46 protein-coding genes and 1 tRNA gene (1 of these 47 running past the window's edge) are annotated in these 57,671 nt (G+C 62.5%); 21 read left to right on the top strand and 26 right to left on the bottom strand.

Going from position 1 to position 57,671, the window contains the following annotated elements:
- Positions 1-90 precede the first annotated feature (90 nt).
- The 3 genes from APH35_RS04050 to APH35_RS04040 all read left to right on the top strand — a co-directional run bounded on the left by APH35_RS04050 (position 91) and on the right by APH35_RS04040 (position 1,561).
- The gene (locus tag APH35_RS04050) at positions 91-549 is read left to right on the top strand and encodes an aminoacyl-tRNA deacylase (protein ID WP_012270008.1); all 459 of its coding nucleotides are present in this window, start codon (positions 91-93) and stop codon (positions 547-549) included.
- 61 nt (positions 550-610) lie between these two features.
- On the top strand, positions 611-853 hold the full coding sequence (locus APH35_RS04045) for a DUF2789 domain-containing protein (protein ID WP_012270009.1): 243 nt from the start codon (positions 611-613) through the stop codon (positions 851-853).
- Between the two features lie 69 nt (positions 854-922).
- Positions 923-1,561 (top strand): hypothetical protein, encoded by a 639-nt coding sequence (locus APH35_RS04040; protein WP_012270010.1) that lies wholly within the window; start codon positions 923-925, stop codon positions 1,559-1,561.
- Positions 1,562-1,567: 6 nt separating this feature from the next.
- Here APH35_RS04040 and APH35_RS04035 read toward each other — a convergent pair whose 3' ends face one another.
- From APH35_RS04035 to APH35_RS04015, 5 genes are all read right to left on the bottom strand, one after another.
- A complete protein-coding gene (locus APH35_RS04035; RefSeq protein ID WP_012270011.1) occupies positions 1,568-2,005 on the bottom strand; it encodes a CBS domain-containing protein in 438 nt (145 codons plus the stop codon).
- A gap of 170 nt (positions 2,006-2,175) precedes the next feature.
- Entirely contained in the window at positions 2,176-3,906 is a 1,731-nt protein-coding gene (locus tag APH35_RS04030) for a dipeptidase (protein ID WP_060514240.1), read from the bottom strand.
- Positions 3,907-4,067: 161 nt separating this feature from the next.
- Positions 4,068-4,144, bottom strand: a tRNA-Arg gene (locus APH35_RS04025).
- Positions 4,145-4,256: 112 nt separating this feature from the next.
- Entirely contained in the window at positions 4,257-5,120 is an 864-nt protein-coding gene (locus APH35_RS04020; protein WP_012270013.1) for an ABC transporter ATP-binding protein, read from the bottom strand.
- On the bottom strand, positions 5,117-6,721 hold the full coding sequence (locus APH35_RS04015; RefSeq protein ID WP_244965025.1) for an ABC transporter permease: 1,605 nt from the start codon (positions 6,719-6,721) through the stop codon (positions 5,117-5,119). Before APH35_RS04015 ends, APH35_RS04020 begins: the two co-directional genes overlap by 4 nt.
- Before the next feature lie 297 nt (positions 6,722-7,018).
- On the opposite strand from APH35_RS04015, the gene APH35_RS04010 reads away from it, so the two are divergent.
- Both APH35_RS04010 and APH35_RS04005 read left to right on the top strand, forming a co-directional pair.
- Positions 7,019-8,056, top strand: a complete 1,038-nt coding sequence (locus APH35_RS04010) for an ABC transporter substrate-binding protein (RefSeq protein WP_060514239.1) — start codon at positions 7,019-7,021, stop codon at positions 8,054-8,056.
- A gap of 40 nt (positions 8,057-8,096) precedes the next feature.
- Positions 8,097-9,002 carry a TauD/TfdA dioxygenase family protein gene (locus APH35_RS04005; protein WP_060514238.1) on the top strand — a complete coding sequence of 302 codons (906 nt, stop codon included), beginning with the start codon at positions 8,097-8,099 and terminating at the stop codon, positions 9,000-9,002.
- 118 nt (positions 9,003-9,120) lie between these two features.
- Here APH35_RS04005 and APH35_RS04000 read toward each other — a convergent pair whose 3' ends face one another.
- Positions 9,121-10,035 carry a LysR family transcriptional regulator gene (locus APH35_RS04000; protein WP_060514237.1) on the bottom strand — a complete coding sequence of 305 codons (915 nt, stop codon included), beginning with the start codon at positions 10,033-10,035 and terminating at the stop codon, positions 9,121-9,123.
- 192 nt (positions 10,036-10,227) lie between these two features.
- On the opposite strand from APH35_RS04000, the gene APH35_RS03995 reads away from it, so the two are divergent.
- The 5 genes from APH35_RS03995 to APH35_RS03975 all read left to right on the top strand — a co-directional run bounded on the left by APH35_RS03995 (position 10,228) and on the right by APH35_RS03975 (position 18,829).
- Complete coding sequence (locus tag APH35_RS03995) at positions 10,228-12,564, top strand: TonB-dependent receptor (protein WP_060514236.1); 2,337 nt, start codon at positions 10,228-10,230, stop codon at positions 12,562-12,564.
- A 17-nt stretch (positions 12,565-12,581) separates the two neighbouring features.
- Positions 12,582-14,258 carry an aryl-sulfate sulfotransferase gene (locus APH35_RS03990; protein ID WP_060514235.1) on the top strand — a complete coding sequence of 559 codons (1,677 nt, stop codon included), beginning with the start codon at positions 12,582-12,584 and terminating at the stop codon, positions 14,256-14,258.
- A gap of 292 nt (positions 14,259-14,550) precedes the next feature.
- A complete protein-coding gene (gene gabD, locus APH35_RS03985) occupies positions 14,551-15,993 on the top strand; it encodes an NADP-dependent succinate-semialdehyde dehydrogenase (protein WP_012270020.1) in 1,443 nt (480 codons plus the stop codon).
- 181 nt (positions 15,994-16,174) lie between these two features.
- Entirely contained in the window at positions 16,175-17,452 is a 1,278-nt protein-coding gene (gene gabT, locus APH35_RS03980; protein ID WP_060514234.1) for a 4-aminobutyrate--2-oxoglutarate transaminase, read from the top strand.
- 138 nt (positions 17,453-17,590) lie between these two features.
- Complete coding sequence (locus APH35_RS03975) at positions 17,591-18,829, top strand: response regulator (RefSeq protein WP_060514233.1); 1,239 nt, start codon at positions 17,591-17,593, stop codon at positions 18,827-18,829.
- Between the two features lie 46 nt (positions 18,830-18,875).
- Here APH35_RS03975 and APH35_RS03970 read toward each other — a convergent pair whose 3' ends face one another.
- Together APH35_RS03970 and desA are read right to left on the bottom strand one after the other, a co-directional pair.
- Positions 18,876-19,904: a GGDEF domain-containing protein gene (locus tag APH35_RS03970; protein ID WP_012270023.1), complete on the bottom strand. Its 1,029-nt coding sequence runs from the start codon at positions 19,902-19,904 to the stop codon at positions 18,876-18,878.
- 99 nt (positions 19,905-20,003) lie between these two features.
- A complete protein-coding gene (gene desA / locus APH35_RS03965) occupies positions 20,004-21,188 on the bottom strand; it encodes a delta-9 fatty acid desaturase DesA (RefSeq protein WP_012270024.1) in 1,185 nt (394 codons plus the stop codon).
- Between the two features lie 240 nt (positions 21,189-21,428).
- Here desA and dibA point away from each other — a divergent pair, with 240 nt between their 5' ends.
- On the top strand, positions 21,429-23,324 hold the full coding sequence (gene dibA, locus APH35_RS03960) for a phosphodiesterase DibA (protein WP_012270025.1): 1,896 nt from the start codon (positions 21,429-21,431) through the stop codon (positions 23,322-23,324).
- Positions 23,325-23,440: 116 nt separating this feature from the next.
- On the opposite strand, the gene APH35_RS03955 is transcribed toward dibA, so the two are convergent.
- From APH35_RS03955 to tcyJ, 9 genes are all read right to left on the bottom strand, one after another.
- Positions 23,441-24,085: a methionine ABC transporter permease gene (locus APH35_RS03955; protein WP_060514232.1), complete on the bottom strand. Its 645-nt coding sequence runs from the start codon at positions 24,083-24,085 to the stop codon at positions 23,441-23,443.
- Positions 24,075-25,184, bottom strand: a complete 1,110-nt coding sequence (locus tag APH35_RS03950) for a methionine ABC transporter ATP-binding protein (RefSeq protein ID WP_060514231.1) — start codon at positions 25,182-25,184, stop codon at positions 24,075-24,077. The genes APH35_RS03955 and APH35_RS03950 overlap by 11 nt, the downstream gene beginning before the upstream one ends.
- Before the next feature lies 1 nt (position 25,185).
- Positions 25,186-25,986 (bottom strand): MetQ/NlpA family ABC transporter substrate-binding protein, encoded by an 801-nt coding sequence (locus APH35_RS03945; protein ID WP_012270028.1) that lies wholly within the window; start codon positions 25,984-25,986, stop codon positions 25,186-25,188.
- Positions 25,979-27,370, bottom strand: coding sequence for an LLM class flavin-dependent oxidoreductase (locus APH35_RS03940; RefSeq protein WP_060493650.1), 1,392 nt, complete (start codon positions 27,368-27,370; stop codon positions 25,979-25,981). Before APH35_RS03940 ends, APH35_RS03945 begins: the two co-directional genes overlap by 8 nt.
- Positions 27,370-28,551 carry an SfnB family sulfur acquisition oxidoreductase gene (locus APH35_RS03935; protein ID WP_012270030.1) on the bottom strand — a complete coding sequence of 394 codons (1,182 nt, stop codon included), beginning with the start codon at positions 28,549-28,551 and terminating at the stop codon, positions 27,370-27,372. Before APH35_RS03935 ends, APH35_RS03940 begins: the two co-directional genes overlap by 1 nt.
- A gap of 153 nt (positions 28,552-28,704) precedes the next feature.
- The gene (locus APH35_RS03930; RefSeq protein ID WP_060493649.1) at positions 28,705-29,946 is read right to left on the bottom strand and encodes an SfnB family sulfur acquisition oxidoreductase; all 1,242 of its coding nucleotides are present in this window, start codon (positions 29,944-29,946) and stop codon (positions 28,705-28,707) included.
- 265 nt (positions 29,947-30,211) lie between these two features.
- Positions 30,212-30,970, bottom strand: coding sequence for an L-cystine ABC transporter ATP-binding protein TcyN (tcyN, locus tag APH35_RS03925; RefSeq protein WP_003255850.1), 759 nt, complete (start codon positions 30,968-30,970; stop codon positions 30,212-30,214).
- A gap of 2 nt (positions 30,971-30,972) precedes the next feature.
- The gene (gene tcyL, locus APH35_RS03920) at positions 30,973-31,641 is read right to left on the bottom strand and encodes a cystine ABC transporter permease (RefSeq protein ID WP_012270032.1); all 669 of its coding nucleotides are present in this window, start codon (positions 31,639-31,641) and stop codon (positions 30,973-30,975) included.
- The gene (tcyJ, locus tag APH35_RS03915) at positions 31,638-32,432 is read right to left on the bottom strand and encodes a cystine ABC transporter substrate-binding protein (RefSeq protein ID WP_012270033.1); all 795 of its coding nucleotides are present in this window, start codon (positions 32,430-32,432) and stop codon (positions 31,638-31,640) included. Before tcyJ ends, tcyL begins: the two co-directional genes overlap by 4 nt.
- A gap of 307 nt (positions 32,433-32,739) precedes the next feature.
- Here tcyJ and epsC point away from each other — a divergent pair, with 307 nt between their 5' ends.
- The gene (epsC, locus tag APH35_RS03910; RefSeq protein ID WP_012270034.1) at positions 32,740-33,672 is read left to right on the top strand and encodes a serine O-acetyltransferase EpsC; all 933 of its coding nucleotides are present in this window, start codon (positions 32,740-32,742) and stop codon (positions 33,670-33,672) included.
- A gap of 270 nt (positions 33,673-33,942) precedes the next feature.
- Positions 33,943-35,904 carry a choline transporter BetT gene (gene betT / locus APH35_RS03905; protein WP_171577237.1) on the top strand — a complete coding sequence of 654 codons (1,962 nt, stop codon included), beginning with the start codon at positions 33,943-33,945 and terminating at the stop codon, positions 35,902-35,904.
- 122 nt (positions 35,905-36,026) lie between these two features.
- Here the strand turns inward: betT and tauD are convergent, their stop codons facing one another.
- The 4 genes from tauD to tauA are packed head-to-tail and all read right to left on the bottom strand — an operon-like array spanning position 36,027 to position 39,518.
- A complete protein-coding gene (tauD, locus tag APH35_RS03900) occupies positions 36,027-36,860 on the bottom strand; it encodes a taurine dioxygenase (RefSeq protein ID WP_060493647.1) in 834 nt (277 codons plus the stop codon).
- Positions 36,861-36,908: 48 nt separating this feature from the next.
- Entirely contained in the window at positions 36,909-37,748 is an 840-nt protein-coding gene (gene tauC / locus APH35_RS03895; RefSeq protein WP_012270037.1) for a taurine ABC transporter permease TauC, read from the bottom strand.
- Entirely contained in the window at positions 37,745-38,533 is a 789-nt protein-coding gene (gene tauB / locus APH35_RS03890) for a taurine ABC transporter ATP-binding subunit (protein WP_012270038.1), read from the bottom strand. Before tauB ends, tauC begins: the two co-directional genes overlap by 4 nt.
- 13 nt (positions 38,534-38,546) lie before the next feature.
- A complete protein-coding gene (gene tauA, locus APH35_RS03885; protein WP_060493646.1) occupies positions 38,547-39,518 on the bottom strand; it encodes a taurine ABC transporter substrate-binding protein in 972 nt (323 codons plus the stop codon).
- Between the two features lie 508 nt (positions 39,519-40,026).
- Between tauA and APH35_RS03880 the strand changes: the two genes are divergently transcribed.
- The 8 genes from APH35_RS03880 to APH35_RS03845 all read left to right on the top strand — a co-directional run bounded on the left by APH35_RS03880 (position 40,027) and on the right by APH35_RS03845 (position 47,114).
- Positions 40,027-41,355 carry an OprD family porin gene (locus APH35_RS03880; RefSeq protein WP_012270040.1) on the top strand — a complete coding sequence of 443 codons (1,329 nt, stop codon included), beginning with the start codon at positions 40,027-40,029 and terminating at the stop codon, positions 41,353-41,355.
- A 165-nt stretch (positions 41,356-41,520) separates the two neighbouring features.
- Positions 41,521-42,159: a peroxiredoxin gene (locus APH35_RS03875; RefSeq protein ID WP_012270041.1), complete on the top strand. Its 639-nt coding sequence runs from the start codon at positions 41,521-41,523 to the stop codon at positions 42,157-42,159.
- A gap of 224 nt (positions 42,160-42,383) precedes the next feature.
- Positions 42,384-42,977 (top strand): NADPH-dependent FMN reductase, encoded by a 594-nt coding sequence (gene ssuE, locus APH35_RS03870; protein ID WP_012270042.1) that lies wholly within the window; start codon positions 42,384-42,386, stop codon positions 42,975-42,977.
- Positions 42,978-43,062: 85 nt separating this feature from the next.
- Positions 43,063-44,028 carry a sulfonate ABC transporter substrate-binding protein gene (locus tag APH35_RS03865; RefSeq protein ID WP_012270043.1) on the top strand — a complete coding sequence of 322 codons (966 nt, stop codon included), beginning with the start codon at positions 43,063-43,065 and terminating at the stop codon, positions 44,026-44,028.
- Between the two features lie 60 nt (positions 44,029-44,088).
- Positions 44,089-45,237 carry an FMNH2-dependent alkanesulfonate monooxygenase gene (gene ssuD / locus APH35_RS03860; RefSeq protein WP_060514230.1) on the top strand — a complete coding sequence of 383 codons (1,149 nt, stop codon included), beginning with the start codon at positions 44,089-44,091 and terminating at the stop codon, positions 45,235-45,237.
- A gap of 10 nt (positions 45,238-45,247) precedes the next feature.
- Positions 45,248-46,045 carry an aliphatic sulfonate ABC transporter permease SsuC gene (gene ssuC, locus APH35_RS03855; RefSeq protein ID WP_012270045.1) on the top strand — a complete coding sequence of 266 codons (798 nt, stop codon included), beginning with the start codon at positions 45,248-45,250 and terminating at the stop codon, positions 46,043-46,045.
- Positions 46,042-46,854 (top strand): aliphatic sulfonates ABC transporter ATP-binding protein, encoded by an 813-nt coding sequence (ssuB, locus tag APH35_RS03850; protein WP_012270046.1) that lies wholly within the window; start codon positions 46,042-46,044, stop codon positions 46,852-46,854. The genes ssuC and ssuB overlap by 4 nt, the downstream gene beginning before the upstream one ends.
- A 44-nt stretch (positions 46,855-46,898) precedes the next feature.
- The gene (locus tag APH35_RS03845) at positions 46,899-47,114 is read left to right on the top strand and encodes a TOBE domain-containing protein (RefSeq protein WP_008095172.1); all 216 of its coding nucleotides are present in this window, start codon (positions 46,899-46,901) and stop codon (positions 47,112-47,114) included.
- Positions 47,115-47,160: 46 nt separating this feature from the next.
- Here the strand turns inward: APH35_RS03845 and APH35_RS03840 are convergent, their stop codons facing one another.
- The 5 genes from APH35_RS03840 to APH35_RS03820 all read right to left on the bottom strand — a co-directional run.
- Positions 47,161-52,653 carry a dermonecrotic toxin domain-containing protein gene (locus APH35_RS03840; RefSeq protein WP_060514229.1) on the bottom strand — a complete coding sequence of 1,831 codons (5,493 nt, stop codon included), beginning with the start codon at positions 52,651-52,653 and terminating at the stop codon, positions 47,161-47,163.
- Positions 52,654-52,738: 85 nt separating this feature from the next.
- Positions 52,739-53,374: a TetR/AcrR family transcriptional regulator gene (locus APH35_RS03835; RefSeq protein WP_060493644.1), complete on the bottom strand. Its 636-nt coding sequence runs from the start codon at positions 53,372-53,374 to the stop codon at positions 52,739-52,741.
- Complete coding sequence (gshA, locus tag APH35_RS03830) at positions 53,374-54,951, bottom strand: glutamate--cysteine ligase (RefSeq protein WP_171577235.1); 1,578 nt, start codon at positions 54,949-54,951, stop codon at positions 53,374-53,376. The genes APH35_RS03835 and gshA overlap by 1 nt, the downstream gene beginning before the upstream one ends.
- Before the next feature lie 153 nt (positions 54,952-55,104).
- Positions 55,105-55,488: a PaaI family thioesterase gene (locus APH35_RS03825; RefSeq protein WP_012270050.1), complete on the bottom strand. Its 384-nt coding sequence runs from the start codon at positions 55,486-55,488 to the stop codon at positions 55,105-55,107.
- A protein-coding gene (locus APH35_RS03820) for a Tex family protein (protein WP_012270051.1) crosses the window boundary here: on the bottom strand, positions 55,488-57,671 show its 3' portion. It continues 141 nt past the right edge of the window; the window shows 2,184 of its 2,325 coding nt (coding positions 142-2,325); its start codon lies beyond the right edge, outside the window — the gene reads right to left on this strand; the stop codon is at positions 55,488-55,490. Before APH35_RS03820 ends, APH35_RS03825 begins: the two co-directional genes overlap by 1 nt.

Raw genomic sequence — 57,671 nt, 5'->3', positions numbered from 1 at the left:
ACCTCGTTTGCCTGTATTACACAAGTTTAGCCCTGCCTGCCGCGGCCCGGCCTAAAATTGGAGATTGGGGGGCGAAACCGGAGGTGCATCATGCGTATGGCAAAGACCCTGCAGGCCCGCCTGGACAAGGCCAACTGCGACTACGACATCATTCCCCACCCACATTCGGCCACCAGCCTGGAGTCGGCCCGCACGGCCGGCGTGCCCGCCGAGCGGGTCGCCAAGTCGGTGATGCTCGATGACCGTCATGGCAACTACATCATGGCCGTGCTGCCGGCCAACCGGCATCTGGACATGAGCAAGGTTCGCATGTCCGGGGCTTGGCAACTGACCCGTGAAAGTGGCCTGCCAAGCTTGTTCAATGACTGCGAGCGCGGCGCAGTGCCGGCCCTTGGCGATGCTTACCAGATAAAAATGCTGCTCGACCCGAGCCTAACCCGCCAGGGTGATGTCTACCTGGAGGCGGGTGATCACGATCACTTGATCCACATGAGCATGGAGCAGTACATGAAGCTGGTGCCGCACGCCGAAGTGCGCGAGCTGTGCTGATGTTTTCACACCACTGCCAGGCGGGCGTCGTGGACGGCCTACCTGGCGCTTAGGAGGAACCATGGAAGCGCCGACCCATCCCTTTGCCGACCTGTTCAAGCAGTTGGGCTTGCCCGACGATCCCAAGAGCATCGATCAGTTCATCACCAGCCATTCGCCGCTGAAGAATGAAACCAAGCTGGTGGATGCGCCGTTCTGGACCGACTCTCAGCGTGCTTTTCTCAAGGAGAGCATCATTGAAGATGCCGATTGGGCGGTGCCGTTCGATCAACTCAACGAAGCGTTGCGCCGCCCCCGAAAATAAAGCGCCGAGCGGCACCTGACGAGTGATCGGCCGTTGCTATGCTCAGGAAAACAATAAGGGGATAGCGCGATGAAAGATCCCTACGCACCAGGTTTCTGGTGTTCCGTGACGATCCTGGGCACCCTGACGGCCAGTTACTTCTATGGCATCAGGCAGACGCAACAGATGAACCAGGCGGTGCATTTCCTGTATGCCGCTGCCGCAGTCACCGTGGCGGTTGTACTGGTGGCGCTGACCTGGATCGCCTGGCAGCAGTTGCACCTGAACAAGCGCGAAGTGATCCAGGGGCGAACGTTGCTGACCATCTGGAACACCAAGGTGGCGCTGCGCCGCGTCGAAACCGTATTCGACCGGTATTTCTGGGGCAGCTACTGGCATTCGGGGCGCACCTTCGAAGAAGTCATGGGCGAGCTCAAGGGCACACCGCTGGAGCAGAGCCTGGATGCGCTGAAGCGCCAGTGCCGGGTGCTCGATCGCGAAATCCATGACCATCATCACCACTGGCTGGCCAACGCCCGCGACCTGTCCAGCGTGGCCCAGGCCATGGCCCGTGAGCGCTACCAGCTGGACCTGGGCGAACCCACGCACAGCGGCCACGGCAATACGGCAGTACTGAACCGTGACCTGGAAGTGCTGGTGTACACCTGGTCGGCGCGCCTGCGCAGCTTTGACCATCAGCTGGACGAGCTGGAGCGCGCCTACCATTGAAGGGGCTCACTCGCCGCGGATGTACTGTTCCATTTGTTGAATCAGGCTGGCCTGTTCGGCGATGGTTTCCTTCACCAGGTCGCCGATCGACAGCAGGCCGAGCAGTTTGCCGTTGTCGACCACCGGCAGGTGACGCAGGTGACGGTCGGTCATCAGGTTCATGCAGAAGTCGAGCTTTTGCTTGGGCTCCACGGTGACCACCGGTGCACTCATGATTTCGCGCACCGGTGTGGCGGCGGAAGAGCGGCCTTTGAGTACGAGTTTGCGCGCATAGTCCCGTTCACTGACGATACCCACCACTTGGTTGCCCTCGACCACGGGCAGCGCACCGACGTTTTTCTCCGCCAGCATTTTCAGGGCGTCGAGCACCGAGTCATCCGGGCCGATGGTGTAAACGGTCTGGTGCTGGGACTTGGTCTTGAGGATTTGTTCGACGGTCTTCATACGGGCCTCTGCGGGTGAAAAAAGCGCTGTCTCGGTGTAACTAAAGCATCCGGTACGGCGCTCTGCACGGCAATGCAGGAAACGGCATGGAGTCGATTGAAAAACGTCATGGGTGTTTGCCTGGGCCGGCCTCCTCGTGGCTTTAGCCGCGAAGAGGCCGGTACTGCCAATCAAAGCTTCGGCATTTGCCCGAGCCGTGCCACCATCTCGCTCACTACCTGCAGGTCCAGCATGAACTGGTCCACGGTCTTGAACTCGTTGTCGTTGTGCCCGGTGTATTTCACGTCCGGCATGGCCAGGCCGAACTGTACGCCATTGGGCAAGTCGTGCACCGAGGTCGCGCCGGCCGAGGTGCCGAACTCATGCTTCATGCCCAGGTTCTCGGAGGCCACAGAAAGCAAAGCTTTCACCCATTCGCCTTCGGGGTTGCGGTACATCGGTTCGTCCAGGCTATAGTCGAACGCCACCGATGTGTGGCTTTGCCGGGTCCACTTGCCCAGTTTGTCGGCCAGTTCATCCTTGATCGTGGCAATGGGTTTGCCTTTGGGGATGCGCAGGTTCACCGCCAGTTTCAGGCCCTTGTCATCCACGCCGACAAAGGTCAGCGAGGCGGTCAGTGGGCCCATGAACGGGTCCTTGAAGGCCACGCCGAGCTTGTTGCCAAGGTAGTCCAGGCCCCAGTTGTCGGCCGCGTAGCGGGCCGCATCGGTGAACTGGTTGTGCTTGAGTGGTACCTGCTGGCCAAGGCCGTTGATGAAGTCGAGCATGCGAGCAACCGGGTTCACCCCGGACTCCGGCTCCGAAGAGTGGGCGGAAACACCGGTCACGGTGAGCAACACCTGTTTGCCGTCGGCCTTGGCATCGATGCTGAAGTCGCTTCCGTGCTGCTTCACATACTTGCTGCCGGCTTGCTGCAGGTGTTTGGCCAGCTGTGCCGGGTTGTCGGACACCAGGGTCGCCACCGATGTGGTCGGGATCTGGTTGGTGGCCAGGCCACCGGTCAGGTTGACGATTTCGGCACCCTTGCCCGTGGCCGGGCGCTTGCTGAAGCTGGCCATGACCGTGCCGTAGCCTTTTTCGGCGATGACCACTGGGTAGCCGCCGTCGAGGGCCAGGTTGTAGTCAGGTGTAGGGTTGCGCTCGAAATAGTAGGGGATGGCATCACCGCTGGTTTCTTCGGTGGTGTCGATCAGCAGCTTGAACTGCCGGGCGAGCGGCAAGTTTTCATCCTTGGCTACCTTCAGTGCATACATCGCCACCACGATGCCGTTCTTGTCGTCTTCGGTGCCGCGGCCGTACATGCGGTCACCGACCAGGGTGACCTTGAACGGGTCCAAGCGCGTACCGTCGGCCAGCTTCCAGTTGTCCGGGTTGACCGGTACCACGTCGGCGTGGGCATGGATGCCGATCACTTCCTTGCCGCTACCCAGCGAAATTTCGTACACCCGGTTGTCGATGTTGCGGAAGGCCAGGCCGAAGCTGTCGGCCAGGGCCTTGATCTTGTCGGCGATCTTGAGGAACTCAGGGTTTTCGTACTGCGGCGTACCCTCGACGTTGAAGGTGGGAATGGCCACCAGTTCGCGCAGGGTTTCGGTTGCAGCCTTGCCGTACTTGATGCGGGTATACAGGCCGAGCAGGCGGTTGATTTCGTCCTGTTGCTCGGCGGCCAATGGTGTGTTGGCCAGGTAGGCGTCGAGGGTTGCCTCGAGGTTATCGGCCTTGGCCAAGTCGCTGCCTTTGAGCTTGCCGAGGAACTGCTTGAAGTCGCTTGGGTCGCTGCCGTCGAAGGCTTTGACGATGGCAGCGGACTGCTGCTGGGTGAGGTTGGCCTGGGCTGGCTGAGTGAACAAGCCGATGCTGGCCAGCAGCAGGGTGGTGGCGGTGAGTTTTTTCAGGTGCATGGTTGCGCGCATTCCTTCGCCAATCATTGTTATGGGTTACCCGTCCGGAAACGGGAAGACGCCCACGCTAACACCAATGACCCGTGGCACGGGAGTACCAGAAACGCGACTTGTCGCACAAACGAAAAAGCCCCGGGCTCAGGCCCAGGGCTTTTTTGATATGGCGCACTCGGCGGGATTCGAACCCACGACCCCTGCCTTCGGAGGGCAGTACTCTATCCAGCTGAGCTACGAGTGCAACGCGCACGCATGATACCCATCTGAATCGGTGACGTCCATCGCCTTGATCTGTAGCTGTTTTTACCTTGTTGGTTGTGCAGATCCCTACAGGCCGGATGCATGCCGACATCTCAGAGGGCGATCAACTCGGGCCTCAGGCCCTCTACACGGCGTGACGGTGGCGGCAGGTAGCCGCCGTCGCCGGTGATCTGGTGCAGCACCTTTTCGCGCAGGCCGTGCAGCGCTACGCCGGAGCGCAAGCGCGGGTGCGGCAGGTCTATGCCCACCACCGATTTGATGCGACCCGGCCGTGGCTCCAGCACCACAACCCGATCCGCCAGGTACGTCGCCTCTTCGGCATCGTGGGTCACCAGCAAGGTGGTGATGCCCGCCCGCTCGCGAATGGCCAGCAATTCGTCCTGCAGTTGCTGGCGGGTCAGCGCATCCAGTGCGCCGAACGGCTCGTCAAGCAGCAGGATGCGCGGGCTGGCTACCAGGCCACGGGCTATCGCCACACGCTGGGCCATACCACCGGACAGCTGGTGTGGATAGGCCGACTCGAAGCCGACCAGCCCCACCAGTTGTACGAATTCATGTACCCGCCGGGCGCGCTCACCTTGGGTGAGCGACTCGTTGGCCAGGCCCAGCGCAATGTTCTGTTCCACGTTCAACCAGGGAAACAGCCGATGCTCCTGGAACACGATGCCACGTTCGCCACCAATACCGCTGACGGCGTGGCCGTCGATGCGAATGCTGCCGCTGTAGTCGGTATCCAACCCCACCAGCAGGCGCAGCAGGGTGGACTTGCCGCAGCCGGAAGCGCCGACGATGGCGATGAACTCGCCCTGGTTGATCGAAAGGTTGAAGTTGCGGATGGCCTCGAGCGGTTGGCCATCGACGCTGAACACTTTGCCCACCCCTTCGAAACTGACCAGGGGCGGGGTTGCGTCGGGCTGGTTGGCCGCGTGCAGGTGCGAAGTGTTGAAGGCGTTCATGCGGTTCTCCAGCGCGTGGCGCGCGATTCAAGGCGTTGTCCAAGGGTGCCGAGCAGGGCGCCGACCAGGCCGATCAACAGCATGGCGGCCATCACCTGGTCCATACGGAACAGCTGCTGGGCACCGATCATCAGGCTGGCGATGCCGCCGTCCGAGGGCATGAAGTATTCGGCACCGATGGTGCCCAGCCAGGCATAGATCAGCGACAGGCGCAGGCCCGCGAAAATGCCCGGGGCCGCACCGGGCAGTACCAGCAGGCGCAAGCGTTGCCACAGACCCAGACGCAGGGTGCGGGCGGCTTCGCCCAACTGTGGTGAGAGGCCGGCGATACCGCGCTGGGTAGCGATCAGCAACGGGAAGAACGCGGCCAGCCCGACGAATACATGCTTGGCCCCTTCGCCCAGGCCGAACCAGGCGGTGAGCAGCGGCACCCAGGCGAACAGCGCCACCTGGCGCAAGGCTGTCAGGCTCGGCCCGAACAGGCGCTCGGCATTACGGGACAGCCCTAGCACCAAGCCGGCCAGCAGGCCTGCGCCGCCACCCAGCAGCAAGCCGGTCAGGGTGCGTTGCAGGCTGAGCAGCAAGGCTTGTGGTAGCGAACCATCAGCCAGGCCGACCAGCAGCGTGCGCAGTACCTCCAGTGGCGAGGTCAAGATATTCGGGTCGACCCAGCCGAAGCTGCTGCTGGCCTGCCACAGCGCCAGTATCGCCAAGGGAAGCAGCAGGCTTTGCCAGCCACGCGGCACAGCACCGCGCTGGTGTTCCCCGGTGGCCGGTTGCGGCCAGTAAAGCAGGCGATGTTCCAGGGCCGAAAAACTGCGCTCCAGCACGGCACCGACCAGGCCGATCACCAGGATGCACAGCAGCACCAGGTCGAGCATGAACAGCTGCCGCCCCCAGACCATCAGGTAACCGATCCCCTCGCTGGAAGCCAGCAACTCGACCGCCAGCAGTGAGGTCCAGCCGGTGGCCAGTGCCAGGCGTACGCCAGTCAGAAAGGCGGGCAGGGCCGCCGGTAGCAACAGGCGCAGAAACAGCAGATGGCGAGGCAGGCGTAGCGCCGCGGCGGCCTCGCGCAGCTTGGGCTGGGCATCGCGCACACCGACCAGCGTGTGCAAGGTGATGGGGACCACCACGGCTTTCACCAGCACCACCAGCTTGAGCAACTCGCCGATGCCGAAGAACAGCATGAACAACGGGATCCAGGCCAGGGTCGGAATCTGCGCCAGCGCCACGAAGGTTGGCAGCACCAATGTCTGCGCCTGACGCGAAGCGCCCAGCCATACACCCAGCAGCAAGCCGCTGCCGATACCTACCGCCAGCCCCCAGAACAACCGCTGCAAGCTTATCCACAGGTGTCCCCAAAGCTCGCCGGCGCCAAACTCCAGCGCGCTTTGCCACACCAGCGCTGGTGCCGGCAGTATCTGCTCGCTCATCCAGTGCTGCCGGCTGGCCACCTCCCATAGCAGCGCAATCAGCACAGGCAGCAACCACGGCAGAACCCGCTGCACAGAGAGAATGCGGTCCCTGTGGGAGCGGCCTTGCGCCGCGAATGGGCCGCGTAGCGGCCCCCCCCGATTCCTGCTCAGCACTCCATTCATAGGCCATTTCCCGAAGCGTTGTTAAGTTATTCACTTATGGAATTAAAAATTAACTTAATCAGCATTCAAGAGATAAGAGCATGCGTCCTCTGCATGGGGAAGCCCCTTGCCGTTGCGTTTTCCTCATATTTTCCATGCGTTTTCCGCAAGCCCCGCTCAGGCCCGCATGCAGCCTGATTTATGCCTTTCAGTTACTAAAAAATGAAGTTTTGATCTTTGTGGGTTCTAACCAGACCTGCCTAGCTTCTGGCCAAAGCGCCGGCCATCGCCGGTGGCAGCCTGCCAAGGAGCCTTGCCATGAAAACCCCGTTGCGTCACCTGATTACCGCCCTTGGGCTGGCGTTCACCCTAAGTGCCCACGCGGCTGAACCGGCCAGGCCAGCAAGCATCCGCATCGCCGTCCCCGACCTGAGCGCCGGCAGCAAGCCCAGCGCCGGTGGTGTGGTCGATGTACTGCGTGACCAGCAATTGCTGGAGAAGGAATTCGCCAAGGACGGCATCCGCATCGACTGGCGCTTTTTCAAGGGTGCCGGGCCGGTGGTGAACGAGGCATTGGCCAACGGCCAGGCTGATTTCGCGTACCTCGGCGACCTGGCGGCAATCGTCGGCAAGGCCAATGGCCTGGATACCCGCGTGCTGTCGGCGGGCGTGCGCGGGGTGAAGAGCTACCTGGGCGTGGTACCGGGCTCTGGCATCAAGACCCTGCACGACCTCAAGGGCAAGCGTGTGGCGGTGTTCCGCGGCACTGCCAACCAGTTGTCGTTCGCCAGCGCCCTGGCCAGCCAGGGGCTGAGCGAGCGTGAGCTGAAGGTGATAAACCTCGATTTCAACGCCGCCAACGCTGCGCTGGCGGCCAAGCAGATCGATGCCACCTGGGGCCTGTCCAACCTGCTATCGCTGCGTGAGCGCGGGCTGGTCGAGCTACCGGTCAATTCGCGTGACCTCGAAGGCGCCGGCAGCACCCAGGCAGTGCTGCTGGGCACCGGCGATTTCATCCGTCAATACCCCGAGCTGGTGCAGCGCCTGGTCAATGCCCAGGAGCAGGCCAGTGCCTGGCTGCGCGACGAACACAACCGTCAGGCCTACATCGATCTGGTGGCCAGCAACGCCAATTGGCCGCGCAGCATCCTCAGCGATGACCTGGCCAAGGAAGACCTCGCCCACTACTTCGACCCACGCCTGGACGCCGGATTCGTCGGCCAACTGCAGCAAGGCGTCGACCTGGCTGCCAAGGAGCGTTTGATTCGCCGTGGCTTCCAGGTGGCCGACTGGATCGAACCGCGTTTCCTCGATGCTGCGCTGAAACAGGAGCAGGCCGTGCAGGCCGCCCGCTGAACCTTCAAAAACCCCGACAATGACCGCAAGGACCACGACCATGAGCAATGCTGCCCTGGCCACCGCGCCACAAGCCCTTGAACTCGACATTCACCCGGTTGCCGGCCGTATCGGCGCCGAAATCCGCGGGGTAAGACTGTCCGCCGACCTCGACGCAGCTACCGTCGAGGCTATTCAGGCGGCCCTGGTACAACACAAAGTGATCTTCTTCCGTGAGCAGACCCACCTGGATGACCAGAGCCAGGAAGGTTTTGCCAAACTGCTCGGCGAGCCGGTGGCCCACCCGACCGTACCGGTGGTCGATGGCACCAGCTACCTGCTGCAACTGGATGGCGCCGAAGGTCAGCGAGCCAACTCCTGGCACACCGACGTGACCTTCGTCGATGCCTACCCCAAAGCCTCGATCCTGCGCAGCGTGGTGGCGCCGGCATCCGGTGGCGATACCGTGTGGGCCAACACGGCTGCGGCCTACCAGGAATTGCCTGAGCCGCTGCGCGAGCTGGCCGACAAGCTGTGGGCGGTGCACAGCAACGAATACGACTACGCCAGCATCAAGCCAGATGTAGACCCGGCCAAGCTTGAGCGTTATCGCAAGGTATTCACATCGACCGTGTACGAAACCGAGCACCCGGTGGTACGCGTGCATCCGATCAGTGGTGAGCGGGCACTGCAATTGGGGCACTTCGTTAAACGCATCAAGGGCTATTCGCTGGCAGATTCGCAGCACCTGTTCGCTGTGCTGCAAGGGCATGTGACGCGCCTGGAGAACACTGTGCGCTGGCGCTGGCAGGTGGGGGATGTGGCGATTTGGGATAACCGCGCGACGCAGCATTATGCGGTGGATGATTATGGGACCCAGCCGCGGGTTGTGCGCCGGGTGACATTGGCGGGAGAAGTGCCGGTGGGTGTGGATGGTCAACTGAGCCGGACTACGCGTAAAGGTTGAGAGTGCCGGGGCCGCTTTGCGGCCCTGTCGCGACACAAGGCCGCTTCCACAAAAGCACGGCGCACGCCGAGCCAATGTGTAGCGGCCTTGTGTTGCGATCCGGGGGCGAAGCCCCCAGCTACATCTCGGTATCACAGGCAATCAACTGCCTCACCAGCCCTTGCGCCAACGGCGACAAGCCATACCCCACCCGGCTCACCACTCCATAGCGTGTATGGCACGCTTCTTCCTGCTCCGGCGTCAGGTCCGCCAGCTGCAACTTCACCAGCCCGCCGTCGCGTTGATAAGGCCGCAAATTGGCATTGCAGGCAATGCCGATGGTGTCCGAGTGCATCACCACATTCAGCAGCGCGTACCCATGCTCGCACTCCACCGCAGGCAAGAAGTCCTGCCGCCCACTAAGGTCACTGAGGATCTTGCGGATATTCGGCGGGCGAAAAGTGGTGGCCATCGGATAGTCGAACAGGTCTCGTGCCAGCACGCTCTGCCGCTTGGTCAGCGGGTGCCCGGCGCGGCAGCAAAAATGCCAGCGTTGCGGCGTCAGCTTGTGCACTTGGTAATCCGGGTCAGACTCGAACTGGCGGGTGTCGGCAACGAAAAACTCGATCTCCTCGGCTACCAGCTTGCGGTTCAGCGCCTGCCAGTTGTCCACCTGGAAGCAGGTGCGCGCCGCCGGGAATTCGGCCACGAAGCGCGCCACCGCACGCGGCACCAAACCACCGGCTGGCGCGGGGCCGGAGCCAAAGCGCACCACCCCGGTGGTTGCGCCGTTGAATTGGTGATTTTCGTTGACCAGGTTGTGCGCCCCATGCACCAGCCGCCGCGAATGCTCCAGCACCAGCAACCCCTGGCGGGTTGGCGCCAGTTCCTTGCTGGCGCGGTCCACCAGGCGGCAGCCGATGTTGTGCTCCAGGGTCTGGATGCTGCGGCTGAAAGCCGATTGCGACAGGTTAACCGCCGCCGCTGCCGCCACGAAACTGCGGTGCTCGACAAGGGCAATGTAGTGGCGCAGTTGACGCAGATCGATATGCATTTTCTACATTAAAACCTTCGGTCAAATGCAATTGCTGACAAGGGTGAGTCCCCTTATAAAGGGTGTTACTTATTCCACTAAATATGAATTACAAATATTTATATCACTTAAAAGAATATAAGCCCGTCTGACCGCGACTCGGTTCCGCCAACGGAAATGCTCGCCAGGGCCCATGCCTCAAGGAGCATTTGCATGTCCGGACTTTCCCGTTGGCCTGCGCGCGCGTCGCGTTTCACCTTGCAACCCTTGGCCGCTGGCGTGCTGCTGGCGGCGTCCTCCGGAAGCTTTGCCGAAGCGCCGGTCAGTGCCACCCCGGCGGTGGAACAGGAAGCCAAGCTCGGCACCGTCACGGTCAATGCTCGTCGCCGGGAAGAAACCGCGCAAAGCGTGCCCACGCCGATCAGCGTGTTGGACAGCGAAACCCTGGAAACTCAGCGCATCTACCGCGTGCAGGATTTGCAACAGTTGGTGCCCAGCACCAACGTCGCTTATGTGCATGCGCGCCAGTCGAGCATCTCGATCCGTGGCCTGGGTAACAACCCGGCCAGCGACGGCTTGGAAGGCAGCGTTGGTATCTACCTGGACAACGTCTACCTCGGCCGCCCCGGCATGGCGGTATTCGACCTGCTGGATGTCGAGCAGCTGGAAGTGCTGCGCGGGCCGCAGGGCACGTTGTTCGGCAAGAACACCACCGCTGGTGTGCTGAACATCACCACGCGCAAGCCCACCTTCCACCGCGAAGGCAGCATCCAGCAGTCGTTCGGCGAAGACGGCTACCTGCAAACCCAGGGCAGTTTCTCGGGGCCGATCAGCGAGACGCTGGCCGGGCGCATCAGCGCCTATCGCACCGAAGACGATGGCTATGTGAAGAACATCCACAACGGTGACGACCTCAACGGCGGCAAGCGCCAGGGCTTTCGCACCCAACTGCTGTTCAAGCCCAGCGACACCTTCAACCTGCGCTGGATAGGCGAGTACAACGAAGAAGACTCCAACAACGGCATCCTCAGCCTGTACAGCACCGGGCCGACCATCAATGGCGTCAACCGCTACGAAAGCCTGGCCGCCCAGGCGGGCGCGACGCTGGTGTCGGGCAAGGACCGCAAGGTCAATTTCGACGCCGACCAGCAGGTGACGGTGTTCCAGGGCGGCACTTCGGTGGAGGCCAACTGGACCTTGCCCAACGACTTCACCCTGACTTCGATCACCGCCTACCGCTGGTGGGACTTCACCCCGCGCAACGACGACGGCCTGAACGTGCCGGTGTTCTACAGTGCCGGTGTATCGGTGCGTGACAAGCAGTACTCGCAGGAAATCCGCCTGGCATCGCCCACCGGTGGTGCATTCGACTATGTGCTGGGTGCCTACTACTTCAAGCAGGACCTGGACAACAAGTCCTTCACCTATTACGGGCCGCAGGCGGATATCTGGAACCTGACCCCGGCCGGTGCGCTGAACAACGTCAACACAATTGGTGATGGGCACATCGATACCGACAGCTACGCGCTGTTCGCCCAGGGCACCTGGCATGTCACCGATCGCCTGGACTTCACCGCCGGTATTCGCGGAACCTACGAAGAAAAGAGCGCCTGGGTGACTCGCGATGCGCCCAGCGGCGGTGCCGCGGTAGATGGGGCCGCTGCCGCTGCGCGCCAGGCCCGGATAGGTGCCTATGATTCGGGCGACCTCAACCAATACAGCTTCAGCCCTTCCGGCCTGTTGGGCCTGAGCTACCGCTTCAGCGAGCAACTGCTGGGCTACGCCACCCTGACTCACGGTGAGAAATCTGGCGGTGTAAACCTGACTGTAGGCGCCGCGCCACGGCTGGGCACCGATTCGCTGCTGGTGGGCACCGAGCGGGTCAACAACGCCGAACTGGGCTTGAAAAGCACCTTGTTCGACGGCCGCCTGCAACTCAACAGCAATCTGTTCTGGGCTGAAGTGCATGGTTACCAGGCCAACGTCTACGACCAGATCAACCGCGTGCAGTACCTGGCCAACGCCGGGCGCGTGCGCTCGCGCGGCCTGGAGTTCGAGGCCACGGCGCTGCCGATTCGTGGCCTCACGGTCAACTTCAACGGTTCGTGGAACGACGTGCGCTACACCGAGTACAAGGACGCCCCATGCCCGCCGGAGGTGAGCCTGGCCAATGCCACTGCCACCTGCGATCTGTCCGGCCACCAGGTGGTCGGCGCCTCCAAGTACATCGCCAACCTCAACACCCAGTACAAGTGGCAGGCCAGCGAGCACATCGAGCCCTACGTCACCGCCAGCTACGCCTTCCGTTCGAAGGCCGTGGGCACCATTGACGATTCCGATTTCGGCCAGATCCCCAGCTACGCGCTGGTCAACCTTTCCGCCGGTGTGCGCCTGGACCAGGGCGACGGCGTGGTCGACCTGTCGCTGTGGGTGAAAAACGCCGGCGACAAAACCTACTTCACCAGCCTGTGGAACTCCGCCAACGGTGGTTATGCCGGCGTGCTCGGCACCCCACGCACCTTCGGCGCAACCGCCCGTTACGACTTCTGAGCACAAGGAGCTATGCCATGAATGCCAAGACCCAAACCCCTGCACTGCCTGAAGGCGCCTGCCTGACCGCAAAAGTCCCGGAGCGCGACGAAGCGCTGCTCGGCGACGTGGTGGTCAACCCGTACCGCCTGGCGCCGCTGACCGCGATCATCCGCGACGGCGGGCGCAGCCTGAGTGACGCGCATGTCCGTGTGCTGGGGCGCGGTGAGCGGGGCGTGGACATCGTCTATGACGTGTCCGACCGTTCGCTGTGGACCTACGGCGGTATCCCGGTATTTGGCCTGTACCCGGACCACGTCAACCAGGTGGAAGTGACCTACAAGCTCGATGGCGAGCGCATTCGCGAGCAGTACCAGATCTACGCCCCCGCCGTGCGTCTGCCCGTGGTGGCGAAGCAGACTGCTGCGTTGCCAGAGGTGGAACCGGTCAAAGTGGCGCCGGGCTTCGAAAACCGCCTGTACCTGTTCAACCATCTGCAGGGCGACATTCCGGGCGGCCGCGCCTTCAAGTGGAATGCCCTGGGTGGTGCGGCAGAATGGGATCAAGTGGGCAACAACTGGATTGCCGACACCAATGGCGATGTGCGCTGGTACCTGGATATCGAACAGATCCACGACTCCAACCGCCGCGATGGCCTTGGCGGCACCATGGGGTTCCAGCAGACCCGCGATGGCAAGCTGATCTGGGGCCAGGGCCAGACTTACTCCAAGTACGACCTGCTGGGCCGACGCATCTGGCAGCGCAGCCTGCCCGACAAGTTCGCCGACTTTTCCCATGAAATCCGCGAAACCAGCAATGGCACCTACTTGCTACGGGTTGGCACCAGCGACTACCGCCGCCCTGACGGCAAGCGCGTGCGCTCGATCCGTGACCATATCATCGAGGTCAGCGAGGCCGGGGATGTGCTCGATTTCTGGGACCTCAACCAAATCCTCGACCCCTACCGAGGCGATCTGCTGGAAACCCTCGGCAAGGCGGCGATCCAACTGCCGCCTGGGGTGCAGAAACAGGACGAGCGGTTGGCCAACGAATTGGCCGAGGGCGACTTGCCCTTTGGTGACACGCCGGGGGTGGGCACCGGGCGTAACTGGGCACACGTCAATGCCATTGATTACGACGCCGATGACGACAGCATCATCGTTTCAGCACGTCACCAGGGCGTGGTGAAGATCGGCCGTGACAAGCAGGTGAAATGGATTCTCGCCTCCCCCCAAGGCTGGCCGCAGCATTTGCGTGAGAAGGTGCTGAAACCGGTCGAAAGTGAGGGCTTCGATTGGTCGTGGACCCAGCACACCGCCTGGCTGACCGGCAAAGGCACGCTGACCGTGTTCGACAATGGCTGGGGGCGTGACTTTGCGCCGACCAAGCTGGCCGGCAACTACAGCCGGGCAGTGGAGTACCGCATCGACGAAGCCGAGGGCACGGTCGAGCAGGTGTGGGAGTACGGCAAGGCACGCGGCGACGAGTGGTACAGCCCGGTGACCTCGGTGGTGGCCTACCGGCCAGAGACCGACACCCAGTTCATCTACTCGGCTTCGGTGAACTTCCTCACCCCCGAAAAATTGACCACTACCGTGCTCAACGAGGTGCGGCGCGGGACCCAGGAGGTGTTGGTGGAACTGAAGGTACACAGCCGGCAGCCGGGCTCGGTCGGTTATCGAGCACTGGTGATCGACTTGGCCAAGGCGTTCTGATTCATCCCCTTCGGGAGGGCCGTCGGTCCTCCCATCACATTTCCTACAGTTGATTCGTCTAACCTGTACCGGCCTCTTCGCGGCGGTTCGGCGCCCTGATGAGCCCGCGACGAGGCCGGTTGCCATCATGCGGGATGATGAATTTTCCACTCGGCTGTTCAACCATTCGTTCTTTTTTTCGAACAGCCTATTGTCCAACACCCCAGCAGCCGCTTAGCATTCGTTTGAGATTTCAAACGCTCGATGCCCTGCCTTGGGCGCTTTTCAACAATCAACAATTCGGGAAGCCGACATGCAGCTCAAAGACGCTCAGTTGTTCCGCCAGCAAGCCTATATCAATGGTGAGTGGCTGGATGCGGACAACGGCCAGACCATCAAGGTGACCAACCCGGCCACCGGTGAAGTCATCGGTACCGTGCCGAAGATGGGTACCGCGGAAACCCGCCGTGCCATCGAAGCCGCCGACAAGGCCCTGCCGGCCTGGCGTGCCCTGACCGCCAAAGAGCGTTCGGCCAAGCTGCGTCGCTGGTTCGAACTGATGATCGAGAACCAGGACGACCTGGCTCGCCTGATGACCACCGAGCAAGGCAAGCCACTGGCCGAAGCCAAGGGCGAAATCGCCTACGCCGCCTCGTTCATCGAGTGGTTCGCCGAAGAAGCCAAGCGCATCTACGGTGACACCATCCCTGGCCACCAGCCAGACAAGCGCCTGATCGTCATCAAGCAGCCAATCGGTGTTACCGCGGCCATCACGCCGTGGAACTTCCCGGCCGCCATGATCACCCGTAAAGCCGGCCCGGCCCTGGCCGCTGGCTGCACCATGGTGCTCAAGCCTGCTTCGCAAACCCCTTACTCCGCCCTGGCCCTGGTAGAGCTGGCCCACCGTGCCGGTATCCCGGCTGGCGTGCTGAGCGTGGTTACCGGTAGCGCTGGTGAAGTTGGCGGCGAGCTGACCGGCAACTCCCTGGTACGCAAACTGTCCTTCACCGGCTCGACCGAAATCGGTCGCCAGCTGATGGAAGAATGTGCCAAGGACATCAAGAAGGTTTCTCTGGAGCTGGGTGGCAACGCCCCGTTCATCGTGTTCGACGACGCCGATCTGGACAAGGCGGTCGAAGGCGCGATCATCTCCAAGTACCGCAACAACGGCCAGACCTGCGTCTGCGCCAACCGTATCTACGTGCAGGACGGCGTCTACGACGCGTTCGCCCAGAAGCTGGCCGCTGCTGTGGCCAAGCTGAAGATCGGTAACGGCCTGGAAGAAGGCACCACCACTGGCCCGCTGATCGACGGCAAGGCTGTCGCCAAGGTTCAGGAACACATCGAAGACGCCGTTGGCAAAGGCGCCAAGGTGCTGTCCGGTGGCAAGCTGATCGAAGGCAACTTCTTCGAGCCGACCATTCTGGTTGACGTGCCGAAGACTGCTGCTGTCGCCAAGGAAGAGACCTTCGGCCCATTGGCGCCGCTGTTCCGCTTCAAAGACGAAGCCGAAGTCATCGCCATGTCCAACGACACCGAGTTCGGCCTGGCCTCGTACTTCTACGCCCGCGACATGAGCCGTGTGTTCCGTGTTGCCGAAGCGCTGGAATACGGCATGGTGGGTATCAACACCGGCCTGATCTCCAACGAAGTGGCGCCGTTCGGTGGCATCAAGGCTTCGGGCCTGGGCCGCGAAGGTTCCAAGTACGGTATCGAGGACTACCTCGAAATCAAATACCTGTGCATCAGCGTCTGATAGCACGGTAAAGGCTTTACCTCTGCCAGCGGGGCGCGAGAGCGACGTCTCGCTGGCCTTTTTTACATCGCAGTACCTGGTGGCCAGGGCGTTTGCGGCAGTCGATCAACGAATACTGTTCGCGAGCACTCCCAGCCCCCCCGAATAAAAGCGCCATTCCTGTCGGCGCAATGAGGGCATTATGAGCAAGACCAACGAATCCTTGATGCAACGTCGTGTAGCTGCCGTCCCACGTGGCGTTGGCCAGATCCACCCGATCTTCGTCGACACCGCGAAGAACTCGACTGTGATCGACGTTGAAGGCCGCGAACTGATCGACTTCGCCGGCGGCATCGCAGTGCTGAACACCGGCCACCTGCACCCGAAAGTGGTTGCGGCCGTGCAAGAGCAACTGACCAAGGTCAGCCACACCTGCTTCCAGGTACTGGCTTACGAACCTTACGTAGAGCTGTGCGAAAAGATCAACAAGCTGGTCCCAGGCGACTTCGACAAGAAGACCCTGCTGGTCACCACCGGCTCCGAAGCCGTTGAAAACGCCGTGAAGATCGCCCGTGCCGCCACCGGCCGCGCTGGCGTCATCGCCTTCACCGGCGGCTACCACGGCCGTACCATGATGACCCTGGGCCTGACCGGCAAGGTTGTGCCGTACTCCGCTGGCATGGGCCTGATGCCAGGCGGTATCTTCCGCGCCCTGTTCCCGAGCGAACTGCACGGTATCAGCGTTGACGACGCCATCGCTTCGGTCGAGCGCATCTTCAAGAACGACGCCGAGCCACGCGACATCGCCGCGATCATCCTCGAGCCAGTACAAGGCGAAGGCGGCTTCCTGCCAGCGCCTAAAGAGCTGATGAAGCGCCTGCGCGCCCTGTGCGACCAGCACGGCATCCTGCTGATCGCCGACGAAGTACAGACTGGCGCTGGCCGTACCGGCACCTTCTTCGCCATGGAACAGATGGGCGTTGCGCCTGACCTGACCACCTTCGCCAAATCCATCGCTGGCGGCTTCCCGCTGGCCGGTGTGTGCGGCAAGGCCGAGTACATGGACGCGATCGCTCCGGGCGGCCTGGGCGGCACCTACGCCGGTTCGCCGATCGCTTGCGCCGCGGCCCTGGCCGTGATCGAAGTGTTCGAAGAAGAAAAACTGCTGGACCGCAGCAAGGCTGTGGGTGAGCGCCTGACCACCGGCCTGCGCGAAATCCAGAAGAAGCACCCGATCATCGGCGACGTCCGTGGTCTGGGCTCGATGATCGCTGTTGAAGTCTTCGAGAAAGGCACTCTCACCCCGAACGCTGCTGCTGTTGGCCAGGTTGTTGCCAAGGCACGCGAAAAGGGTCTGATCCTGCTGTCCTGCGGCACCTACGGCAACGTTCTGCGTATCCTGGTACCGCTGACTGCCGAAGACGCACTGCTGGACAAAGGTCTGGCCATCATCGAAGAGTGCTTCGCTGAACTCGCTTGATGTGACGCGCTTCTGAAAAAACCCGCTTCGGCGGGTTTTTTTTGTGCCCAGAAAAGGCTTGGGGCGCTATGGTTAGCGGAGGATTTGCTTGGGAAGCTGCGACGGACTGTGTGTCAGGCTATTCAGGAGTAGTTGGCGATGAGCGCTGCAAACCCCACCGCACCAAACGTACTGATTGTCGAGGGCGATCCCTGGGTACGTGACATGCTCAGCGAAATGCTGCTCAGCGTGCGCTGTGACGCGCGCCTGCAGGTATGCGCCGACGGCTCGCAAGCGCTCAGTGCGTTGTCCAGTAAGCCTGACCTGATCATCGCCGCCCGCGAGCTGGCCGGTGTCGATGGCCTCGACCTGTTGCGCAAGGTGCGCGCCAAAGGGCCGGGGCTGCCGTTCATTCTCATGAGCAACCGCAGCGACAGTGCCAGTGTGCGCGAGGCATTGCCCCTGCACCCCACGGCCTACCTGAGCAAACCGTTGAACCTGGACAACCTGCGCAAGCGCCTGGAAGAGCTGCTGGTGGCCGTTGGCGAAGAGATCGCCTGCCCAATGCCGGCCTTGCAGCCGGGTGCCAGCCTGCCGGCCTACCTTGAACAGCGTCGCGCTAACGCCGATGGCGGGCCGCTGTTGGCCGATGTGCAGGTGGCTATCAAGCGCGCGCTCAACCCCCAGGGCCTGAACCTGAAGGTGCTCGAAGAGGAGGTGCGTAACGACCCGCAGGTCACGGCGGTATTGATCGCGGCGGCCAATAGCGCGGCCTTGCACCGTGAGGCGCCGGTGCAGACGTTGCTGCAAGCCCTGAACAAGCTTGGCAGCACCCAGAGCATGAACCTGATCCTGGGCATGACCCTCAAGCGCAGCGCACGCCTCAGCGACCCATTGCTGGCTGAGCACGCGGCCCGTTACTGGGACCTGTCGCTGCATACGGCGGAATATGGCCGCACCCTGGCGCGTCTGCTCGAGCTGGACGAAGGGCGTTGTTACTGCGCGGGCTTGCTGCATTGCCTGGGTGACCTGGCGGTGTTGCGCTGCCTGCAGGAGTGGCGGCTGGCCGGAGGGGACTTGGACGAGCGCAATGTGCAGCAGTCGCTGGATGAGTTTGGTGCGGCGTTCGGTTCGGCGCTGCGTACCCGTTGGCGGCTGCCGCTGGCCTTGCGCGAATTGATCGCGGCGATCTACCAGTTGGGCGGCGGCGTGTATTCGCGGGAGATCCTGGCCATGAGCCTGGCAGGGCAGCTGTCGCGGCTGCCGGCTGAGCAGGGGCTGGAGAAAGTAGCCAGCGGCAAGACCGCACGCTTGCTCAAGCTGGGCTTGCCGGAGCTGAACCGGCTGCGCAAGGTGGAAAACCCCGAGGTCAAACCGCAGGAAGAGCCGCCGGTGTAGCCCCTGTAGGAGCGGGCGAGCCGGTGCCATCCTGCACGTTGCCTGATCAGCCGCGGACTATCTGGTTCTTGCCTTGCCGCTTGGCTTGGTACATCGCCGCATCGGCTCGGGCATACAGGCTATCCAGCGTTACATCCTCTTCGGTCAGCCCGGTCAGCCCCTGGCTCACCGTCACCCCGTAGGTCTGCTGCCCATGGCTGAAGCTCAAGCGCTGAATCTGCCGCTGCAAACGCTCGGCAATCTGTTCTGCGACCTCGGCGTTGCAACCTGGGAACACCGCTGCGAACTCCTCGCCGCCAATGCGCCCGAACAGGTCGCCACGGCGTAGCACGGCTTTGCCGCTGTCGGCGATGTGTTGCAGCACCTGATCGCCTTCCTGGTGGCCGTAACTGTCGTTGATGCGCTTGAAGTCATCGATATCCAGCAACAGAAAGGCCAGCGGCGTGCCGTCTTCGCGGGCGCTGTCGAACGCTTGCTGAGCACACTCGAAGAAGTGCCTGCGGTTGCTGCTCTGGGTCAGCACATCGGTGGTGGCCAGGCGCTGCAGCTCCCCTTCAAGCTGCTTCTTTTCGGTGATGTCTTCGGCGATACCGACAATGATCACCCGGTCGCCATCGTGCTGCTGGTTGATGTAGCACTTGTCGCTCAACCAGCGCAGTTGCCCGTCGGCATTGAGGATACGGTATTCGCGGTCTTCCACTGCGCCCTTGAGCAGCACCTGAGCCAGGCTGCGTTCGGCGAACTCGAGGTCATCGGGGTAAATACTGTCACGCCATTCGTTGTAGTCGGCCAGCACCAGGCTGACGGGGCGGCCAAAGATGCGCTCGTAGGCGGGGCTCACATACAGCACCTGGCGGGTTTCCCAGTCGAAGGCCCAGAGCACCGCATTGACGCTGTCGAGCAGCGAGCTGAACAGCTGATCGCGCTCACTCAGGCGGGCAACCTCGCCTTGGGCGTGGAGGAGTGCCAGTAACGTCTGGGCGGCTTCGGGAGGTGGGGTGCCGGGCAATGTCGTTGGAATGTTCTTGGCCATGTGCACGAAGCGGGTCTCAACGTGAAAGCGTGCGGCCAGCATCCGGCCCGCCACGCGGGCGATGTGCCGAATTTGAGTGGGAACGTGGGGGCTAAGTTCCGGACGGCACGCCCCACGGTGGGGCGTGCCGATCAACGGTGGTCAGGCGCCGGTCGGGCGCAGGGAGTAGGTCTTGAGTTGTGCCGCGAAGTCGCGCAGGGCGTGGATACCGCTGCTTTCGGCCTCGTGTACCCAGTCCTTCATGGCCGCCAGCATGTCGTGGCCGTTGGCGCTGGTGCGTGCCCAGATCTGCTGCAGGGCCAGGCGCTTTTCGTAGATGGTTTTCAGTGCCTGGCTGTGCGCGAGCATCGACTCGATGCGCACGTGGTGGCGGTCTTCCAGCAGGCTGGTTTCACGCGACAGCAGGCGTTTGGCACGGCGGAAGCGGTGACGCACCGAGGTATCGACGCGCGCCAGCTCCTGTTTCACCAGCGGGCCGATCACCAGCTTGCGGTACTGGGCCATGATCTGGAAGCGGTTGTTGAGGATGGCCATGGCGGTATCCATGTCCAGGTTGGCCTTGCCGGCCACCCGATGAGCGATGGGCGCCACACGCTGCACCTTGGCCAGACGCAGCAGGCAGAAGAGGCGGATCCAGGCCCAGCCCATGTCGAACTCCCAGCGTTTGACCGAGAGCTTGGCCGAGTTGGGGTAGGTGTGGTGGTTGTTGTGCAGTTCTTCACCACCGATGACGATGCCCCACGGCACCAGGTTGGTGGCGGCGTCGCGGCATTCGAAGTTGCGGTAGCCGAGGGCATGGCCCAGGCCGTTGACCACACCGGCGGCCCAGAACGGAATCCACATCATCTGCACCGCCCAGATGGTGATGCCGATGGTGCCGAACAGCAGCAGGTCGATGACTGCCATCAGGGCGATACCGCCCAGCTTGTAACGCGAGTAGAGGTTGCGTTCGATCCAGTCTTCCGGGCAGTTCTTGCCGTAGATGCGCAGGGTTTCGGGGTTGCGTGCCTCTTCACGGTACAGCTCGGCACCTTTGCGCAACACCGTACTCAGGCCCTTGTGCACCGGGCTGTGGGGGTCGTCGGGGGTTTCGCACTTGGCGTGGTGCTTGCGGTGGACGGCGGTCCACTCGCGGGTGTTCTGCGCCGTGGTCAGCCACAGCCAGAAACGGAAGAAATGCTTGAGCGCGCCGTTGAGCTCCAAGGCCCGGTGCGCGGAGTAGCGATGCAGGTAGACCGTGACGCTGACAATGGTCACGTGGGTCATCAACAAAGTGATGCCCACCAGTTGCCAGGCCGACAAGTCGAGCAGGCCGTTGTACCACATAGGTGTAAAAACCCTCGGAATGCAGGAGGAGGGGCTGATTATCCCTTGGCAGGGAAATAAAACCAGTCAAAGCTGACGACGCGATATTTCACGCAATCCATGTGGGAGCGGCTTCAGCCGCGAACACCGGCAGAGCCGGTGCCATCCACCGCGTTGCCATCTTCGCGGGTAAACCCGCTCCCACAGTGCGCCAGAGCCTTTATAATGCCCATTCTTTTCTGATGGGCAATCCCACCCGACATGTCTGTTTCCGTTCGCGACGCCTTGCGCATGGCTGCGCTGTATGTGGTGCTCTCGATCCTCTGGCTGGCGCTCGCCGAGGTGATGCTGCACGGCATGACTGACGACCCCCTGGCACTGACCGTGGGGCGGCAGATCAACATCGTGCTGTGGGTGTTGTTCAGTGCCGTACTGATCTACGTTTCCAGGGTACGGCTGCTGAACTTCATCGGTGCTGGTGCGCGCTTGCGCTGCGAGGATCGCGAGCGGCTGCGCATGGCCGCCGCAGTGTTCGACAGTACCCTCGAAGGTGTACTGGTCACCGACCGCCAGGGCCTGATCGTGCACGTCAACCGTGCCTTCATGCGCATCACCGGCTATCAGCAGGACGAGGTGATGGGCCAGCGCCCGAGCAAGTTCAAGTCCGGTCGCCATGGCCTTGCGTTCTACCAGCAGATCTTCGCCACCCTGGCCGAACAGGGCGAGTGGAGCGGTGAAATCTGGAACCGACGCAAGAGCGGCGAAATTTATCCGCAGTGGCAGACCATATGTGCCATTCGCGATGACGATGGTGAGCTCAGCCATTACGTGGCGGTGTTCAGTGACATCAGTGCGATCAAGCATACAGAACAGGAGCTGGCCTACCTGGCCCACCACGACCCATTGACGGGCCTGCCCAACCGCCTGCTGTTCACCGACCGGGTCGAGCAGGCATTGGCGGCGGCACAGGCCAACAAGCGCGGTTGCGCGCTGTTGCTGCTGGACCTGGACCACTTCCAGAGCATCAACGATGGCCTTGGCCACACCATCGGTGACCAGTTGCTGAAACGGGTGGGCGAGCGCCTGGGTGAGGTGCTGGGTAGCGGCGTGACCCTGGCGCGCCTGGGCGGCGACGAGTTCGCTGTGCTGGCCGAGAACTGCCAACAGGTCGGCCAGGCGGGCAAGCTGGCGCAGTGCATTATCGAGCGCATGCGCGAGCCGTTCCTGTGCGAGGAAAATCGCCTGTTCATCAGTGCCAGCGTCGGTATCAGCCTGTTCCCCAGCGATGCGTTGGGCGCCGAACAGTTGCTGCGTAATGCCGACGCGGCGTTGTACAAGGCCAAAAGCAACGGGCGGGCCTGCTATGCGCTGTACACCGAAGAGCTGACCGCCCACGCCCAACACCGGGTCGAGACTGCTGGAGAGCTACGCCGGGCCCTGGAGCAGGATGAGCTGCGGGTGTATTTCCAGCCGGTACATGACCTGGCGACAGGCCGACAGGTCGGGGTCGAGACGCTGGTGCGCTGGCAGCATCCCCAGCGCGGCCTGGTGCCGCCGGGCGAGTTCATCCCGATTGCCGAGCGCACCGGGCTGATTGCCGAAATCGATACCTGGGTGCTGCGCCAGGCTTGCCGGCAAATGGTGCAGTGGCAGGCCGAAGGCAGGCAGCTGGCCTTTGTGGCGGTGAACATATCCAGCCGCCTGTTTGGCCAGCATGAGCTGTACCGGCAAGTCGCCGCGGTTTTGCATGAAACTGGCCTGCCCCCAGCCTTGCTGGAGCTGGAAGTGACGGAAAGCGCGGTGATGGAAGACCCTGAGGTGGCGCTGGAGCAGCTGCACCGTTTGCGCGAGCTGGGGGTGACCCTGGCCATCGACGACTTCGGCACCGGGTATTCGTCGCTGTTGCGGCTCAAGCGTTTGCCCGTGCAGAAGCTGAAGATCGACCAGGGCTTCGTTGCCGGTTTGCCGCTGGATGAGGATGACATCGCGATCGTGCGGGTGATCATCGCCCTGGCCCGCAGCATGGGCATGCAGGTGCATGCCGAGGGCATTGAGCAGGCCGAGCAGGCCAGTTTCCTGCTGCAGGAGCAGTGTCAATTGGGCCAAGGGTACTGGTTCGGGCGGCCGGTGCCGGCTGGGGATCTTCGCTGGGATTGAGAGCTTGGGGCCGCTTTGCGGCCCGGTCGCGACACAAGGCCGCTCCTACATGGGTATGCGGTCGTCTGTAGGAGCGGCCTTGTGTCGCGATCGGGCTGCAAAGCAGCCCCCGGCAGTCAACGCTTGTTCAAGCCCTTCGCCAGGCGGTCCCCGCCCAGCTGGATCAACGCCACCAACGCCACCAGCAAGGCAATCACGGTCAGCATGATCTGGCTGTCGAAACGCTGGTAGCCATACCGGTAGGCGATATCCCCCAACCCTCCAGCACCAATCGCCCCAGCCATCGCCGAAGAGTTGATCAAGGTCACGAGGGTAATGGTGAACCCCCCCACGATGCCCGGCAGTGCCTCGGGCAGCAGCACATGCCAGACAATGTGCCAGCGCCGGCAGCCCATGGCCTGTGCGGCCTCCACCAAGCCATGGTCGACCTCGCGCAGGCTGACCTCGGCAATCCGCGCAAAGAACGGCGTGGCGGCGATGGTCAGCGGCACCACCGCCGCCCACACGCCGTAGGTGGTGCCTACCACCAGGCGGGTGAAGGGGATCAGCGCGACCATCAGGATCAGGAACGGGATCGAGCGGAACAGGTTGACGAAGGCGCCCAGCACCCGGTTCAGCAGCGGCGCCTCGAAGATCCCGCCCTTGTCGCTGGTGACCAGCAGCACCGCCATCGGTACGCCCACCAGCAGGGCGATCAGCGACGAAACGCCGACCATCTGCAGGGTATCGAGCAAGCCTTCCAGCAGACGATCAAACCACATGGCCCAGCACCTCCACGTCCTCGGCCCAGCGGCGGGCACGTTCCAGCAATTGATGGGTGTCGTGCGGCGAGTGTTGCACCGACAGGATCAACTGCCCCAGGGCATGCTCGCCGATGGTTTCCACGCCACCCTGCAGCAGGCGCACACGCCCGCCCAAGTCTTGGAACAGGGCAGACAGCTCTGGCTCACCGAGCACTGTCAGTTTCAGCACCACGGCGCTGTCATGGCTCGCCGGGCTGGCCTGCAGGCTGGCTTGCAATGCGGCTGGCAGCCTGGCCTGCAAGGGTGCGAGCAGGGTGCGGGTGACCTCGTGGCGGGGAGAACCGAACACCCGCCAGACTTCGCCCTGCTCGACCACCTCACCGCGCTCTAGCACCACCACCCGATGGCAGATATCACGGATTACCGCCATTTCGTGGGTGATCAGCACGATGGTCAGGCCCAGGCGCTGATTGATGTCGCGCAGCAGCTCAAGGATCGAGGCCGTGGTCTCTGGGTCCAGCGCCGAGGTGGCCTCGTCGCACAGCAAGATCTCGGGGTCGTGCACCAGCGCTCGGGCAATGCCCACGCGCTGTTTCTGCCCGCCGGACAGCTGCGCCGGGTACACATGGTGCTTTTCCTGCAAACCGACCAGCTCCAGCAACTCGCGCACCTTGTGCTGACGCTCGGCCTTGGCCACGCCGGCCACCTTCAACGGCAGCTCGACGTTCTGCCATACAGTCTTGGCCGACATCAGGTTGAAGTGCTGGAAGATCATGCCGATGCGCCGACGCAGCGACACCAGGCGGTCCTCGTCGAAGGGGGCGATGTCTACCTGGTCGATCAGTATCCGGCCCTGGCTGGGTTGCTCCAGGCGGTTGATGGTACGCAGCAGTGAAGACTTGCCGGCGCCGCTACGGCCGATGATGCCGAAAATCTCGCCATGGCGGATGTTCAGGTCGATGCCTTGCAAGGCCGGTTGTGCCTGGCCAGGGTAGGTCTTGCCCAGGCCGATGAAGCGCACATGGGCTTCATTGACTTCCGGGCGCAGGGCCTGTTCCTTGACCGTTGGCGGCAATGGTTGTGGGGTAGGCGCCCTGAGCGCGCTGGCCTGGCTCATGTCAGCCTTCCCAGCCAGCTTGGTAGAGCTTGCCGTGGGCTTTGTCCAACGCTGCGCGTACCACAGGCGAGTGCTGGTAGATGTCGACGAACTTGGCCAGGCGTGGGTCGTCCTTGCTTTGTGGGCGGATGACGAACTGGATCACGTATTCCTTGTTTTCCAGGCCATCGAACAGCAACGCCGAGGTGGCATCGAAGGTGTTGGCCAGGCGGATGTAGGCCGGGTAACCCTGCACCAGGTCGGCGTCATCGTAGGCGCGCACCAGCTGAACCGCCTCGACCTGCAGGATTTTCAGCTTTTTCGGGTTGGTGACGATGTCGTCCTCGGTGGCCTTGTAGCCAACGCCTGGCTTCAGGGTGATCAGCCCGGCCTTGGCCAGCAGTTGCAGGCCCCGGCCGCTGTTGATCGGGTCGTTGGCGATGGCCACGCTGGCGCCTTCTGGCAGGTCGGCGAAGCTTTTGTACGTTTTCGAGTACAGGCCAACGTTGTTGATGATGCCCGAGGCGTAGGGCACCAGGTTGAAGCCCGCAGCGGCTTTGGCGTTTTCCAGGAACGGGATGTGCTGGAAGTAGTTCACGTCGATGTCGCCACTGTTGAGGCTGACATTGGGCGCAATCCAGTCGCTGAACTCGATCAGCTTCACTTCCAGGCCTTGCTTGTGTGCTTCCTCCACTGCGGCTTCCAGCGGAATGGCAAAGGCCGAGGTGGTGCCGATCTTCAGCGGTTCGGCTGCCAGGGCGCTGGCGGACAGGCCCAGTGTGAAGGCAATGGCCGCGACGGGCCGGAACAGTTTCTCAAGCATGATGCAGGGCTCCAGTCGGGGCAGGGGTTGGGGTAAAACGATAAGCCGAGCCAGGGTGGCTGACGGGCAAGTGCGGGTGGTCGGCCTGGAACAGCTTCTCGCGCAGGGTGCCTTCGGCGTAGGCGGTCTTGTAGCGGCCACGCTGCTGCAGTTGCGGGACGACCAGGTCGATGAAGTCCTCGAAGCTTTCCGGGGTGACGGTGCGGGTCAGGTTGAAGCCGTCCAGCCCGGTTTCGTCGATCCAGGCAATCAACTGTTCGGCCACCTGTTCGGGAGCGCCGACCAGGGTGACGTAGCGGCCACCCAGGGCGTGCTGTTCAAGCAGGCGCCGGCGGGTCCAGGCGTTGTCCTGCAACTGGCGGGTGGCCGACTGGATGGCGTTGCCCTGGTTGAAGGCGATTGGCTCGTCCAGCGCGTAGGCGGCGAAGTCGATGCCGGTGGATGCGGCGAAGTGCGCGACGCCGGCCTCGGGGCTTGCATGGCGCAGGTATTCGGCATGCTTGGCCTGGGCCGCTTGCTCGGTGGCCGCGACGATCACCGTGATGCCCATGAACACCTTGACTGCTTGCGGGTCGCGACCGGCAGCCTGGGCGGCTGCGCGCACCTTGTCGACCTGGGCGCGGGTGGCGGCCTTGTCCTGGCCACTGATGAACACGCATTCGGCATGGTTGCCAGCGAAAGCCAGGCCGCGCGGCGAGCTGCCGGCCTGGAACAGCACCGGGGTGCGCTGCGGCGAGGGCTCGCACAGGTGATAGCCCTCGACGTTGTAGAACTCGCCGTGGTGGCTGACCTTGCGCACCTTGTCGGGTTGGGCATAGACGCGCTGCGTGCGGTCTGCGACCACGGCGTCGTCGGCCCAGCTGCCTTCCAGCAGCTTGTACAGCACCTGCAGGTATTCGTCGGCCTGGTCGTAGCGGCGGTCGTGCTCGGGTTGTTGCTCAAGGCCCATGGCTCGGGCCGCGCTGTCGAGGTAACCGGTGACGATGTTCCAACCGATTCGGCCATTGCTCAGGTGGTCGAGGGTGGATAGGCGCCGGGCGAACAGGTACGGCGCCTCGTAGGTGAGGTTGGCGGTAAGGCCGAAACCCAGGTGGCGGGTGACCGCAGCCATGGCTGAAACCAGCAGCAGTGGGTCGTTGACCGGCAGCTGAATCGACTCCTTGAGGGGCACGTCCAGCGACTGCCCGTAGATGTCGTAGGTACCGACGATATCGGCGATGAACAACCCATCGAACAGGCCGCGCTCCAGCAGGCGTGCCAGGTGGGTCCAGTAGTCCAGGGTCTTGTATTGGGTCGAGGTGTCCCGTGGATGGGTCCACAGGCCGTGGTTGATGTGCCCGATGCAGTTCATGTTGAAGGCATTGAGCAGAATCTGCTTGGCCATCAAATGGTCCCCCGACGTGGCGGGTTGGCATCGTTGAGGTAGTAGTTGCCGATGGCGTGGTACTTCCAACGCACCGGGTCGTGCAGGGTGTGCACGCGAGCGTTGCGCCAGTGGCGGTCGAGGTTATGTTCGGCCAGGGTGGCTTGGCTGCCGCCCAGTTCGAACAGCGCGGTGCCGGCGGCGAGGGAAATCTCGGTGCTGATGGCCCGTGCTTCGGCCACGGCGATGGAGGCGGCGGCGACGTTGTCGGCGGTGCTGTCGTCGCGGGCGCGGTCGAGGTATTCACCGGCGCGCTCCAGCAGGGCCTCGGCGGCGTGCAAACGGATCGCCAGGTGGCCGAAGCTTTTCAACGTCAGCGGGTCATCCGTGGCCTTGTCCAGGCCGGAGTCGACCCACGGACGACTGCGGGTACGTACGAAGTGCAGGGCATCTTCATAAGCCGCGCGGGCGATGCCGGTGTCGATTGCGGCATGAAGGATCTGCGCCAACGGCCCGACCGGGGTGGGGCGCTCGAAGGCACTCTGGAACGGCACCACGTCGGCGGCGCTGACGTACACGTTGTCGAACACCACCGAACCGCTGCCGGTGGTGCGCTGGCCGAATCCGCTCCAGTCATCGATCACTTGCAAGCCCTGGCTGTCGGCTGGGACGAAGGCCAGTTGCTGCACGCCTTGGTCGTCGACGACCGAGGTGGGAATGCGCTGGGCGTAGATGGCACCGGTGGAATAGAACTTGCGGCCGTTGATGCGGAAGCCATCGCCGTCACGGCTCAGTCGGGTGGTGCGTTCGTTGGCGGTCTTGGTGCCCAACTCGGCCAGGGCATTGCCAAAGCGGCGGCCGGCCAACACTTCGGCGTATAGCCGCTGTTGCTGCTCGGGGGTGCCGTTTACTCGCAGTACTTCCAGGCCGTAGAAATGGTTTTGCGGGATCTGCCCGAGCGAGCCGTCGGCTTGGGCGATACGGGCGATGACCTTGGCCAGGGTGACATTGGACACGCCGGCGCCACCGAAGGCCTTGGGCACGCTGATGGCCCATAGGCCGGAGCGGGTGAACAGCTCCAGTTCGGCGTGCGGCAGGCGGCGCTCGCGGTCGCGCAGGGCGCTGTCGCGGCGCAGTTGCTGGGCGATGTCTTCGGCGACATTCAGGGCTTCGGTGTCGCTGGTGATGATATTTGTAGTCATGTTGTTCTCCGGGGCCATTGGGGCCGCTTTGCGGCCCATCGCGACACAAGGCCGCTCCTACAGGGGGGCGCGACCCGATGTCGGTACGCGATCCCGTGTAGGAGCGGCCTTGTGTCGCGATGGGCTGCAAAGCAGCCCCCAAGGCCTAAAAAATCAGATCCAGGAATGCCGCGCAGGCAGGGTGCCGTTGAGGTGGTACGCGCCCACCGCGTGGTACTTCCAGCGCACCGGGTCATGCAGGGTGTGCACCCGGGCATTGCGCCAATGGCGGTCGAGGTTGAACTCGGCGAGGGTGGCGCGGCTGCCGGCCAACTCGAACAGCTTCTCGCTGGCCTGCAGGGCGACCTCGGTGGTCAGTACCTTGGCCTCGGCCACCGCAATCGAGGCGCGTGCCGCGCTGGCGGCGTCGATTGGCGCGGCATTGACCTCGTCGAGTACCCGCGCGGCTTTGCGCAGCAGTGCTTCGGCGGCATGCAGTTCGAGCTTCAGGCGGCCAATGTCGGCAATCACATAAGGGTCGTCGCTGGCACGGTCCACGTTGGCCTCGATCCATGGGCGGGACTTTTCGCGCACGAATGTGATTGCATCGTCGATTGCCGCTTCGGCAATGCCGGCGTCGATCGCCGCCTGGATCAGCTGCGAAGCCGCGCCCTGGATGTTGGGGATATCGCGCTGGCGCCAGTTGTCGATCACCAGCTCGGCGTCTACTGGTACCTGGTCCAGCAGTACAGTGCCGCTGGCGGTAGTGCGCTGGCCGAACCCGGACCAGTCGTCGACGATGCGCAGCCCCGGGCTGCCCCGGCGCACGAATGCCAGGCGCTGGCGGCCTTCGTCGTCGAGGGCCTTTACCGCCACCCAGTGAGCGAACAGGGCGCCAGTGGAATAGAACTTCTCACCGCTGATGCGATAGCTGTCGCCTGCGCGAGTGATTCGGGCCTTGAGGGTGAGCGTGTCTTTCGTGCCGCGCTCGGGGCCTGCATTGCCGATGCGCCAGCCGTCGAGCACGCTGCGGAAGATCAGCGCCTGCTGTGCCTCGGTGGCCGTCAGGCGAATCAGTTGCAACATGCCGAACTGGTTCTGCGGGATCTGCCCCAGGGCCGGGTCGGCGGCGCTGATCACGCGGAAAACCTCGGCTACGGTTTCGAACGATACGTCCGGGCCGCCGTGGGCCTTGGGTACGCTGATGCTACCCAGGCCGCTGCGGGTGAACAGCTCGATCTCGGCCCAAGGCAGTTTGCGTTGCTGGTCGCGGCGGGCAGCTTGCTCGCGGGCAACCTCGGCCAGTTCGCGGGCCGCTTGCAGGGCTTCGGCGTCATTGCGCAGTACCTTGGCCGGCAGCAGCAGGGGCGAGCTGTCGAGATCGCTGTGGAATTGGGTATTTGGCTGGCTGGACATCAGTACCGCTCCTTGGCTGCACTCAATGCCCTGGCGATACGCACTGGGGTGATTGTGATCCTGACCATTCCTGACCTCACAAAATAGTTGTGCCGCTACAGCTGATCGCGACAAATGTGTGCTGGTCCGGTGGTCCGGTTTATATACCCTAATGCTTTATAAATTGTTTATGAACTAACCATTTGGAATATGTATAGAAGGAGGGATTTGCTACAGATGTGCCGGCCCTATTCGCGGGTGAACCCGCGAATAGGGCCGAGCAGGCTTATTCGGAAGCCGCGGTACCGAGGAACTTGCGCAGGAACTGCCGGGTACGCTCTTCCTTGGGCGCCGCAAACAACGCCTTGGCTTCACCCTGTTCCACGATCACGCCCTTGTCGAAGAAGATCACCCGGTTCGCCACATCCCGAGCAAAGCTCATCTCGTGGGTGACGATGATCATGGTGCGCTTTTCCTCGGCCAGGCCGCGGATGGTCGCCAGTACTTCACCCACCAGCTCCGGGTCCAGCGCCGACGTCGGTTCGTCGAACAGGATCACCTCCGGCTCCATGGCCAGGGCGCGGGCGATGGCCACCCGTTGCTGCTGGCCGCCGGACAGGCGCCGTGGGTAGGCGTCTTCCTTGCCCGCCAGGCCGACCTTGGCCAGCAGACGCCGGCCAAGCTCGATGGCCTGTTCGCGAGGCGTCTTCTTGACGATCACCGGCCCCTCGATCACGTTCTCCAGGGCGGTGCGGTGAGGGAACAAGTTGAAGTTCTGGAACACGAACCCGGCCTGCTGGCGCAAACGCCGAATCGCACCTTGCTGGCCACCCAGCGGGCGGTTGGCATCGATGCTGATGGCGCCGATCTGGATCTGCCCGGCATCGGGGGTTTCCAGCAGGTTCAGGCAGCGCAGGAAGGTGGTCTTGCCCGAGCCACTGGGGCCGATGATGGCCACCACTTCGCCGGGCTGCACGGTCAGGTCGATACCGTTGAGCACGGTCTGGCCCTTGAACCGTTTGGTCAGGCCTTTGACTTCAATCATGCTCATTGCTCCTGGTCATGCTGGTTGACCCGCGCTTCCATGCGGTTCTGGAAGTGCGCAAGGATGCTGCACAGCACCCAGTAGATAACGGCGACTGCCACGTACATGGTGAACACTTCGAAGGTACGTGCGGTAATCAGCTGCGCCTGGCGGAACAGCTCGGGCACCTGGATGGTCGCCGCCAGGGCGGTGTCCTTGACCAGCGAAATGAAGCTGTTACCCAACGGTGGCAGGGCGGTGCGCAAGGCCTGTGGCAGGATCGCCCGGCGCATGGCCTGGACGCGGGTCATGCCGATGCTGGCGGCAGCTTCCCACTGGCCCCGGTCGATCGAGGAAATCGCCGCACGCAGGATTTCGCAGATGTAGGCCGCCATGTTCAGCGACAGGCCGATCAGCGAGGCAGGTATCGGGTCGAGCTCGATGCCAATCTGTGGCATGCCGAAATAGATCACGAACAGCTGCACCAGCAGCGGCGTGCCGCGGAAGAACGACACGTAGACCCGCGCCAGCCAGTTCAGCGGCAAAATCTTCGACAGCCGCATCAGCGCCAGGGCAAAGCCCAGCAGCAGGCCGAAGAACATGCCGCCGACACTGAGCAGCACTGTATAACCCGCGCCCTTCAGCAGGAAGGGCGTGGAGTCGACAACGAGTTGCAGGCTTTCAGCGATCATTTGGTGACATCGGCACCGAAGTATTTTTCGGACAGCTTGGCCAGCGTGCCGTCAGCCTTGAGCTTGTCGATGGCCTTGTTGATCGCTGCCAGCAGCTCAGGCTCGCCCTTGCGCAGGGCTACGCCGCTTTCCAGGCGCGAGAAGGCATCGCCGGCAAGCTCGGTGTCCTTGGCTTTTTGCGCGTATTCCAGCGCGGCCAGGCGGTCGATCAGGATGGCGTCGATGCGGCCGTTGCGCAGGTCGGCGAACTTGCTCGGGTCGTCTTCATAGGTACGCACTTCGGCTTTCGGGACATCCTGCTTGACCCACTGCTCGTAGTTGGTGCCCAGGCCCACACCGACTTTCTTGCCGGCCAGGTCTTGCGCCGACTTGATGTTCAGCTGCTCGGCTTTCTTCTTCAGGATCAGGGCCTGGATACCGGAAACGGTGTAGGGCTCGGAGAAGTCGTATTTCTTCTTGCGCTCTTCGGAGATGGTCACCTGATTGACCACTACGTCCAGGCGCTTGGACTCCAGCGCGGCAAGGATGCCGTCCCACTTGGTTGGCTGGATCTTGGCCTTGACCCCCAGCTCCTTGGCCAGGAGTTCCGAAAGCTCCACCTCGAAGCCGGCCAGCTTGCCGTTCTCATCCTGGAAACTGAACGGTGGGTAGGTACCTTCCAGGCCGACGTTGATCACGCCTTTTTCCTGGATAGTCTTCAATTGCTCGCCGGCGAAGGCCTGGCCGAGCAGGCCGGCACCCAGCAGGAGGGCCAGGCTGGCGTTGAGTAGCGGTTTGGCGAATTTCGACATGTCAGAGCCCCGCGCTTGTTGTGTAAGTAGTGAGGTGGCGACTATAGGGTTGGCTGCTTAGGCCAGGAAATACTAAAAAATTATTTTGTTATTCCCTTTTTGCTTTTTGCCAGGTGCTGGCTGCTTTGAGGGTAGGCGACGATCCCCACGCCGTCATCGCGGCTTATGCCTGACTTAGCGCAGGATGGAATAAAGCGTTGTTTTTTCCAAGGGTCGGATTTGCCGTAGAGTGGATTGCATGTAGGCAGGCCTGGTTTCTTCGCGGGCCTGGCAAAAAATGAGATGGCCCATACGGCAGGAGAAAACCGTGAGCGAACAACCTTCATCCGCGCACTGGCAGTTGCAGAACATCGTTACTGGCCTGCGCGGCGCCCGTGAGCAATGGCGCACTCGCAATGGCCGCAGCATTGGTGAGCAGGGCGGGCGCGAACTGCCATCGCGCGAGGCGATGCGGCAGATTCTGGAGCAACTGTGCGGTGCGTTGTTCCCCATGCGCCTTGGGCCTGTGGACCTGCGCGAAGAAAGCGAAGACTTCTACGTCGGCCATACTCTGGATGCCGCACTGACCGCCTTGCTGGCCCAGGCGCGTCTGGAGTTGCGCTATGCCGCTCGCCAAAGCAAGGCTGAGCTGGCAGGTGTAGACGCTCACGCGCTAAGCCTGATCCAGGGCTTCGCGGCTGCGTTGCCGGAGCTGCGCGTACTGCTCGACACCGATGTGCTGGCCGCCTACCACGGCGACCCGGCGGCGCGCAGCGTCGATGAAGTACTGCTGTGCTACCCAGGTATCCTGGCGATCATCCACCACCGCCTGGCGCACCACCTTTACCAGGCCGGCTTGCCGCTGCTGGCGAGGATCAGTTCGGAGCTGGCGCATTCGGCCACGGGTATCGACATTCACCCAGGGGCGCAAATCGGCCCGAGCTTCTTCATCGACCACGGCACCGGCGTGGTGATTGGCGAAACTGCGATCATCGGCGAGCGCGTGCGCATCTACCAGGCGGTTACCCTGGGCGCCAAGCGCTTCCCAAGCGATGAGTCGGGGACCCTGCACAAAGGCCTGCCGCGCCACCCCATCGTCGAGGACGATGTGGTGATCTATGCCGGGGCCACGGTGCTGGGGCGCATTACCATCGGCAAAGGCTCGACCATTGGCGGCAATGTGTGGCTGACCCGCAGTGTGCCGGCTGAAAGCAACATCACCCAGGCCAACTTGCAGCTGGATTGCCAGGACAAGAACTGATCTGGCATTTGCTTGACCTTAACCGGCCCTTAGCGGGTAAACCCGCGAAAGGGCCGGTTCAGAAGGACGCCAATCAGCGGCCCAATTCGCATTGAAATCCGATCCATGTTTAACTTGAACGCTTGTTCAATGAAAAAACGCTGGTCCGCTGCCGGTGTTCAACAGGAGGATTCCTTTGCTGAACCCGTTCATTCCGAACCTTACGTCATTCGACGAGGTGCACGCCCGATGAGTGCACCGAACCCTTCCCTTGCCAATGGCAAGATCCGCATGAACCCCCCGGTGTTCTACTTCGCGGCTAGTTTCATCCTCATCTTTGGCCTGGTGGTCATCTCCAACCCGCAAGCGGCAGGTGACTGGTTGCTGGCGGCGCAGAACTGGGCGGCCAACACGGTCGGCTGGTACTACATGCTGGCGATGACGCTGTACCTGGTCTTCGTGGTGGTCACCGCCTTGTCTGGCTACGGCAAGATCAAGCTCGGTGCCGACCACGACGAACCCGAGTTCAGTTACCTGTCGTGGGCCGGCATGCTGTTTGCCGCCGGTATCAGCATCACCCTGTTCTTTTTCTGCGTCTCCGAACCGCTGACCCACATGCTGCAGCCGCCCCAGGGCGAAGCGGGCACGGCCGAGGCCGGGCGTCAGGCAATGCAGATTCTGTTCCTTCACTGGGGCCTGCATGGCTGGGGCGTCTTCGCCTTCGTCGGTATGGCGCTGGCGTACTTCGCCTACCGCCACAACCTACCGCTGGCCCTGCGCTCGGCGCTGTACCCGCTGATCGGCAAACGCATCAACGGCCCGATCGGCTACGCGGTGGACGGCTTCGGCATCATCGCCACGGTGTTCGGCCTGGGCGCCGACATGGGCTTTGGGGTGCTGCATCTGAACGCCGGCCTCGACTACCTGTTCGGCATCAGCCACAGCCAGTGGGTGCAGGTGATCCTCATCACCCTGATGATGGGCGCGGCCGTGGCCGTGGCTGTCGCCGGGGTGGAAAAGGGGGTGCGGGTGATGAGCGACATCAACCTGTTCCTGGCCTGCGCACTGCTGCTGTTCGTGCTGTTCGCCGGGCCTACCCAGCACCTGTTCAATACGCTCATCCAGAACCTGGGCGACTACCTGGGCGCTTTGCCACGCAAGAGCTTCGACGTGTATGCCTACGGTGAAAACCGCGATTGGCTGGGTGGCTGGACAGTGTTCTATTGGGCCTGGTGGATTGCCTGGGCGCCGTTCGTGGGGCTGTTCATCGCCCGTATCTCCCGTGGCCGCACCATCCGCGAGTTCGTCTTTGGCGTGCTGTTGATTCCGCTCGGTTTCACCCTGGCGTGGATGTCGATCTTCGGCAACAGCGCGCTGGACCAGGTGATCAACCACGGCATGACCGCGCTGGGACAGTCGGCCCTGGATAACCCGTCGATGAGCCTGTACCTGCTGCTGGAGACCTACCCCTGGAGCAAGGCGGTGATCGCCACCACGGTGTTCATCAGCTTCGTGTTCTTCGTTACCTCGGCCGACTCGGGCACCGTGGTGCTGTCGACCTTGTCGGCCAAGGGCGGCGAAGCCGACGAGGATGGGCCGAACTGGCTGCGCATCTTCTGGGGCGCGATGACTGCGCTGATCACCAGCGCGCTGTTGTTCGCCGGCAGTATCGATTCGCTGAAGTCGGCGGTGGTGCTGACTTCGTTGCCGTTCTCGCTGATTCTGCTGTGCATGATGTGGGGGCTGCACAAGGCGTTCTACCTCGAGTCGCAGCGGCAGATCGCGCAGATGCACTCGCTGGCGCCGTTTGCCCAGTCACGTCGCGGCCGTGGCGGCTGGCGCCAGCGCCTGAGCCAGGCGGTGCATTTTCCGTCGCGTGATGAGGTGTACCGTTTCATGGATGACGTGGTGCGCCCGGCGATTGCCGACGTGCGGGAAGTGTTCGAGCAGAAGGGCCTGGTGCTGATTACCCAGGACGACCCCAGCCACGACAACGTCAGCTTGAAGATTGGCCATGGCGAGGAACAGCCGTTCATTTACCAGGTGCAGATGCGTGGCTACTTCACGCCATCGTTCGCCCTGGGTGGGCTGGGTACGCAGGAGTTGAAGAACCGTCGTTATTACCGGGCGGAGGTGCACCTGAGCGAAGGCAGCCAGAACTATGACCTGGTGGGCTACAGCAAGGAGCAGATCATCAACGACATCCTCGACCAATACGAGCGGCACATGCAGTACTTGCATCTGGTTCGGTAATAACCTGTACCGGCCTCTTCGCGGGTAAACCCGCACAGGTACAGCGCAGGCTTCAAAACCGGTGCCACCCCTGTGGGAGCGGTTTTACCCGCGAAGAGGCCGGGGCTGTTGATGAATTTCTGTTAGAAGGGTGCATCACCCAGGATGGTCGCCCGATGCATCACCCGCCGGTTCGGCCGGTAATCATCCACCGCAAAATGCTGGGTCACGCGGTTGTCCCAGAACGCCACGTCATTCTCCTGCCAGCGCCAGCGAATGCTGAACTCCGGCCGTGTCGCATGGGCGAACAGCAGCCTCAGCAGTGCATCGCTTTCCAGCTCGCTCAGCTCATTGATGCGCGTCGTAAACCCTTCATTGACGAACAACGCCTTGCGCCCGCTCACCGGGTGCGTGCGCACCACCGGGTGCGACAGCGGTGGGTTGTTGCGCCGCGTGGCCTCCCAGCGCGCCAGGTCTTCTGGCGTGGTGCCAAAGCGCTCCAACGGGAACGACTTGGTGAAGTCGTGGGTGGCGGTCAGCCCGTCTAGCATCTCACGCAGCGGCGCCGACAAGGCTTCGAACGCCGCAATGCCGCTGGCCCACAAGGTATCGCCACCGTAGGCCGGCAGTTGCTTGGCACTGAGCACCGCGCCCAGCGCCGGGGTCGGCAGAAAGGTCACGTCGGTGTGCCACACGGCGTTGTCGCGCACATCGGTCACTGCCGTATCGAGCACCAGCACTTGCGGGGTTTCTGGCACGTTCGGGTAGATCGGGTGGATGTGCAGGTCACCGAAGCGGGCGGCAAAGCGCGCCTGTTGCTCCGGGTTGATCGGCTGGTTGCGGAAGAACAGCACCTGATGCTGCAGCAATGCCTGTTCGATGGCGTCACGCGCTTGCGCGCTGATATCGCGGCTGATGTCCACGCCGCTGATCTGGGCGCCAAGGGCCGGGCTGAGGGGGGTAATGGTCAGGCTCATGTCTTTTCTCGTGCTAGGCGCCGGGTTGCCGGCGTGGTCAGTCGGCAATCAGTGGCTCTGCCCATGCCAGGGCACCAGTTTGCGTTGCAGGGCACGCAGGCTCATTTCCAGGGCGAAGGCGATCAGGGCGATCAGCAGAATGCCCAGCACCACCACGTCGGTGACCAGGAACTGCGCCGCCGACTGCACCATGAAGCCCAGGCCGCTGGTGGCGGCGATCAGTTCGGCGGCGACCAGGGTCGACCAGCCGACGCCCAGGCCGATGCGGATGCCGGTAAGGATGTCGGGCAGCGCACTGGGCAGGATCACATGGCGGATCAGCTGGGCCTTGGTCGCACCCAGCGACTGCGCCGCCCGCAGCTTGGCCGGGTCGACCGTGCGCACACCGGTGGCGGTGGCAATGGCGATGGGGGCGAAGATGGCCAGGTAGATCAGCAGCACCTTGGACAGCTCGCCGATACCGCACCAGATGACGATCAGCGGCAGGTAGGCCAGCGGTGGGATCGGCCGATAGAACTCGATCAGCGGGTCGAGAATGCCGCGCGCCACGCGGTTGTAGCCGATGGCGATGCCCACCGGGATGGCGGTGAGGGTGGCGGCCAGCAGGGCCAAGCCGATGCGGCCCAGGCTGGCGCCCAGGTGCTGCCACAGGCTGGCGTCCATGTAGCCTTGGGTGAGCAGTGTCCAGGCCCTGGCCAGGATGTCGCCGGGCGAGGGCAGGAACAGCGGCTCGATCCAGCCGGCGGCCGTCACCAGCCACCAGGCCAGCAGCAGGCTGGTCAGGGTCAGGGTGCTGATCCAGCGGGTGGACAGTGGGCGGCGCAGCTTGGCGGCTGGCCGGGCTTGGGTGTCGTGTTTGCCGGCGACCGGCAGGTCCAGGCTGCTCATGCGGGCTCCTGCAGGCTTTGGCGTTGGGAAAATACCCGCGCCAGCACATGCTCGCGGGTTTCGATGAAGGCAGGGTCGGACTTGATGGCGCGGGCCGATTCGCCAGCGGCGTAGCGCTGGCCGAAGTCCAGTTGCAGGCGTTCCACCACGCGCCCAGGGTTGGGGGCCAGCAGTACCAGCTCGCTGGCGAGGAACACGGCTTCTTCGATGTCGTGGGTAATCAGGAACACCGGCTTGGCGGTGCGCTGCCAGACCTGCAGCAGCAGTTCCTGCATCTGCTCGCGGGTGAAGGCGTCGAGGGCGCCGAACGGTTCATCCATCAGCAATACCCGAGGGTCGGCCGCCAACGCGCGGGCCAGGCCCACCCGCTGTTTCTGGCCACCGGACAACTGCCAGATGCGCCGTTCGCCGAAGCCCGCGAGGTCGACGAGGGCGAGCATTTCACGGGCCTTGGCCTCACGCTGAGCGCGGGGCACGCCGGCCAGTTCGAGGCCGAAGGCGACATTGCCCAGCACGTTTTGCCATGGCAGCAGGGCATCGTCCTGAAACACCACACCGCGCTCGGCACCTGGGCCCTGCACCGGTAAGCCGTCGAGGGTGATGCGCCCGCCGCTGGGGGCGACGAAGCCGGCGATCAGGTTGAGCAGCGAAGTCTTGCCGCTGCCCGAAGGCCCCAGGGCCACCAGCAACTGGCGAGGCCCCAGGCTCAGGTTGATGTCGGCCAGCACCGGGGTGCTGGCGCCAGGGTACTGTGCGCTGATGCGCTCCAGTTCGAGCAAGGCCATGACGGGCTCCGGATCAGTTTGGAAGGAACTTGGCGCTGACGTACGGCGAGTAGTCCGGCAGCACGGCTTCGACCTTGCCTTGCTGCTTGAGGAAGTTGGCGGTATCGGTCAGTGCTTGGGTGGTCGGCGCGCCCAGGGCATTGGCCTGGTCCGCAGCCAGTGGGTAGACGTTGCCCTCCAGCAGCACCGGGATGTCGCTGGCCTTGGCGCCGGACAGCTTCACCAGCTTGTCTACGTTGGCCTTGTCGGCCAGCCAGGCTTTCGGGTCTTTGCGGTAGTCGGCGTAGGCATCGAGCGTGACCTTGGCAAACGCCTTGACCACATCAGGGTGTTTCTCAGCGAAGTCCTTGCGCACGATCCAGGCGTCGAAGGTTGGCGCGCCTTTCTGGGCCAGTTCGCCGGAGGTGATCAGTACCTTGCCATTTTCCTTGGCCACGCCCAGGGCCGGGTCCCATACGTAGGTGGCGTCGATGTCGCCGCGCTTCCAGGCAGCAATGATGGCCGGTGGGGCCAGGTTGAGGATCTGTACCTTGGAAGGGTCGATGTTCCAGCTTTTCAGGGCCGCCAGCAGGCTGTAGTGGCCAGTGGAAACGAACGGTACGGCGACTTTCTTGCCGACCAGGTCCTGCGGGGTCTTGATGCTGTCGCGAGCGACCAGCGCCTCACCGGCACCAATCTGCGTGGCGATCAGGAAGGTCTCGACCGGCAGCTTGCGGGTGGCAGCCGCGGCCAGTGGGCTGGAACCCAGGTAGCCGATCTGCACGTCGCCGCTGGCCACTGCGGTGATCACGTCGGCGCCGTTGTCGAATTTGCGCCAGTCGATGCTGGCCTTGCTGGCCTTTTCGTAGTCGCCATCCACCTGGGCCACTTTGGCTGGGTCAACGGTGGTCTGGTAGGCCACGGTCAGGTCGGCAGCCTGGGCTAACCAGCTGGTGCTGGCGAGGGTCAGGGCAGCGAACAGGCGCAGCGGAGCGTGCGGGATCATGGTTGAACCTCTCGTCAGGCAATTGGGGGCTGGATGACGAGAAGGCTAAATGATCTAAGAAAGTTAAAATAAATAACTTTTTTGCATTAGCTTAGGAGACAAATGCTTTAAGCGGCTGGGCGCTCTGACGCGGTGGTTTCGCTCAATGGCGAAATCAGCGGAGCCTGCTAGGCTTTTTCGTCCCTATAGAACGATACGGAATTAGGTTATGAGCAAACGTTTGCAAATAACCAAAAGTTATGAATTGTGCGGCTGCTACAACGAATGGCAGTAAAGGTTCCAACCATATTCCGTAAAAATCTTACGAATTCATAAAACGGTCATTTTGGATTTATAGGATTGTCATTATCCTGTAGCGCAGGTGGCGTCTTAGACCAAAGTCGCGAAACGTTTAGAAACGATTGACTTAATGGTCACGCTTTGGGACTAAATCGCCAATCCACGGTGAGCGGGGCAGCAGACCCTTCCGCCAGAGATACACAAGAATTAGAACGTAGAGGAGCAAAACATGTACAAGTCCAGCCTGGCTCTGGCCGTGGCACTGGGGGTTCTCGCCCAACAAGCAGGCGCTGCCGGTTTCGTTGAAGACAGCAAACTGTCGCTCAGCTCGCGCACCATGTACTTCAACAACGACAACCGTGACGGCGGTGCAGACAACCGCGAATCGGGTCAGGGCTTCAAGCTCGACTACATCTCCGGCTTCACCGAAGGCACCGTTGGTTTTGGTGTCGATGCCCAGGCCCTGTGGGGTATCCACCTGGACGGTGGCCGTGGCAAGCACCCTGACAACAGCAGCTTCTTCCCAAGCGACACCGACGGTTCGGCTGTGAGCCAGTGGGCGCGTGTTGGCGCCAACGCCAAGGCCCGCTTCTCGAAGACCGAGGTGCACTTCGGTAGCGCCCTGGCGCCGAACCTGCCGATCCTGGTCTCCAACGATGGCCGTCTGCTGCCGCAAACCTTCGAGGGTGGCACCATCCAGTCGAAGGAAATCGACAACCTGACCATCAACGCCGGTCAGCTGACCCACGCCATGGGCCGTGCGTCGAGCAACCGTACGGGTCTGTCGGTCAACGGTGGTACCCAGGACAGCAACAAGTTCCGTTACGGCGGCCTGGACTACAAGCTCACCAAAGACCTGACCCTGCAGTACTACTACTCGAACCTGGAAGACTACTACAAGCAGCACTTCCTGGGCCTGACCCACGTGTTCCAGATCGACCAGGACCAGTCGTTCAAGACTGACCTGCGTTACTTCGACAGCAGCAGCGACGGCAAGAACGGCGAAGCCGGCTACCGCTTCAACAACAACGGTGGCTACGCCAAGAACACTGGCGAGGTCGACAACAAGACCTGGTCCGCGATGTTCACCTACACCCTGGGTGGCCACTCGCTGATGCTCGGCCACCAGCGCGTCAATGACGACGGTGGCTTCGTCTGGTTGAACCAGGGCAGCGTGGTTGACGGCAACGGCCGCAACGAAGGCGCCGGTGGTTCCAGCTTCTACCTGTTCACCGACAGCATGATCAACCAGTTCGCCAAGGCCGGTGAAAACACCACCTTCGGTCAGTACGCCTACGACTTCGCTCGCCTGGGCGTGCCGGGCCTGAAAGCCTCGGTTGCCTACCTGAAAGGTGAAGACGGCAAGAACGCCGTTGGCGGCGGTACTTTCAGCGAATGGGAACGTGACGCTCGCGTCGACTACGTTATCCAGGAAGGCACCTTCAAGGGCCTGGGCGCCAGCCTGCGTCACGGCGTATACCGTGGCACCGGCACCAGCTCGCTGGCTGACCAGGATCAGACCCGTCTGATCTTCAACTACACTTACAACTTCCTGTAAGCCGTAGCTGAACAAGAAGCCTCGCCTAGTGCGAGGCTTTTTTGTGCCTGCACATTCGTATGCATTATGGTTATAAATAAATCGTTATTTATTCTTTTTGTTTTTAATCGAATGCAGGCACATTGAACCCATACGGTACAGAACCCAGCCAAGGAGCCGCAGCCCATGAGCCTCAAACTCGGCGATATCGCCCCCGATTTCGAACAGGATTCCAGCGAAGGCAAGATCCGCTTCCACGAGTGGCTGGGCAATAGCTGGGGGGTGTTGTTCTCTCACCCGGCCGACTTCACCCCGGTGTGCACCACCGAGCTGGGCCTGACGGCCAAGCTCAAAGACGATTTCGCCAAGCGTGGGGTCAAGGCCATCGCCCTGTCGGTGGACCCGGTGGACTCGCACCACCGTTGGATCGAGGACATCAACGAAACCCAGAACACCGTGGTCAATTTCCCGATCATCGCCGACGCCGACCGCAAGGTATCCGACCTGTACGACCTGATTCACCCGAACGCCAGCGACACCCTGACCGTGCGCTCGCTGTTCGTCATCGACCCGAACAAAAAGGTGCGCCTGACCATCACCTATCCGGCCAGTACCGGGCGCAACTTCAACGAAATCCTGCGAGTGATCGATTCGCTGCAGTTGACCGACAACCACAAGGTCGCCACGCCAGGTAACTGGCAGGACGGCGACGAGGTGGTGATCGTGCCTTCGCTCAAAGATGAGGAAGAGATCAAGCAGCGCTTCCCCAAAGGTTACCGGGCGGTCAAACCCTATCTGCGGCTAACCCCTCAGCCAAATCGTTAATGGATTCCTCGTTGCATCGCTCTTAGCCAAGCAGGGATTTTCGGGCCGTTTCGACGGCCCTTTTTTATGCCTGCAGGCTTTTTGAGGCCTAGGGCTGCAAAGCGGCCCTAAGATCTCAAACCCTACAAAGCACTTTATGGAATAAACAAATGAAAAAATATGATTTCTAGATATATATGCCAGCTGTTAATGTCAGCTCCAACAGAACACAAGGAAGCGCTGCAATGCTGGTGGTATCAATCGGTGGTAGCCCAAGTTCCCGTTCACGCTCCGGCGTGCTGCTCGAGCGTTCGCGCCAGTGGCTGCAGAACCGTGGCGTTGAAGTGGTGACCTTCCAGGTGCGTGACTTCCCCGCCGAAGACTTGCTGCATGCCCGTTTCGACAGCCCGCAGGTGCAGCACTTCCAGCAACTGGTGGCCCAGGCCGATGGCCTGATCGTTTCCACCCCGGTGTACAAGGCATCGTTCGCCGGGGCATTGAAGACACTGCTCGACCTGCTGCCCGAACGCGCATTGGCCCACAAGATCGTGTTGCCAATCGCCACCGGTGGCAGCATCGCCCACATGCTGGCGGTGGATTACGCATTGAAGCCGGTGCTGTCGGCACTCAAGGCGCAAGAGACCCTGCAAGGGATCTTCGCCGACGACAGCCAGGTTGCCTACGCAGAAGGCGCCCGGCCGGCACAGTTGGTACCCGCACTTGAAGAGCGCCTGCACGACTCGCTGGAAACCTTCCACGTTGCCCTGGCCCGCCGGCCGCGCCCCGTGGCGCCTGGTGTACTGAACGAACGCTTGATCAGCGCTCGCTGGAGCATCTGAACGGCACTACCCGCTACACCACCTTACTCGCCCGACAACGAGGCAAGCAGGTGCAACCCGAACCTCATTCGCACAGGAGAGCGCCATGCGCACTGTCTTCTTGCGTCGCGGTCTGGTCGCCCTGTTTGCGGCGGCTGTGTCCTTCGGCGCCATTACTCAAGCCCAGGCCGAAAGCCTGCGTATCGGTTACCAGAAATACGGCACCTTGGTGCTGCTCAAGGCCAAGGGCACGCTGGAGAAGCGCCTGGCCGAGCAGGGCGTGCAGGTGCAGTGGACCGAATTCCCCGGTGGCCCGCAGCTCCTCGAAGGGCTCAACGTCGGGTCCATCGATTTCGGCGTAACAGGCGAAACCCCGCCCGTGTTCGCCCAAGCCGCTGGTGCCGATCTGCTCTACGTGGCCTACGAGCCGCCTGCGCCGCACAGCGAGGCGATTCTGGTGCCGAAGGGCTCGCCGATCCAGTCGGTGAAGGACCTCAAGGGCAAAAAAGTCGTTCTCAACAAAGGCTCCAACGTGCACTACCTGTTGGTGCGCGCCCTGGAAGACGCCGGCCTCAAATACAGCGATATCCAGCCGGTCTACCTGCCCCCGGCCGATGCCCGCGCGGCGTTCGAGCGTGGCAGCGTCGATGCCTGGGTGATTTGGGACCCTTACCAGGCCGCCGCCGAACAACAGCTGCAAGCGCGCACCCTGCGTGACGGCAAGGGCCTGGTCGACAACCATCAGTTCTACCTGGCCACCCGCAACTACGCGACCCAGCATCCGGCAGTGATCAACACGGTGATCGAGGAAGTGCGCGCCGTGGGCGAGTGGTCCCAGGCCAACCCGCAGGAAGTGACCGACCAGGTCGCACCGCTGCTCGGCCTGCCCGCCGACATCACCCTGACCTCGGTCAAGCGTCAAGGCTATGGTGCCGCGCCACTGACGCCAGAGGTAGTGGCTGCGCAACAGAAGATCGCCGACACCTTCCAGGCGCTCAAGCTGATACCCAAGCCGCTGAGCATCAAGGACGTGATCTGGACACCCCCGGCCAAGGTCGCTAGCGCGCCTTGATTGTTTCGCCTGTGCCGGGGCGACGCTCCGGCTTGAGCCACCCTTGAGGAGACAACTCCAATGAGCCTTAACATTTTCTGGTTCCTCCCAACCCACGGTGACGGCAAGTACCTGGGCACTTCCGACGGCGCTCGTGCGGTCGATCACGGTTACCTGCAGCAGATTGCGCAGGCCGCCGACCGCTTGGGCTTTGGTGGGGTGCTGATCCCTACCGGCCGTTCCTGCGAGGACTCCTGGCTGGTGGCTGCGTCGCTGATCCCGGTGACACAGCGACTGAAGTTTCTCGTGGCCCTGCGCCCGGGCATCATTTCGCCGACCGTAGCGGCCCGCCAGGCGGCAACCCTGGATCGCCTGTCCAATGGCCGTGCGCTGTTCAACCTGGTAACCGGTGGCGACCCTGACGAGCTGGCCGGTGACGGCCTGCATCTGAACCACCAGGAGCGCTACGAAGCCTCGGTCGAGTTCACCCGTATCTGGCGCAAGGTGCTGGAAGGCGAAAACGTCGATTACGACGGTAAACACATCCAGGTAAAGGGCGCCAAGCTGCTCTACCCACCGATTCAGCAACCACGTCCGCCACTGTATTTCGGCGGTTCGTCCGAGGCCGCACAGGACCTGGCCGCCGAACAGGTCGAGCTGTACCTGACCTGGGGCGAGCCACCGAGCGCCGTTGCTGAAAAAATCGCCCAAGTGCGTGAAAAAGCTGCTGCCCAAGGCCGCGAAGTGCGCTTCGGTATCCGCCTGCATGTGATCGTGCGGGAAACCAACGAAGAAGCCTGGGCTGCCGCCGACCGCCTGATCTCGCACCTGGACGATGACACCATCAGCCGCGCCCAGGCCTCGCTGGCGCGCTTCGACTCGGTGGGCCAGCAGCGCATGGCTGACCTGCACGGCGGCAACCGCGACAACCTGGAAGTCAGCCCCAACCTGTGGGCGGGTGTCGGGCTGGTACGTGGTGGGGCGGGAACCGCGCTGGTAGGCGATGGCCCGACTGTGGCGGCGCGGGTCAAGGAATATGCCGAGCTGGGTATCGATACCTTCATCTTCTCCGGTTATCCACATCTGGAAGAGTCGTACCGCGTGGCCGAACTGCTGTTCCCGCACCTGGATGTGCAGCGCCCGGAGCAACCAAAGACCGGTGGTTACGTGAGCCCGTTCGGCGAGATGGTGGCCAACGACATCCTGCCCAAGTCCGTATCGCAGAGCTGAGGGCCGGGCCATGAGTCGTGCAACTTCCTCCAACCTGGCCCAGCGCCTGGCGCCCTGGGCGTTGCCGGTGCTGCTGTTGGCAGCCTGGCAGCTGGCGGTCAGTGCTGGCTGGCTGTCGACGCGCATTCTGCCGGCGCCCAGCGCAGTGGTCAGCGCCGGTGTCGAGCTGGTGCGCAGCGGCGAAATCTGGACCCACCTGGCCATCAGTGGCTGGCGTGCCGGGCTGGGCTTCGTCATCGGCGGCAGCATCGGCCTGGTGCTGGGCTTCATCACCGGCCTGTCGAACTGGGGCGAACGCCTGCTCGACAGCTCGGTGCAGATGATCCGCAACGTGCCGCACTTGGCGCTGATCCCACTGGTGATCCTGTGGTTCGGTATCGACGAGTCGGCAAAGATCTTCCTGGTCGCGTTAGGCACGTTGTTCCCGATCTACCTGAACACCTACCACGGCATCCGCAACGTCGACCCGGCGCTGGTGGAAATGGCACGCAGCTACGGCTTGTCCGGCTTCGGCCTGTTCCGCCAGGTGATCCTGCCGGGGGCGCTGCCTTCGATCCTGGTGGGCGTGCGCTTCGCTCTGGGCTTCATGTGGCTGACGTTGATCGTTGCCGAAACCATCTCGGCCAACGCCGGTATCGGTTACCTGGCAATGAACGCCCGTGAGTTCCTGCAGACCGACGTGGTGGTGCTGGCCATCGTTCTGTATGCCGTGCTCGGCAAACTCGCCGACCTCGCCGCTCGTGGCCTGGAACGCGTGTGGCTGCGTTGGCACCCAGCCTACCAAGTGGCCAAGAAGGAGGGCGCATGACCGTGCTCAAGGAACAGCCGCCACGCCTGTTGCGTGGCATCCCGCTGGCCTCCAATGGCCTGCGCAAAACCTTTGGCCAGCGCGAAGTGTTGAAGGGCATCGACCTGCACATTCCGGCCGGCCAGTTCGTGGCCATCGTCGGCCGCAGCGGCTGCGGCAAGAGCACCTTGCTGCGGCTGCTGGCCGGGCTCGACCAGCCCACAGCCGGCCAGTTGCTGGCCGGCGCTGCGCCGCTGGAAGAGGCTCGCGAAGAGACTCGCCTGATGTTCCAGGACGCACGCCTGCTGCCATGGAAGAAGGTAATCGACAACGTTGGCCTTGGCCTGTCTGGCGATTGGCGCCCGCGTGCGCTGGATGCATTGGAGGCGGTAGGCCTGGCCGATCGCGCCAATGAATGGCCGGCAGCCCTCTCGGGTGGCCAGAAGCAGCGCGTGGCGTTGGCCCGCGCCTTGATTCACCAGCCGCGCCTGCTGTTGCTGGATGAGCCGCTCGGCGCGCTGGATGCATTGACCCGTATCGAGATGCAGCAATTGATCGAACGCCTGTGGCGTCAGCATGGCTTCACCGTGCTGCTGGTCACCCACGACGTCAGTGAGGCGGTTGCCGTGGCTGACCGGGTGATCCTGATCGAGGACGGCGAAGTCGGGCTCGACCTCACCGTCGACCTGGCGCGGCCTCGGGCGCGTGGTTCACACCGCCTGGCGGCGCTGGAAAGCGAAGTGCTCAACCGTGTTCTGTCGGCCCCGGGCACTGCGCCCGAGCCGGATCCTGTAGCCCCTCTGCCCACGCAGTTGCGTTGGGCGCACTGAATGACCCACTTACCAGACTGAAGCCATAGAGAAGGAATAACATCATGACCATCAAAGCCATCAACGTCCGCAACCAGTTCAAAGGCACCGTGAAAGAAATCCTCGAAGGGCCAGTATTGTCGGAAATCGACGTGCAGACGGCCTCGGGTATCGTTACTTCGGTCATCACCACCCGCTCTGTAAAGGAGCTGGAGCTGCAGGTTGGCAGTGAAGTGATTGCCTTTGTGAAGTCGACTGAAGTGTCCATTGCCAAGTTGTAAGCATTCACCCCCAGGGCTGTTTTGCAGCTCTGGGGGTGATGTGTTGTCAGCTGGCCGGCCGCAGGTTGCCGAATAGCCTGTTGGCTTGTGCCTCGCTCATGCTGCCACGCCACGCGCCTTCCCCGATGTCGCGTTCACTGGCCAGTTTCAGGTGACCTGCTTCAAGCCGAGTGAAGCCTTGTGCCGGTTGCTGGCGGAAGTGAAAGTGCGCGTACCACAATGGCTGCTGGGTACCCAGGTCATTGATGCGGTACTCCTCCAGGTATTCGACAGGGTTGCCCTTGCGGTCCGTCTTCGGCTTCAGTGTGCGTGACCAAACGATTTCCACTTCATTCTGTTCAAGCAGGTCTTCCAGATAGCCCACGGTGGGTTTGCCGGTTGCTTTGGTCTGGGCCGTTCGTAGCTGGCGACCAAATGCTTGTACCTGCTGGGCGGTCGTTTCCAGCCTATGCGTCAGCGCGGTTTGCTCTGGGTTGAGCGTGCCACCTGCTTTCTGCCGAATCCTGTCGGCGATGAAACGCAGTTGCTGTGCATGGCCTTGAGCGATGTCCTCCAGGTCGACGGGCACTGCTTGAGGTGTCTGGTACTGGCGCAACCGGGTTTGTTGCCTCGGGATATCGTCCAGCCGGGCAGTAGCGGTTTCCACAAGGCTCGACATCGTCTCGGTGGGGGCCGCACGCTCGGGCGTGGATAACAGCCATTCTCCCGCCTCGTTCCTGGCATAAACCGTATGAGGTTGATCCGAGTTGGGGTGGTTGATGCGCATGCGTGTCTGCCCCCGTTCGACGTACTCGTTGCCGATAAGCGGCCCCTCGGCGGTTTCGAACAGGCGTGGACGGCTTGGACCGCGAGCGGGCTGTACCGCAGGGCGCTGCCGGTTTGCAGTGACGCTATTGAGACTATCCTCAATATCGCTGACAAGCTGGCGCATCAACTGGCGCAACGAGCGTGTTTCGTTGGTCGACAGCAAGTCCTGGAACGTGTCTTGCCATGCGGTTACATGGCCAATAAAGCGCGTATAGCGGCCTTGCACGCTGGCCAGGAAGGTGCGCTCCTGAGCTCGGCTAAGGCCGGCCCTTTGTAGTTGAAGATGGCTGAAAAGCGTGCTGCGCAAGGCTGCCCCCTGTTCGTTGAAGTGCGCCATGAATGCCGCCATTTGTGGGTGTTCAACGGCGTTTGCGGTGAACAGTGTTGACGACAGGATGGACGCTCGAACGAGCCGGGTATTGGCTACATCGAGGGTCAGGCCCGTGCCTGTGACTTTTGCCAGGTAATCGGTCAGTGCTTTGCCCTGCAATTGGTTGCACCTGGCATGATGACGAATGGCCAGGCGCTCCACCTCCTGCAGCGTTTCGATCATTTCCTGGTTCGCCCGCAGCGAGTCCTGCGTGGCGCGCCTCACCACATGGGTGGGTACCGAGGGCAGTGGCAGGGCCTGGATGGCACTGGTTGCACGCATTGACTGTTGCGTGGCCAAGGTGAAGCGGTCGGCCACCAGATGCATATCGAGTACGCTCATCTCACTGATGTTGGCCTCGCACAGTGAGGTGAACCGGGTGTAGTCCGATCTGCTCAGCGTCGAGCGCTGCTCCTTGAGGCGAGCAAGGCTGCGCGCATTGAACTCGATGTTCTGCATCAACTCATCGCTCAGCTGCTGGCGTGCATTGGCGATTACTGCCTGCTGAGCGTCGCTCAGTGCCCCCCCTTCGGCCACTACTCGCTTGGCCGAGTGGTAGGCCTCTTGTTTTGCGCGCATGCGTATCACGATGCGTTTCAGTTCGTCGTTGATGTCGTGTGCCAGCGCCATGCCGGTCAACTGCTGGGGTTGGCGGCGAAGCAGCACACGCCAGTAGGCAACACCATTCTCGTAAAGGGTGGTAAGTACGCCGCCGCCGCCCGCTAGGCCATTGTCGACCAGCAAGCCGCTCAGCCTGCCTGGTGTCCCCCAAACGCCCTGCTCACTCAGGCGCACGGGTTGCCGATAGGTACGAAGACCCTGTGGCTTGAGCCTCCAGGTGAAGTAAGCGGGGTCCCAGGTCACTGCATACCAGGCGTTGTTGCGGGAAATATAGCGTTGTCCTGTGGCCACATGCTCGAACACGCCAGCACCCTGCGGCAGTGTGGAACGCACCATTGGGCCAGCAGGCAATCCTGCTTCATAACCGGTGAACGGGCTAGGAGGCGCCTTGCGAGTACTGGTAATTGGCCGCAGCGGATCAAGGCGCTGGCGTCGCTGGGTAAGCAGACGCGCTGCAGTTGCAGGGTTGCGTTGGCTGGCTGCCAACGGCGCGAGCGTGAGGATGGCGTCGGTCAGCGATTGCAGCAGGCTGACCAGGTGTTGGATGCCTGTCTCCAGGTTGCCCTTGGCAAAAGCCGTGATCGCAGCATTCGCCGTGTGCCAGCCATCGTACAGCGCCAAGGCCGTGCCTGCGCCGGGCAACAGGCCAAGCACGAGCCTCAGCCCCAGGAAGAAGTAACGATCGAAAACGTCGGGCGCTGCAAGCACCATGTCGGCCTGGCTGCGCGACGTCGCGCGGTGGCTGCGGATGAGGTCGCCCATGTCCTGACGGCACTCATGCGTGGGCAAGGTTTCCGAGCGCGACGCGCCCATCTCTATGAACACCCGGAAGCCCTGTTGCAGCGCAGTGTTGATGTAACTTTCATGATGGTCTGGGTTGCCGGACTGGGCCTGGGTTGCGAGGTAGCGGGCCATCTTCGGGTCCAGCGCCATGCGCTGTAACGCCTCGCACGCTGCGCTGGTGCTGGCATGCTGGCTAACGACACTGCCATTGGGCGCGCCAGGCATGTACAACAGCACTGGGCCATTGGCGTCTGTTATGACATGTATGGCCGACAACCCCACACTGTCGCTGGAGCCGTCTGCTGCGGTTCCTGGCCTAAGCACCAGGGACAGGTATTGAACCGTTCTGGCAGAAACAGCATTGACCTGTTCGCGGCAGAAGGTTTCCAGCAGTCGCTGCCCATCAGCATCGAGGCTGGCCGGTTTGCACAGTGCCAACAAGCGCAGCCGATACGCGTAGGGAGCACGAAGCGTTTCGTGGCGCCACTCAACTTGCCAAGGGGTTTCTTGCTCGAAGCCCAGGTATGCATTGACGATGCGGTTTTCATAGCTGCCGGCGGCGTCTAGCCGGGTGATCAGCTCGGCAATGTAAGCGGGCGTGAGTGCTTGCTGCAGCGTCGGGTGGGTGGCCGGATCGAGCGTGATGATTGCATTATCCAGCAAGAGCCGTCGCTCATCGTCAAGCGCCACGAGGATGAAAGATTCAAGGCTGACATCACTGCGCGCCTCGCTGAACACTGGCACGTCGCGTGAACCTGCGCCGCCCGCTGCGGATTGGCCGGTCACTTGCTTTTTTACCGTGACACTGTTGGCAATGTTCAGGGTTATGTTCGGCATGGTCTGGAGGCCGAACTCATTGCACACGTGGTGTTCCAGCATGTGCCATGTGAACTGCTGGCGCGATGGCAGGCTTACTTTCAGCAGTTCACCCGCGGCGCGGACGGCGTCTTGGTATGCGCTCACCTGGGCAATCAATTCGGTGAGCTCATCGGCACCAAGGTGCTGCAGTGGCATGAGAAGTGTCTGGACACGGCTGCTGCGGTTCAGCTCAGCGAACCGCTCCAAGGCGATGGCCCTGGCCTGGTTCTCACTCATGCACAGCCGCTGCCGGGCTTGCTCTCGTGATGTGTTCGCGGGTAGTGACTCGACGATGGTTTGCACGCAGTGCTGCATGAAGTGCGCGGGAATGGGCGTTTGATCGAGTGTGACTGCGGGCGCATTGGAGAGTGCCTCTAGCAGTTGCACCGCATCCGCTGCGTGCACCGAGTCCAGTATCGCGTCTGGCCAGGCGCCGCACAGCGTTGCCAGCAGGTGTCTGGTGAGCGTGGCTTCATCCTCGAAAGCCATCAGGCCACCCTGTTGACCGGGGCGGTATAGCAGCAGTGAATAGTCCAAGGTGTCGTCAGTGTCCCCGACGGCTGCGCGGAATGTCATGTAGCCAGATAGCGCCCAGCTACGATCACCGGTGCCCAGCATGAGGGTGCTGGCTTGCACAGGGCGCTGGAGGCTTGGCCTGGGTCTGTCAACGAGCGCTTCCACCCAGCCCAGGTGGGTGGCTGAAAGCTCACCCATGGCGTGCTGCAAGCGTGCCTCCAGCAGCAAGCCCTGAGATAGTTCATGGCTGATTCGCGCTATGCGAGTCTGTTCCTCATGAGGCGCTTGCCAGTCATCGGCAGCGACTTGGTCGGGAAGCTCCAGCAGGAAGAGGTTCAGCGAATCCTGAAGCTTAACCAGCTGCTCCAGTTGCTCTCGCAGCCAGGTAACTTCCACCGAGGAGGGCTCTGTATCGTCTCCCAGATACTGCTCTAGCAGTGCTTCCTGGCGCTCGATGCGCTGCCGCCGCCAGCTTGTCGGCAGGTACTGCTCAAGGCTGTCAAAATGCAGCTCTTCGTTCGCCAGTGCGGCATCGGCAGCGATCAGGTCGTCAATGGTGTTGTCGGTCGTGGCGTCGAGGGAATCTGAAATGATCGAACCTCGCTGTGCTTCCCAATCCTGCAGGTCACTCCAATCCAGGGGCTGAGTTGCAGGCTCTTTGCTGGCCTTGAATAAAAAATGGTCGGAAATTGCCTGGATGCGCAGCAGGTGCTCATCCAATAACACGCTGAAGCCATCGTTCGCGATCGGTGAGACGATGACGTTTTCGTTCGAGCCCGTGGTGATCGAATACCTCGGATCTGACCAGAACCAGAAATGGTTCTGATGCACCCAGTTGCGCAGGCTTTGCTGATTGTCGAACGTCAGTAGCGGGGTTCGCGCGCCCGGCCTGTACATCAGCCAGCGTGAACCTTTCGGCTGAGGTGCAATCAGCAATGCCGCCGTGCTGGTAAGGCTCGCGCCATTAGGAAGCTGGCAGTCCAGTTGAGCATATTGCAAGTCAGGCTGATGGCCTTGTTGCCAGTTATCGATGTCCAGTTTGCCGGTGCCAAACGCCATATCCAGGTTGCTCTTAAAGTGTTGGCGCAGCAGGTTGCTTGCATGTTTTTGGCGCGAGAGGGTTGTACCCGGCATCCGGCCGTTCCAGTAGTCATGGGTGGCTTGAAAGTGGGCTGCATTCACTACAGGGCCGAGTTCGCTGAGCCAGTCACTGCCAGCCCATTTCGTTTGCGCCTGTGAGTCGTCCAACCCCCATGTGGTCCACGTCGTATAGGCGGTGGCGAATAGTGGGCTGGCCAGCAGGCGTGCGGCAAAAGTCATCAGGGTGACCTGGCTGTCGCCGTCTTGCAGCCCGCAGGTGTAGGGGTCGATGCCGAGGTGAGCGTGTAGCGTGGCTTGCAGTGTTTGTTTCACGGTGGGGGCACCGTTCAACAGGTTGCGTAATGCAGTGGCGGCACGACGCTGCGCGGGTCTGGCTGCCTCCAGCATGTTGCCTCTGCCGGCTAGCTGGCGGTCGAAGGTGTCTGTGTCTGTCAGGGGTAATGCTTTGACGTAATCGGTTTGCGAACTGCTGGCTGTGGGCATGAGCAATGGTCTCTTTGAGGGGGCGCGCTAGCGCAAGCCTCATTGAAACGATCACTTGGTTTTGCTGGGTGGTAGATGTTTAGGGTCAGGCGCCATTGCGCTTGGGCAGGAAGGGGGGCAGGTAGAGTGACAGGTAGGCTTCGAACACGCGCATGCCTTCTTCCGCCATGCGCGGCGTGATCTGTTCGAACAGCTGCATTGAGCGAGCGTAGACACGGTCGCTCAGCTCCATGGCCAGCGCGAACACATCCACATCGCCCGGCATCGCCGGCAGCTGGAAATGCCGGTCGAACAGGCTGTGCATCAGTTCGCCCAGTTCCATATCGTGCTGGCGGTCAGCCTGCACCACTTCACTCAGCCCGTGCTGGGCGAGGATCAACTGGCGTGCAGCAGCATCTTCGTTGTAGATGGCGAGCATGCGTTGCTCGATCAGCCGCGACAGTTGGTGCCAGGTCGTGAAGGCAAGGCTGTCGATGGGGGCACTCAAGGCCTCGCGAAACGCACGGTGTACGTCGGCCGTCAGTGCTTCCAGCAACGCAGGTACGCTGGCGAAGAAGTGATACACCGACGACGGTGGAATCTGTGCCCGCTCGGCAACGCTGTAGATGGACAGTGCCGCTACCCCTTGTTCGGCCAGCAGCTCGCGCGCAGCCGCCAGGATCGCTTCGATCCTGGCTTGGCTGCTGGCGCGCGGTTTGCGTGGGGTGGCGGTGCGGTTCATCAGTTGCTGATTGCCAGGATGCTGGCCTGGTAAGCACCGACGAACAGGTCAAAGTCGCCGACTTCGTCTTGCTCCAGCTCTGATTGCCTGGCAAGCGACTCGCGGGCCAGCGTTTCGAATGCCTGCTGCTTTTCGCTGCTCAGCGGTTGCTCGCGGAATGTTTCGGCGTGGATACGGCTTTGGCGCAGCGAGAACTGGACGAAACTTTCGTCATGTTCGGTCATGCGTGCCAGCACCTGGGCCGATGGGGTCAGTGAGGTATCGTCGACCTTGGCCTGCTGGGCATCCAGGGCTTTGGCGTGGGCTTCGCCACCTTGGGCCTGGTCGAGCAGGTCGGCCAACTGGCGGATACGCTCGATCAGCTCGCTGGCCCAGTCTTTCAGGCCGATAGGCTGGCCATCGCGGTGCAGCTCGAGCCCCGGACGACGGCCTTCCTTGACCACGGTCAAGAAGTTGTCGGTGCACTGGCCGCACTCGCCGTTGTCCAGCTGCGGGCTTTCTTCCAGGGCGCAGAACAGCAGGAACGCATCGAGGAAGCGCGCTTCGGTCAGGTCGATGCCCACGGGCAGGAACGGGTTGATGTCCAGGCAACGCACCTCTACATACTGCACGCCCCGCGAGGTCAGGGCCTGGATCGGCCGTTCGCCGGTGTAGGTGACGCGCTTGGGGCGAATGTTCGAGTAGTACTCGTTTTCGATCTGCAGGATGTTGGTGTTCAGCTGCACCCATTCGCCGTCCACATGCGTGCCGACTTCAACGTAAGGCGGGTAGGGCGTGCCCACTGCTTTGCGCAGGCTGTCGGTGTAGCTGGCCAGGTTGTTGTAACACGGCGTAAGGCCGGCCTGGGCGTTGCTCTGGTAGCCCAGGTCGCTCATGCGCAGGCTGGTGGCGTAGGGCAGGAACAGGGTCTCGGCGTCCAGCTCTTCGAGCTGGTGCGGGCGGCCACGCAAAAAGCCTTTGTCCAGGGCCGGCGAGGCGCCGAACAGGTACATCAGCAGCCAGCTGTAGCGGCGGAAGTTGCGGATCAGCGCGATGTAGGCCGACGACTGGTAGTCGCGGTCGTCTTCAGTGCTGCCTTCGGCTTCGCGCAGCAGGGGCCAAAGCGCCTCGGGCAGCGAGAAGTTGTAATGGATACCGGCAATGCACTGCATGGTGCGGCCGTAGCGAAGGGCCAGGCCCTTGCGGTAGACGTGCTTGAGCTTGCCGATGTTCGAGGTGCCGTACTCGGCGATCGGGATGTCCTCCTCGGCCGGTAGCGTGCACGGCATCGACGGGCTCCACAGGTATTCGTCGCCCAGCTTGCTGTAGACGAAACGGTGGGTCTCTTCGAGGCTTTCGAGCACCTTGGCCGGGTCGGGCAGGGCTGGGGTGATGAACTCCAGCAGCGACTCGGAATAATCGGTGGTGATCTGCTCGTTGGTCAGCGCCGATCCCAGTGCGTCCGGATGCGGGGTCTGGGCCAGGCGACCTTCGTCGGTCACGCGCAGGCATTCGCGCTCAATGCCGTGCAGGCACTGCTTGAGCAGGGGGAGATTGGCGCCGAGCAGGCTCAGGCGGCGGTTGAGGAGGTCGCTCAAGATGTATTCCTTCACGCGTCAGTCGCCCCAATATGGGGGTAGAGATAACGGTCTACAAGGGTAGGAAGAAAGGAACTGGCGTTGTCGCCTGGTTTACGCGGATCCAGCAGTGCCAGCGCACTGCTGAAAATACCGCAGATACGGCTTGGTGAGCTAGAGAACCGCGAAGGTTCCTTGCGCTTTTGCCACCAGCTTGTCGCCCTGGACTACGTCAGCGTCGACCACCAGGGTGCGCCGCCCGGCGTGCAGTACACGGGCGGTACACAGCACTTCACCGTCGCTGACGGCGCGCATGTAGTTGATCTTGCACTCGATGGTGACGCTTTGCTGGTCAAAGCCATGGCTGGCCGAGCAGGCCAGGCCCATGGCGATGTCCACCAGGCTGAAGATGGCCCCGCCGTGCAGCTTCTGGCCACGGTTGCGCAAGTGCGGCTCGAGGGCCAGGGCCACCTCGGCAACACCGGTATCCAGGCGTTGCAGGCGGCAGCCCAGCAGTTGGCTGAAGGCGCTTTCGACGTATTCGCGCGGTACGTCCATCACTTCTTCTTCAACTGCTTGGCGTTGGCGAACAGGGAGGCCATGGCATTGTTGGCCGGTGCGGCAGTGGTGGTTTCACGCTGGCGCGGGGCCTGCTGCTGGCGGTTGCCGCCATTGCCACGATTGCCGCCACGGTTGCCTTCGACCTTTTCGCCGGGGGTGTCGCTCATGCGCATGGACAGGCCGACGCGCTTGCGCGGGATATCCACTTCCATGACTTTGACCTTGACCACATCGCCGGCCTTGACCGCTTCACGCGGGTCTTTGATGAACTTCTCCGACAGTGCCGAGATGTGTACCAGGCCGTCCTGGTGCACACCGATGTCGACGAAGGCGCCGAAGTTGGTGACGTTGGTCACCACGCCTTCCAGGATCATGCCGGGTTCGAGGTCCTTGAGGTCTTCGACGCCGTCCTGGAAGGTGGCGGTCTTGAACTCGGGGCGTGGGTCGCGACCAGGCTTGTCCAGCTCTTGCAGGATGTCGGTGACGGTCGGCAGGCCGAAGGACTCGTCGGTGAACTTCTTCGGGTCCAAACGCTTGAGGAAGCTGCTGTCGCCAATCAGCGAGCGAATGTCGCGCTCGGTGTCGGCGGCGATGCGCTGCACCAGCGGGTAGGCCTCAGGGTGCACCGCAGAGGCGTCCAGCGGGTTGTCGCCGTTCATCACACGCAGGAAGCCGGCGGCTTGCTCGAAGGTTTTTTCACCCAGGCGGCTGACCTTTTTCAGCGCTGCACGGGTGGCGAAGGGGCCGTTGGCATCGCGGTGGGCAACGATGTTCTGTGCCAGCGTGGCGTTGAGGCCGGAGATACGGGTCAGCAGCGCCACCGAGGCGGTGTTCACGTCCACACCCACGGCGTTCACGCAGTCCTCGACCACGGCGTCCAGGCCACGCGCCAGTTTCAGCTGGGACACGTCGTGCTGGTACTGGCCGACACCGATGGATTTCGGGTCGATTTTCACCAGCTCGGCCAGCGGGTCCTGCAGGCGGCGAGCAATCGACACGGCACCACGGATCGACACGTCCAGGTCCGGGAACTCGCGGGCGGCCAGTTCCGAGGCCGAATACACCGACGCGCCGGCTTCGGAGACCATGATCTTGGTGATTTTCAGTGCTGGGTATTTTTTAACCAGCTCGGCCACCAGCTTGTCGCTTTCACGGCTGGCGGTGCCGTTGCCGATGGCGATCAGCTCCACCGAGTGCTTGGCGCACAGTGCGGCCATGACGGAAAGGGTGCGGTCCCAGTCGTTCTTCGGCGCGTGCGGGTAGACCGTGGTGTAGTCCAGCAGCTTGCCGGTGGCATCGACCACGGCGATCTTGCAGCCGGTGCGCAGGCCCGGGTCGAAGCCCAGGGTAGCACGTGGGCCAGCCGGGGCGGCCAGCAGCAGGTCGTGCAGGTTGTGGGCGAACACGTTGATCGCTTCGCCTTCGGCGTTGTCCCGCAGCTCGCCGAACAGGTCGGTTTCCAGGTGGGTATACAGCTTGACCTTCCAGGTCCAGCGCACCACTTCGCCCAGCCATTTGTCGGCTGGGCGGCCGCGGTTTTCGATGCCGACGTGGCTGCCGATCATCAGTTCGCATGGGTGCAGGGTACCGGGCAGCTCTTCGCCGACCTTGAGCGATGCGCTCAAAACACCTTCATTGCGCCCGCGGAAGATGGCCAGCGCACGGTGCGACGGCGCAGTGCGCAGCAGTTCGTCGTGGGCGAAGTAATCGCGGAACTTGGCGCCTTCTTCTTCCTTGCCGGCCACCAGGCGGGCGCTGAGCACGGCTTCCTGCTTGAGGAAACTGCGCAGCTTGTCGAGCAGGGCGGCGTCTTCGGCAAAGCGCTCCATCAGGATGTACTTGGCGCCTTCCAGTGCCGCCTTGACGTCGGCCACGCCCTTTTCGGCGTCGACGAAGCGTGCGGCTTCGCTTTCCGGTGCCAGGGTCGGGTCGTTGAACAGGCCGTCGGCCAGCTCGCCAAGGCCGGCTTCCAGGGCGATCTGGCCCTTGGTGCGACGCTTCTGCTTGTACGGCAGGTACAGGTCTTCGAGGCGCGTCTTGGTGTCGGCCAGCTTGATCTCGCGGGCCAGTTCCGGGGTCAGCTTGCCCTGCTCCTCGATGCTGGACAGGATGCTGGCGCGGCGCTCGTCGAGTTCGCGCAGGTAGCGCAGGCGTTCTTCCAGATGGCGCAACTGGGTATC

This window comes from Pseudomonas sp. NBRC 111132 (assembly GCF_001320565.1).
In the GTDB taxonomy this organism is placed as follows: Bacteria; Pseudomonadota; Gammaproteobacteria; order Pseudomonadales; family Pseudomonadaceae; genus Aquipseudomonas; species Aquipseudomonas putida_P.
This window is presented reverse-complemented; position numbering and strand designations above follow the sequence as displayed.

Excerpts from the sequence above, each read along its gene's own strand:
- APH35_RS04050 (WP_012270008.1), top strand. The coding sequence starts at position 91 with ATGCGTATGGCAAAGACCCTGCAGGCCCGCCTGGACAAGGCCAACTGC.
- APH35_RS04045 (WP_012270009.1), top strand. The coding sequence starts at position 611 with ATGGAAGCGCCGACCCATCCCTTTGCCGACCTGTTCAAGCAGTTGGGC.
- APH35_RS04040 (WP_012270010.1), top strand. The coding sequence starts at position 923 with ATGAAAGATCCCTACGCACCAGGTTTCTGGTGTTCCGTGACGATCCTG.
- APH35_RS04035 (WP_012270011.1), bottom strand. The coding sequence starts at position 2,005 with ATGAAGACCGTCGAACAAATCCTCAAGACCAAGTCCCAGCACCAGACC.
- APH35_RS04030 (WP_060514240.1), bottom strand. The coding sequence starts at position 3,906 with ATGCACCTGAAAAAACTCACCGCCACCACCCTGCTGCTGGCCAGCATC.
- APH35_RS04020 (WP_012270013.1), bottom strand. The coding sequence starts at position 5,120 with ATGAACGCCTTCAACACTTCGCACCTGCACGCGGCCAACCAGCCCGAC.
- APH35_RS04015 (WP_244965025.1), bottom strand. The coding sequence starts at position 6,721 with ATGAATGGAGTGCTGAGCAGGAATCGGGGGGGGCCGCTACGCGGCCCA.
- APH35_RS04010 (WP_060514239.1), top strand. The coding sequence starts at position 7,019 with ATGAAAACCCCGTTGCGTCACCTGATTACCGCCCTTGGGCTGGCGTTC.
- APH35_RS04005 (WP_060514238.1), top strand. The coding sequence starts at position 8,097 with ATGAGCAATGCTGCCCTGGCCACCGCGCCACAAGCCCTTGAACTCGAC.
- APH35_RS04000 (WP_060514237.1), bottom strand. The coding sequence starts at position 10,035 with ATGCATATCGATCTGCGTCAACTGCGCCACTACATTGCCCTTGTCGAG.
- APH35_RS03995 (WP_060514236.1), top strand. The coding sequence starts at position 10,228 with ATGTCCGGACTTTCCCGTTGGCCTGCGCGCGCGTCGCGTTTCACCTTG.
- APH35_RS03990 (WP_060514235.1), top strand. The coding sequence starts at position 12,582 with ATGAATGCCAAGACCCAAACCCCTGCACTGCCTGAAGGCGCCTGCCTG.
- gabD (WP_012270020.1), top strand. The coding sequence starts at position 14,551 with ATGCAGCTCAAAGACGCTCAGTTGTTCCGCCAGCAAGCCTATATCAAT.
- gabT (WP_060514234.1), top strand. The coding sequence starts at position 16,175 with ATGAGCAAGACCAACGAATCCTTGATGCAACGTCGTGTAGCTGCCGTC.
- APH35_RS03975 (WP_060514233.1), top strand. The coding sequence starts at position 17,591 with ATGAGCGCTGCAAACCCCACCGCACCAAACGTACTGATTGTCGAGGGC.
- APH35_RS03970 (WP_012270023.1), bottom strand. The coding sequence starts at position 19,904 with ATGCTGGCCGCACGCTTTCACGTTGAGACCCGCTTCGTGCACATGGCC.
- desA (WP_012270024.1), bottom strand. The coding sequence starts at position 21,188 with ATGTGGTACAACGGCCTGCTCGACTTGTCGGCCTGGCAACTGGTGGGC.
- dibA (WP_012270025.1), top strand. The coding sequence starts at position 21,429 with ATGTCTGTTTCCGTTCGCGACGCCTTGCGCATGGCTGCGCTGTATGTG.
- APH35_RS03955 (WP_060514232.1), bottom strand. The coding sequence starts at position 24,085 with ATGTGGTTTGATCGTCTGCTGGAAGGCTTGCTCGATACCCTGCAGATG.
- APH35_RS03950 (WP_060514231.1), bottom strand. The coding sequence starts at position 25,184 with ATGAGCCAGGCCAGCGCGCTCAGGGCGCCTACCCCACAACCATTGCCG.
- APH35_RS03945 (WP_012270028.1), bottom strand. The coding sequence starts at position 25,986 with ATGCTTGAGAAACTGTTCCGGCCCGTCGCGGCCATTGCCTTCACACTG.
- APH35_RS03940 (WP_060493650.1), bottom strand. The coding sequence starts at position 27,370 with ATGGCCAAGCAGATTCTGCTCAATGCCTTCAACATGAACTGCATCGGG.
- APH35_RS03935 (WP_012270030.1), bottom strand. The coding sequence starts at position 28,551 with ATGACTACAAATATCATCACCAGCGACACCGAAGCCCTGAATGTCGCC.
- APH35_RS03930 (WP_060493649.1), bottom strand. The coding sequence starts at position 29,946 with ATGTCCAGCCAGCCAAATACCCAATTCCACAGCGATCTCGACAGCTCG.
- tcyN (WP_003255850.1), bottom strand. The coding sequence starts at position 30,970 with ATGATTGAAGTCAAAGGCCTGACCAAACGGTTCAAGGGCCAGACCGTG.
- tcyL (WP_012270032.1), bottom strand. The coding sequence starts at position 31,641 with ATGATCGCTGAAAGCCTGCAACTCGTTGTCGACTCCACGCCCTTCCTG.
- tcyJ (WP_012270033.1), bottom strand. The coding sequence starts at position 32,432 with ATGTCGAAATTCGCCAAACCGCTACTCAACGCCAGCCTGGCCCTCCTG.
- betT (WP_171577237.1), top strand. The coding sequence starts at position 33,943 with ATGAACCCCCCGGTGTTCTACTTCGCGGCTAGTTTCATCCTCATCTTT.
- tauD (WP_060493647.1), bottom strand. The coding sequence starts at position 36,860 with ATGAGCCTGACCATTACCCCCCTCAGCCCGGCCCTTGGCGCCCAGATC.
- tauC (WP_012270037.1), bottom strand. The coding sequence starts at position 37,748 with ATGAGCAGCCTGGACCTGCCGGTCGCCGGCAAACACGACACCCAAGCC.
- tauB (WP_012270038.1), bottom strand. The coding sequence starts at position 38,533 with ATGGCCTTGCTCGAACTGGAGCGCATCAGCGCACAGTACCCTGGCGCC.
- tauA (WP_060493646.1), bottom strand. The coding sequence starts at position 39,518 with ATGATCCCGCACGCTCCGCTGCGCCTGTTCGCTGCCCTGACCCTCGCC.
- APH35_RS03880 (WP_012270040.1), top strand. The coding sequence starts at position 40,027 with ATGTACAAGTCCAGCCTGGCTCTGGCCGTGGCACTGGGGGTTCTCGCC.
- APH35_RS03875 (WP_012270041.1), top strand. The coding sequence starts at position 41,521 with ATGAGCCTCAAACTCGGCGATATCGCCCCCGATTTCGAACAGGATTCC.
- ssuE (WP_012270042.1), top strand. The coding sequence starts at position 42,384 with ATGCTGGTGGTATCAATCGGTGGTAGCCCAAGTTCCCGTTCACGCTCC.
- APH35_RS03865 (WP_012270043.1), top strand. The coding sequence starts at position 43,063 with ATGCGCACTGTCTTCTTGCGTCGCGGTCTGGTCGCCCTGTTTGCGGCG.
- ssuD (WP_060514230.1), top strand. The coding sequence starts at position 44,089 with ATGAGCCTTAACATTTTCTGGTTCCTCCCAACCCACGGTGACGGCAAG.
- ssuC (WP_012270045.1), top strand. The coding sequence starts at position 45,248 with ATGAGTCGTGCAACTTCCTCCAACCTGGCCCAGCGCCTGGCGCCCTGG.
- ssuB (WP_012270046.1), top strand. The coding sequence starts at position 46,042 with ATGACCGTGCTCAAGGAACAGCCGCCACGCCTGTTGCGTGGCATCCCG.
- APH35_RS03845 (WP_008095172.1), top strand. The coding sequence starts at position 46,899 with ATGACCATCAAAGCCATCAACGTCCGCAACCAGTTCAAAGGCACCGTG.
- APH35_RS03840 (WP_060514229.1), bottom strand. The coding sequence starts at position 52,653 with ATGCCCACAGCCAGCAGTTCGCAAACCGATTACGTCAAAGCATTACCC.
- APH35_RS03835 (WP_060493644.1), bottom strand. The coding sequence starts at position 53,374 with ATGAACCGCACCGCCACCCCACGCAAACCGCGCGCCAGCAGCCAAGCC.
- APH35_RS03825 (WP_012270050.1), bottom strand. The coding sequence starts at position 55,488 with ATGGACGTACCGCGCGAATACGTCGAAAGCGCCTTCAGCCAACTGCTG.